Origin of the sequence: Aquabacterium sp. (assembly GCF_036279655.1) — a bacterium.
GTDB lineage: Bacteria > Pseudomonadota > Gammaproteobacteria > Burkholderiales > Burkholderiaceae_C > Aquabacterium.
On record NZ_DASUIT010000079.1, the window covers coordinates 1 to 56,579 of the forward strand.

The window sequence follows — 56,579 nt, forward strand, 5'->3', positions numbered from 1 at the left end:
CCGACGATTTCGATTTCTTCGCCGACCTTGATCACGCCGCGCTCGATACGGCCGGTCACCACGGTGCCGCGACCCGAGATCGAGAACACGTCTTCGACGGGCATCAGGAAGGTGCCGTCCACAGCGCGCTCAGGCGTGGGGATGTAGGTGTCCAGTGCTTCGGCCAGCTTCATGATGGCTTGCTCGCCCAGCTCGCCCGTGTCGCCTTCCAGCGCCAGCTTGGCCGAACCCTTGATGATGGGGGTGTCGTCACCGGGGAAGTCGTACTTGGACAGCAGCTCGCGCACTTCCATTTCGACCAGTTCCAGCAGCTCGGCGTCGTCCACCATGTCAGCCTTGTTCAGGAAGACGATGATGTAGGGCACGCCCACCTGGCGGCTCAGCAGGATGTGTTCACGGGTCTGGGGCATCGGGCCGTCAGCGGCCGAGCACACCAGGATCGCGCCGTCCATCTGGGCGGCACCGGTGATCATGTTCTTGACGTAGTCGGCGTGGCCGGGGCAGTCCACGTGAGCGTAGTGGCGGTTGGCCGTTTCGTACTCGACGTGCGCGGTGTTGATGGTGATGCCGCGGGCCTTTTCTTCGGGAGCCGCGTCAATCTGGTCGTAAGCCTTGGCTTCGCCGCCAAACTTCTTGGACAGCACGGTTGCGATCGCAGCCGTCAGCGTGGTCTTGCCGTGGTCAACGTGACCGATGGTGCCGACGTTGACGTGCGGCTTGGTCCGTTCAAACTTGCCTTTTGCCATGTTGCGCGCTCCAGCGTTCTTTAATGAGCTTCGAAATAGGGAGGATTTGTGGTGCCCATGGGCAGGATCGAACTGCCGACCTCCCCCTTACCAAGGGGGTGCTCTACCACTGAGCCACATGGGCATCAACACAGGTCTGGGTGCTTGAAACTCAAGCGCCAGACACCCACACCGGTGCTGACTGCGGCCACCACAAGAGAAAACCGCGAAAGACTTCTACTGTAACACGCTGCCCGTGACAGAAACATGATGGCACGCACTGCTAGAAGGCAAGCTTGGAGCGGGAGACGGGAATCGAACCCGCGTCATTAGCTTGGAAGGCTAGGGTTCTACCATTGAACTACTCCCGCCCGGGAGCCAATCTTCTTCAGTACTTCATCACATCTCACAAGCCTGTCACAGCATGTGTTGCCTGGTGGAGGAGGCTGGATTCGAACCAGCGTACGCGTAAGCGGGCAGATTTACAGTCTGCTGCCTTTAACCACTCGGCCACCCCTCCAAGGCAAGCCCTAGACTTTAGCACAGGCCCACACCGCTTTTCAAGCCCGGGCACATAATTTTTTGTTTTTGTTGCGGCCAGCGGCTCACCGGGGGCGACGCAAGGCGGGCGCCTCGATGAAGTGCCAGGACAGGGCCGCCAGGGCGAGCACCAGGACCAACAGGGCCAGCACGCCACCCCAGGGCGAAGCCTTGAAGACGCCCAGCGACACCAAGGCCTGGATGAGGGGGAAATGGAAGATGTAGATGCCGTAGGAAAGATCCCCCCAGCGCGTGACATGACCCAGGCGAGGCAGCCCAAACGCCGCATGGAACACCAGGGCCGCCAGCGCCCAGGGATAGAGGTAGGCGCCGGGGCCCACGGTGGCCCCATCGAAGGCCTGGGATACTGCCATCAGCAGGGCGCCCGCCAGGCCGACGCGCCAGCCCCAGCGCTGCAGGCGCTCACGCTCGTAGAAGCACAGCGCGCCGGGCAAGAAGAACATCAGTTGCCCCGGCAGTTGCTTGGCCAGCTCCAGGTAGATCCCCTTGCCGGTGCGCATCGCCAAGGCAATGCAGCCGCCCCACCAGAGGCAGGACAGCACGAACACCGGCAGCAGCACGGTCCAGTGCCCCCATCGCCGCACCAGCCACACCAGCAGAGGTACGGTGGCGTAGAACATCAGCTCGACCTTGATGGTCCACAAGGCCCCATTGACCGCCTGCAGGGTATTGCCCTCGAACACGCCAGGCAAGGTTGGCGCCAGGAAGTTCAGGAACAAGGCATTGGCCACCAGATACCGCGCCGTGGCGGGCCCCAGGTAATCGCCCAGGGTCCAACGGCTCAGGGCCGCCCCCAGGAGCACCGCGCCCAGCACCGCCGCCATGTAGGCCGGCACGATGCGGCGCAGGCGCTTGCCCGCGTAGGCCCGCCAGGTCGGCGTGCTCTCGCAGCTCTGGAACACCAGGTAACCGCTGAGCACGAAGAAGATGCTCAACGCCCACTTGGTGTCGTGCATGGACAGCACGGACAAGGCCGACTCACCACTGAGGTCCACCAGGTGCAGGGACATCACCCCCACCGCGGCCAGCAGACGCAGGTGGTCGAAGTTGTTGTGATGGACGGTGCTCATGCTGCCGGGGCCCGCCAGGGTTTGAACAGCAGGGCCAGGGCCAGCAAGGCCAGGGCGCCGGCCACCGTGGCCCACCCCAGTTGCCACCATGGCTCCAGCGGCAGGCGGGGCGCCACCCAGGCCCCGGCAACCCACAGCAGGCCGCCACACGCTCCGAGGGGCCAGCCCATGGGCACGCGCCCTCGGGCATCGCTGCGCCACCACAGCAGCGCGCCTTGCACCAGCGTGCCCAGCAGCAGGGCCGCAGCCATGCCGGTCACGCCGAACATGGGCGCCAGCAGCACCAGGGCCAGCGCCTGCGCGGCGCCACCCGCGAGTTCGCACGCGAAGGGCAGGCGAGTGTTGCCAGCCGCATGGCTGTAGCGGGTGAGCAGGCTGTTCCACGACGCCACCACCAGGGTCACGGCATACCAGGCCAGCACGGGCGCCAGGATGGCGGCGCCCTGCACACGCGGGAACAGCAAGGCAACCAGGGACGGCGCGGCCAGCATCAGGCCGATGGCCGCTGGCGTGGACACCGTGGACACCAGACCCATGCCCTGCCGCAGCAATTGCAGGCGCTCGGCCTGCCCGCCCCGGCTCATCAAGCCCAGCAAGACCTGGTTGACGGCCATCAGGGCCAGCAAGGGCAGATTGACCAGCTTGCGTGCCAGGTTGAGGACCGTGAGCACCCCATCGCCCAGGTAGGAGGCGACGATGCGCTCCAGCAGGGTCAAGCCCTGGCCCACCATCGCGCCGCCCAGCAGGGGCCAGACGCGCTGCCCCAGCTCCAGGGCATCGGCGCGGTGCCAGCGCAGCAACGCCGGCCGCCAACCCTGACGCCACAAAGACGGCAGCAGCACCAGGCCCATGAGCAGGCTGCCCGCCACAAAGGACCAGGCCAGATCACGCTCCTGGGTCTGCCCCCGGGACCAGGCCAGACAGATCACCGCCGGCAGGTTGTAGAGCAGGGAGCCCAGACCGGCCAGCACGAAACGTCCTTGCGCCTGCAAGGGCACGCTCCACAGGGCCTGCAGCGCCATGCCGGGCAGCGCCCAGGCCAGCACGGACATGCCCATCTGCGCCGACGCCGCCTGCGCGGGCGACAGCCCCGGCCCGATCAGTTGGACCCCCACTGGCGCACCCAGCCAGAGCAGTGCACTGCAGGCCAGTGCCAGCCCTCCCACCACCGCGCTCATGCCACCCAGCCAGGGCATGCGTTGCTCGGGTTCTCGGCCCTGCCAGAGGGCCAGGGCCGCCGACGAGAGCAGGCCACCGCCCAGGATGGTGCGCACGGCTTCGGGAATGAACAGGGCGATCAGGAAGGCATCGGTCCGCGCGCTCGCGCCCCAGGACGCGACCAGCAGCCACTCACGGGCCAGCCCACAGGCCAGGCCCGTGAGGGTGACCACCGTGAGCACACTGGCCGCACCGAGCATCCTGTGCCCCTCGTCAGTGGAGCAAGGTGAAGAGGCCTTTGCCGCCCACCTTGTAGTTCAGCCCGCGCACCCGCGTGCCCACCGGCTTGGCGCTCTGCCCGGCCACGATGACGTAGGGCTCGATCTTCTTGCTGACAACACAATTGGCCGAGACCACCGCGCCCTCGCCCACATGAGCGCCTTGCAGGATCATGGCGCGCGAGGTGATCCAGGCGTAGTCATCGATGCGGATGGGGGCGGACACCGACCAGAACTCGGGCGACTCCAGATCATGCCCGCCCGCCACGATCAGCACATGGGAGGCGATGGTGACGTGGTTGCCGATGACCAGGCCCGAGCGCGCGTCGATCTGGCAGTGCCAGCCGATGCAACTGTCGTCGCCAATGCGCAGGCTCTCGATGCCGATGACCTCGGTGTGGCGCCACAAGGTCGAGCCCTTGCCAATCTTGGCACCGCCCAGGCGCAACCAGGCCAGCCGCACGTGATGGCTGGGGATCTTGTTGATGAGGATGTTGTAGATCTGCTCCCAGATCCGACGGCACCGGTCCACGAAGGTCGGCCAGTTCTTGCCGTAGTCGGGCAGGATCTGACAAGGCAGCTCGTCACGCAAGGCCGCGAACAAGCGCCGGGCCAGCGGATGCTCGATGCGCTTTTCGATGTTGAGCACGGCGATGTAGGTCTGCACGCCCTCGCTGGGGCGGCCTGGCTGCTCGAAGGCCACGTCGTGGGCCAGCATCCAGTCATAGGCCTCGCTCAAGGCCTGAGGCTCGACACCGAGCCGCGCAGCGTAGTCGGGCAGACGTTCGCGCAGGCCGTGGCTGTGCAGGATGCGGTGTTTCATGATCGTGTCGGGGCGTGGCGTGCGGTTTGCAGACTGATGGCCATGATCAGCCAGAACAGGGCCATCAGCACCTGGGTGAAGCTGTAGTAGTGGTCGATGAAGCCGGTGCTCAGTGCCGCCAGCATGGCACCCACGGTGCCGATGCGCATGGCATTGGCCGGGGTGACGCGAGAGATGTCGCCCAGCCCTCGGACCTCCCGCCACCAGGCCACGGTCACGCCAATGAAGAACAGCATGCCCGGCAAGCCCAGCTTGTACCAGTAGTTCAGCCAGAGGTTGGAGATACCGTAGACCCCGTTGCCCGTAGAGGGCGTGTCGGCCTTGAAGCCCAGGCCCAGGGGATAGCGCGCCACCGCTTCCGGGAAGTGCTTGTATTCCTCGAAGCGCACGCCGGTGCTGACGTCGTTCGACGAAAAGAGCGAAGCCAGGCGCTTTTGCGCCGGAGGGTAGAACACCAGCATCATCGCCGCCAGCAGCGCACCGATCGCCAGGGTGCGCCCGGCCAGCGGCACGCGCTTGATGGCCAGACCGGCGATGAGCACCCCCAGGCACAGCAAGGCACCCCGGGAGCCACTGAGCACGATGCCTGCCGCGCCCCCCAGCGCCACGGCCAGCCCCAGCCAGCGGCGCCAGCCCTGATGGGCCACGCCATAGAACATGGCCACGGGCACGCCCAGCAACAGAGCCCCCCCGGTGGAGTTGGGGTGCACCCAGGGCGAGGGCATGCGGGTGAGTTCGGCCAGGAAGATCTCCTGGATGGCATCCGGCCGTGCGTAATTGAGCTTGCTCAGCAAGGCGATCATGGCACTGGCATCTCGCGAAACGGCGAACAGGCCCAGAGACAGGCTCACCAGCACCAGATAGCCCAGCAGCAGACACACCAGCAGGCGCTCGCGGGCACGCTGATCAGGGGTGAGCAGGGGGACCAGGAACAGCACCGACACGTTCAGCAACCAGCGGACCCAGTTGACCGGCCCGATGCCTTCGGCCTGCACCATGAACTGCCCGGCGATCAGGGGCACGATGCTCCAGGTCAGCAGGCGCAGCATGGCCCGCTCTGTCGAGCCGGTGGGCAAAGGGGGCAGTCGGCCCATCAGCCATTGCCAGAAGACGCCCAGCCAGGTCAGGGCCAGCAAGGCCTCGGACAGGGTGATGCGGATGCCCAGGGTCAAGGTCATCCAGGGGATGGCCGGCGCGATCAGGCAGAACAGCAGCAGCCCGCGCTGCGGCTGCACCATGATGGTCACGCCAAAGGCCACGGCCCCCACGGCCAGCATCATCAGGGGCACCCCACCCGCCAGCATCAAGGCTCCGAACAGCAGGGCCAGCGACGCCGGCATGAACCAGGCCATGCGGCTCATGCCAGCCCCCCCGTTGTGGCCCGCAGCCCGACCAGGTGTTCATAGACCGCTTCGAGCTGCTGCGCCGACGCCTCCCAGTCAAAGCGCTCGACCACCAGTTGGCGAGCCGCGGCGCCCAGGGCCGCCGCTCGCACCGGATCGCTCAGCACATCGGCCAGGGCCTGCGCCTGTGCCTCGGCGGTGTCGGCCACCCGCGCGTGCACCCCATCCTGAGCATTCAGTCCCGACAGGCCCTCGCGGGTGCTGACCAGCGGCAAGCCGGCGGCCATGGCCTCCAGCACCTTGAGCTTGGAGCCCCCACCAAAGCGCAAGGGGGCCACGAACACCGAGGCCTGCGCCTGCACCGTGGGCAGGTGCTCGACATAGCCACGCCAATCGACACGGGCATCGGGCCAGCGCTCGCGCCACGACGAGGGCAGGGCATGGCCGCAGACCTGCAGACGCGCCTGCGGCAGGAGGCGCCACAGACGGGGCATGATGTCGTCGAGCAAGCACTCCACAGCATCCACATTGGGGGCGTATTCGAAATTGCCCACAAACAGCACCGAGCACGCTGCGGCATCGGGGTGCACCGAGGCAAAGGCCTGGGTGTCGACGCCATTGCCCACCACGAAGGTGGGGCGCCCGCCCGAGATGTGCGACAGGGCACGGGCATCGGACTCGGTCACGGCCACGATGGCGTCCGCACTCGACAAGACCTTGCGCTCCCAGCGCACGGCCCGCCACTGGTCATACCGTGCCAGGGGCCGCGCCCACAGTGGCCACTTGCCATAGGTGGCCGCCCCCAGAGAGGACTCGACGTTGTGCTCGGTGAGCACAAAGGCCTGCCGCCGGCGTGCCAGGGCCCGTGCAAAGGGCTCGAAGCCGTAGCTGTGCTCGATCTGCACCACGTCCCAGGACTCGCTGTCGAGCAGGTGTTCGAAGCGGCGCATCAGCGCAGGGGCATCGCCGTTGACGCTGGCCAGCAGGGGCATGGGGGAGGTGGCCGCGCGCCAGAGCGTGCGCGGGTGCCGCAAGGCGCGGCGCGGCAGCACGATCAGGCGCTCGACCCAAGGCGCCAGGGCGGCACGGACCTCGTCGTCGGCCGGGGTCTTGGACTGCACCAGCAAGGTGATGGCATGTCCCCGCTGGGCCATGCGCCGGATCAGGTGGTACTGACGTGCCTTGCCACCGCTGGTGATGGGCCAGGGCAGGTAGGGCAAGGTCCACAGCACGCGCATGGGCGACCTCAGCCGATCACCAGGACCTGCAGGGCCGTGTCGACCGGCACCGTCACGCCGACCTCAGCGCCCGCCTTGAGCGTGATCTGGGTGCCCTTGACCGGATGGTGCAAGGTGGCCTCGCGCACGCCGGGCAAGACCAGGGACAGCGCCTGGTCGGCCCAGCACATCCACACGCGGCGCCCGTCGGGGCGCTTCCAGGTGATGCTCACGAGGCCCTTCGGGGCACCGCCAGCGATCTTCAAGGGCGCCTGCGGCGCCAGACGTGGGCCACACACGGACAGAAAACGCGACAGGGCGTGGTACACAGGCTTGGGCTCGCCACTCTCGCGCAGCAGGCCATAGCGGCGGTCTCGCACGCTGGCGCGGCTGTCCAGATCGGAGAGCGTGAACAAGAAGATGCGGTCGTAGTCGAGTGCCGCCATCAAGGCCAGTCGGCGCAAGGTGTAGTCGGCCTGGCCCTGCTCGCCGATGAGGGGCTGCTCCTCCTTGGGGCCCTCGTAGCTGGACCAGCCCCACTCGGTGGCCCAGATCTGCTTGACCTTGACCGCCCTCAGCCATTGGTGCGCATGGGTGACATGGCGCAGGAAATCGCGCTCGCCATGCTCCGCCCCCTCCGGCAGTGCCGTGTAGGGGTGGTAGGCCACGATGGTGTCGAGGTTGAAGGCACCCAGGCGCCCCATCGCTTCGAGCATCAGGCCCTTGCGCCCATGCATCTCGCTGTAATAGGCCATGCCGGCCATGGCGATGGGTTTGTCAGGCACCGTGGCACGCAGGGCCTGCACGGCGGGCACGAGCAGGTGGCCATAGCCCTCGGGGTCGGCCTTGGGCGCCCAGAAGGCCAGGATGTTGGGCTCGTTCCAGACCTGCCACACATCCACCTGCGGGTAGCGCCTGGCCAGCAGGGCCAAACGCTGGGCGTACACCACGGGATCGCGTGGCGGAAACTTGTCGAAGTACTGGGCGTATTTGTCGTCGGGCTGCACCGAGGTGGCGAAGCGGGGTGTGCCCACCACATAGGTGATGCAGCGCAAACCTGCGGCCTTGACCAGCGCCATGGCCTGGTCGATGGCCGTGAGTTCGAACTGGCCCTCCCGGGGCTCCAGGAGCATCCAGTGCAAGCCCAGCCTCACCCACTGCAGGCCCAGGGCCTGGAGGCGCTCCACCTGCTTGCGTGCCATCGCGGGCGCAAACCACTGGAACTGGGCATTGACCCCCAGGAAGTCCCGCCAGACCACTGTGCGCATGGGTTGGAGCTCGATCGCCTCAGGCCGACTCGAAAACCACCCTGCACGTGCCAGCGATGGCGCCAGGCTGGCCCCCAGGGCCCATTGCAACTGGAGACGGCGTGGCAGCTTCATGCCGAACCCTTGGACGCCGCCGGAGCCGGTCGACCCCGGCCCGCCATCGGCGCGTGGGCCGCATGCCGGGCCAGCAAGGCATCAAAATGCGCGCGAAAACGCTGCCCGGTCACGGTCCAGTCCCGCTGACGTGCCAGCTCGCTGGCCTGTTGTGCCCAGGTGCTGGCACGCTGTGGCTCGACCAGCAAACGCTCCAGCCCCTGCGCCAAAGCGGCCACATCCCCTTGCTTGTAGGACTCGCCGTTGCCGGACTGGATCTCCTCGGCAAAGGCACGCGCATCGGAGGTGATGGCGCCACGGCCGCAGGCGATGGCCCACGCCAGCGCGCCCGAGGTGCCGCGCATCTGCCCCAGCAAGGCCAGTTTGCGCGACTCGCGGTAGGGCAGCACCATCACGTGATGGCGCCGGATCAGGGGGGCGATGTCGTGCGGATCGACATCCAACTCCCAATCGACCTGGGCTTGCAGGCCCCGCTGGGCCACGCGCTTGCGCAAGCCATCGAGGTAGCTGCCTTGGGCACCAAAGGTGATGTCCGGGGCCGTGCCACCGGCAATGGTCAATCGCACCTGTGAGGCCAGCTCGGACTGGGCCGCGATCACACGCCCCAAGGCATCGACCAGATCCTCGATGCCCTTGCCGCTGTAGATGAAGCCGAAATACAGCAGGCGCATGGGCTGCAGTGGCGGCAAAGGCTCCTGCGGCAAGGCCAGCGTGCCATGGGGGATGACGCTGATGCGCGACTTGGGCACCCCCATGCGGGCCGCCAGGCGGGTGGCCCCGATGTCGGTGAGCGCGACCAGGCCATCGAGCCGGCGCGCCAGGCGCCGCTCTGCCCACAAGGTATGGGGATCACTCAAAACCGCCAGGGCCTGGCGCGCCAGGCGAGGCAAGACCGAGGCGTGTTCCATGGCAGGCCACCACCGATGCACGGGCCGCCAGACCAGCCGCTCGGGATCATGCACCGTCACGGACAGGGCTGGGGGGGAGGGCAGTCGCGACAAGGCATCGAGGGCGAAGAATTCGCTGTAGCGCCCGCCGCCCAGTTCGGCGTGCACCACATCGACCTTGGACCAGTCTCGCTCGTCGACCCAACGACGCGCCGCCACCAGGGAATCGAGCGGACGCTGCCCCTGCAAGGGTGTGAGCACCTGCACGCCCGCCGCGTTGATCGCGCGACGGAAGTGGGCCGCGTAGTCGGCAATGCCCGTCTGTTCGGGCGGCAAGGGGGACAAGAGCGCCAGACGCACACAGGCCTTTCAGCGTTGCAACCAGCGCAGCACGTGCGGCGGCACTTCGAAGCGCCGACGGTTGATGATGATGCCGTCCACCTTGTTGAAGGCGGTGCGCAACATGCCCAGGGCGTTGTCCACCACGGGCACGGTGCTGGCACGGGCCTCGACCACCAGCACGATGATGTCAGCACGGCTGAGCTTGACGAAGGCCTCGCGGTTGTGGAGCAGCGCGGCCGCTTCCAGCAGCACGACCTCACCAGGCTCGGCCACGGTCGCCTCCTCGCTCAGGCGCACGGTCACGCCCTGGGTCTGCAACAGGGTGTGCAGACGCCGCGCGATGAAGCTCACGCCCTCTTGGGGTCGCGACGAGGTCAGCGCCACGGTCAGCCCCTTGTCGGCCACGCGGTCCAGCGGCAACATGCCGTAGATGCGGTAGAGGCTGGCATGGAACTCGTTGTCCTCGCCGCCATCGGCGGTGTCCTTGATGGTGCTCCACAGGGGCACGCCAAAGCGCTGCTCGATGCGGCCACCGTCATGGATGCGCTGATCGGCCAGCGAGCGCAGATAGATCACCAGCAGGCCCACCAGCGCCCCCGCCGGCAGCGCCAGCATCAGCATCAGCAGACTCTTGGGCGACACCCGCGCCGGATTGAAGGTCGCGGACTCGATCACGGCGATGTTGTTGATGCGGTTGTCGTCCAGGGCCTGGTCGATGCGGGCCTTCTCCAGGTTATCGAGGTAGAGCACGCGGCTCTTTTCGGCCACGGCCAGAGCCTGCTCCAGGCGGGCCAGCTCGGGCTCATTGGCCAGCACCTGTCGGCGGGCCTGCTCCAGGGCCGTGATTTCCTTGTCGTAGCTGGTGGAGAAGGTGTTGAGCTCGGCCAGGCGCACCGACTTTTCAAGCTGGTTGCGCTCGATGGTGGAGCCCAACTCGTTGGGGGTGCGCTTTTCGGAGCGTTGCACCGACTTGCCCTCGGCCTTGAGCTGTGCCTCCAGGGCCGCGATCGCTTCATTGATCGACACGATGGTGGGCGCCGTCTCCTTGAAGGTGCGCAGCGCATCGACGCGCTGGCGCTTGAGCTCGGCCAGCTGGTTGTTGAGCGCCAGCCAGGTGGGGCCATAACCCATGTCGCGCTCGGACACGGTTTCGCGCGGCAGGCTGCGAGCACGGCCCGAGGCGTAGGACAGGCCCTGCTGCAGGGCGTCGCGCTCGGCCACGATCTCGGCACGGCGGGTGCGCAGATCGTTGAGGCGCTTGGTCAGCGTGTCGATGCGCTCCTGCGCACTCACACCCTGGATCTTTTCCAGACGCTCACGCCACAAGGCCTTGCTCGACGCGATCTGCTGATCGGCGTCACTCACCTTGCCCTCGTAGAAGGTGACCAGGCTCTTGCGGCCCAGCACGGCCGTGCGTTCATCGAGGTAGACCTTGACCCAGGTCTGCATGACGCGCTGCGCCACCAGCGGGTCATCCCACACGAAGCGCAGCTCCATCACATTGGAGCCCGGGCCGTGGCTGACGGTGAAGCGGTCGGCCAGCTTGCTGGCCAGGCGGTCTTCCGGGCTCTGCGCCTCGGTCAGGCCCATCCACTGGGTCACGGTGCGCACCCCGTCAAGCACCCCATCCAGGCCCTTCTTGACCATCAGCTTGACGCGCTTCCACAGGCTTTGCGGCGGCGGCTGGCTGGCCATCTCCTGCAGGTACAGGCGCGCCACCTGCAGCACCACGGGCCGCCCGGTCAGCATCTTCTCTTCGTCGATGATGGGGTCACGCTGCGTGGTGGGCGCCAGCACGGTCTGCCGATCGCCGGCATCCAGGGGCACGGTGAGGTTCTCACGGCCGGCCTTGACCAGCAAGCGGGATTCGGACTCGAACTTGGGCGACATCAGGAAGGCGCCGCCCACGGCCATGAGCACCGTCAGGACACAGGCGATCCGGAACTCGCGCCTGAAGATGAAGAACAGGCGCAGCAGGTCGCGAAAAGAGCGGATGTCGATCATGATGAACAGCAGTGGGCGCGGTCAGTCGGCCGTCTTGTTGATGCTGATGCCAATGGCCCGTGTGAACGGCAGCAACTGATTGAAGAACAGATCGGTGCCGTCGGCCCAGTTGCCCACATCGGACTTGGGCACGAAGATCACATCCCCGCGCTGGAAGGCGAAGGTCTGCCGACCGCCCTGCGTGGGCTCCAGCATGCGGCTGAGATCGAAGTAATAGACCTGATAGCGATCGTGTTCGTCCTGGCGCATCAGCACCACCTTGCGGGGGTCGGCCGAGGGCAGCAGCCCCCCCACGGCGAACAAGGCCTGCTCCAGCGTGGCCACGGCATTGAGGTCGATGGGCACCGGGTTGCGCACCGCACCACCGATGACCAGCCGGTTGCTGGGCGAGGCCATGATGTTGACCGTGACGCCCGGCTCGCGGTAGTAGGGTTCGAGCTTGGCGCGCAGGACCTGCGCGATCTCGTCGGGGGTCTTGCCAGCCGCCTCGATGCGTCCCGCATAGCGGAAGGAGAAGCTGCCATCGCTGCGCACCGGGTAGATCTGGGACTGGCTGTCCTCCACCATATTGCGCAGATCCAGGCTGGCGCCGTCCTGGGCGTCACGCACGATGCGCAAGGTGTCGCCCGGCCGCACCCGCGTCGGCACATGCGGCAAGCGCGCCAGGTCTTCAGGGGTCAGCAACTGGGCACGAAAAGGCTGGCCCTTGGGCGGCACCAGGGAGCCATAAGGTCGGCATGCCACGATGAGCAGGCACAACAGGACAGTGAAAAGCTTTTTCATGACGATAGGATCCGAGACAGCGAACGACGCAGCGGCTCAGCCCCTGGAGGGCGATCCCAGCGGCCGCACACGCCGGCGCCCATAGGTGCGCGACAAGCCCGCACGCGACGGCCGCTTGAGCCAGGGCACGCCGAACTTGGCGAAAAACCGGGTCATGCTGAGAAGGTGGATCTTGCCTGATTTCGACCAGATTCCATGCGCACTGTGGCGTTGATGTTCGTGCACCAGTTCCACCGAAGGCACCGCCAGCACCTGCCAGCCATGGACCCACATGCGGGCGCACAGATCCACCTCTTCGAAGTACAGGAAATAGCGCTCGTCCATGCGGCCCACCTGCATGAAGGCCGAGCGGCGGACCACGAACCCGGTGCCCATCACCCAATCGGCCTCGAAGGGCTCGCCATCCCACTTGCGCTTGAGCAGGTGGGAATCGACACGTGCCTGCAAGGCCGGCAACTGGCTCAGCAGGGTGCGGCGCACCAGGATGTCTGGCAAGGAATAGAAGCGCCGGGCCGAATACTGCAGGGATCCGTCCGGGTTGATCAGCTTGAGCCCGGCCACGCCCAGGCGCGGGCGCTGCTCGAACAGGGCCGTGATCTGGTCCACCTGGTTGGACTGGAAGTAGGTGTCCGGGTTGAGCACCAGCACCAGTTCGGTGGTCAGCACCGCGATCCCGAGGTTGACGCCGGCCCCGAAACCGCCATTGCGGTCGGACTGCACCACCCGGACCTGCGCAGGCAGGGTCGCGGCCAGGCGCGCGCCCGAGCCATCGGGCGAAGCGTTGTCGACCACCACGATGTCGCAGGCACGTGCGATGTCATGTGCCAGCAGGGAGGCCACACACTGGAGCGTGAGGGCCTGGGTGTTGTAGTTGACAATCACCACGCCCATGGCCTTGGGGCTCACATCCGGCTGATTCTCGGGGCTCGTCGGCATCTCGGTGGGCTACTGCTCGGGAAAGGTTCGCCCTGGTGGCCAGGACACCAGGCGCATTGAACGTCCGATTGTCCTTGATTCAGTACAAATGCGCACACCTCAGACAGGTGGATCGAGGCGCCAGGACAAGGGACGTCCGGTCGCGCTCAGAAAAGCAGCGGCCTGCCCAAAATGACCGCAACCAATGAAAGGCGCCGGCCCCCGGCTGGCCGACAAGGGCGAAGGATGGTTGCACTGCAGGATCAGGTGCCCTGACCCGGCCACCTCGATCAGGGGGGCCTTGCGCTGGGCGTGCGCTCCCCAGAGCATGAACACCTTGGGCTGAGCGTCACGGGCCATGGCCTCGATCAAGGTGTCGGTCAGATCTTCCCAGCCCCAGCCGGCATGGCTGCCGGCACACTCGGCTTCGACGGTCAAGGAGGTGTTGAGCAGGCACACACCCCGCTCGGCCCAGGCGGTCAACTCGCCCGATGCGGGTGCGGTCAGACCCAGATCGCGCTGCAGCTCCTTGAAGATGTTGCGCAGGCTGGGTGGGATCTTGACGCCTGCGCGCACGGAAAACGCCAGCCCATGGGCCTGGTTTGGGCCATGGTAGGGATCCTGGCCCAGGATGACCACCCGCACCTCGTCGCGACGGGTCAACCTCAGGGCCGCCAGCACGTCGCCAGGATAGAGGGTGTGGCCCGACTGTCGGGCCGCGTCCACACGGGCGATCAGGGCCTGCCCCCGATCGCTGCGACGAAAGGCGTCGGTCAAGGGCCGCCAGTCCGCGGGCACCCGGTCGAACTGCGCGGCCAGCGGCTCCGTCAGCCGGTTGTCGGGCAGGCCCGCCGGGGCCTGATCGCCCTCGAACAGATCGGCCGTGCGGGCAGTGCCGCTCATCAACCGAAGAGATCCTGCAGGGCGGCGCCGGGATCGTCCGCCCGCATGAAGGCCTCACCCACCAGGAAGGCATGCACGTTCGCGTCCCGCATGCGGCGCACATCGGCCGGCGAGAGGATGCCCGACTCGGTCACCAGCAGGCGGCCCAACGGCACCTCGGAGAGCAGGTTCAAGGTGGTGTCCAGCGTGACCTCGAAGGTGCGCAGATTGCGGTTGTTGATGCCCACCAGCGGGGTCTTGAGCTGCAGGGCACGCTCCAGCTCATCACCGTCATGCACCTCGACCAGCACCGCCAGGCCCAGGGAGTGGGCCAGGGCTTCGAGTTCGATCATCTGGGCATCGCTCAGGCAGGCAGCGATCAGCAGGATGCAGTCGGCCCCCATGGCGGCCGCCTCGTACACCTGGTAGTCGCTGATCATGAAGTCCTTGCGCAGCACCGGCAGGTCACAGGCGGCACGCGCCTGACGCAGGTAGTCGGCACGGCCCTGGAAGAAGCGCTCGTCGGTGAGCACACTGAGACAGGCCGCGCCATGGCGCGCGTAGCTGGCCGCGATCTCGCCGGGCAGGAAATGCTCGCGGATCACGCCCTTGCTGGGGCTGGCCTTCTTGATCTCGGCGATGACACCGGCGTGACCGGCCTTGATCTTGTCGATCAGCGCCCCGATGAAATCGCGCATGTCGACCTGCGCGCGGTGGCGCTGCTCGGCCTCGGCACGCAGGGTGGCCAGAGGGCGCAGGGCCTGCGCCGCCGCGACCTCTTCATGCTTGACGGCAACAATGGTGTTCAGGATGTCTGACATGGCAATGGCGAGGCTGGACCCCCGGGTTGCGAGCTGAAAGAATGGGCGCGTTCGGCTTCACGCCGCTGCCAGCGCCTGCGTCGACTGCACAAAGTGGAACAAGGCCTCGCCGGCGCGGCCATCGGCCAGAACCTGACGGGCGCGCTCGACGCCATCGGCCAGCGAATCGGCCACATCGGCGGCATACAGCGCAGCACCGGCATTGAGCAGAACGATGTCGCGGGCGGGGCCTGCCTCATTGTCCAGCACACGGCGCACGATGGCCAGGGATGCGTCCCGGCTGGCCGCCTTGAGCATGGAGCCGTCGTGCTCGGCCATGCCGAACTGTGCGGGGTGGATGCGGTACTCGCGCACCTCCCCGTCCTTGAGCTCGGCCACCAGGGTCTCACCTGCCAGGGTGATCTCGTCCAGGCCATCGCGACCATGCACGATCAGCACATGCCGCGAGCCCAGGCGCTGCAGCACGCGGGCCTGGATGCCCACCAGATCGGGATGGAACACCCCCATCAGCTGGTTGAGCGCGCCGGCCGGGTTGGTCAGCGGCCCCAGGATGTTGAAGAGGGTGCGGATGCCCAGCTCCTTGCGCACCGGGGCCGCGTGCTTCATGGCCCCATGGTGATTGGGCGCGAACATGAAACCGATGCCCGTCTGGGCCAGGCAGGCCGCCACCTGTTCGGGCTGGAGGTTGATGTGCGCCCCCAGGGCTTCGAGCACATCGGCACTGCCCGTGCTGGACGAAACGCTGCGCCCCCCATGCTTGGCCACGCGGGCACCGGCCGCCGCCGCCACGAACATGGCGGTGGTCGAGATGTTGAAGGTGTGGGCGCCGTCGCCACCGGTGCCGCACAGATCCACCAGATGAGACTTGTCGGCCACATCCACGGGGGTGGCGAACTCGCGCATGACCTGGGCGGCGGCAGCGATCTCGCCCACGGTTTCCTTCTTGACACGCAAGCCGGTGATGAGCGCGGCCATCATGAGGGGCGACATCTCGCCCTTCATGATGCGGCGCATCAGGCCCAGCATCTCGTCGTGGAAGATCTCGCGGTGCTCGATGACGCGCTGCAGGGCCTGAACGTCGGTGATGGTGGTCATGGTGGGCCCTCTCACATGGCCAGAAAGTTCTTCAACATGGCGTGGCCGTGCTCCGTCAGGATGGACTCCGGATGGAACTGCACGCCTTCGAGCGGGGCAAAGCGCGGATCGGTCTGCGGGCCCTTGTGACGCACGCCCATGATCTCGCCGTCCTCGGTGGTGGACGTGATCTCCAGGCAGTCGGGCAGCGTGGCCCGCTCGATGGCCAGCGAGTGGTAGCGGATCACCGTGAACTGGCGGGGCAGGCCCTTGTAGACGCCTTTTTCGTCGGTGGTGATGATGCTGGTCTTGCCGTGCATCTGCTCGTGCGCCCGCACCACCTTGCCGCCCAGGGCCGCACCGATGCTCTGGTGCCCCAGGCACACGCCCAGGATGGGCAACTGGCCCACGAAGCGCTGCAGGGCGGGCACGCAGATGCCGGCCTCGGCGGGCGAGCAGGGCCCGGGGGAGAGCACCAGGCGATCGGCCTTCAGGGCCGCGATCTCGTCCAGGGTGATCTCGTCATTGCGCACGACCTTGACCTCCTCACCCAGCTCGCAGAAGTACTGCACCAGGTTGAAGGTGAAACTGTCGTAGTTGTCGATCATCAGCAGCATATGCGCTCTATCCTATTGATTTCATGAGGGATTTCTTGGCAACCCTCGTTGTGATACCCGCTTCGATACCCGCTTTTGGCTCACTGGACAGCCCAGTGTCACATGCAGGTGGGGAGTCTGGCGCCCGGGATGGGCGCAATAGGTCAGTCAGGTCGCTGGCTTACGCCAACGCTGACGGTAGAGGTCTGCTGAGGAAAGCAAAAACGCATGCATAGGAAATCATTTTAGCCATGTCAGCGTCAGATCGATGCACATCAGCGTGCCGGCAGCGGGCGCGGCACGAAGGTTTGAAATTCCAGCTTCCGCTTTTCTCATCCCGTTTTTTCTTGCGTTTTTTGCATCCACAGTTAAAATTGCTCTCTAAGTGGATTGGGGGTTCCCGGTCGGCGCTATAGCCTCGGTGGGTTCATCGGGGCTTTTCGCTTTCTGGGGCGGATGAACCATCAGCCCCACGTTCAGAAAGCCCTTGCCGACATTGGCGCGGCCGCCATCGCAGTAGAACTTGCGCTGCAGCGTCTCAAAGGCCAAGTTCTTCTGGTCAGGCCGGATGTAGTTCAGGCCCACGGGTCGGGCCACCAAATCGGCCAGTTGCAGGCCTGCCAAGTTGGTCTTCTTGTCTGCGAACACGATAGTGAAGGGCAAGTCTCGATTGCCCGGGTTGTCGCCATCGCAGATGCGCCGGAACTCCAACTCCAGTTCTCGATCTTCTTTCTTGCCTCGACACTCAACCACAATGTGGGTCTGTAACTGGTCCTGCTGTTTCTCAGCCAAGAAACCCCTCAAAGACTCCAGGCAGATGCCCAAGGCAATGTGATACGGGTTGGTCAATGCGCCTGCGCCCTTGCTCATGCGTGCCTTGTCCACCACACACGCGATCAGAATGAAGTTGCTGGCATCCATGATGGACGACAGTTGCGCCATGAACTCCTGCCGTGTGGGCAAGTGACTGAGGAAGGCGAACTCGCCTTTCTGCTTGCGGATCTCGTGCTCATGCAGCACCACGCTGTCATGGCCGAAATAGTTGAACTTCAATTTCCCGACTGCCGGGATGATCTTTTCAGCATAGTGTCGTTTGTGGAATACGCACAGGGCCAGGACGAACACGGGGAAGTCGGGATCGATGCTGGCCAGCGAGTGATCGCCGCTTTCATCCACATACACCACATAGTCACTGAATCGACGACCCGTGAGCTCAGGCATGGCCTGCTCGACTGGCATGGCCTCGACCGATTCGAACAATGCGTACTGTGTGCCGACGGCGCTCATGCCGTGGCTTCCTCGAATCTTGTTGATGTCGTCGATCATGGGGTCGATCTTATCGGGCGTTCCATTCGCCGACGCTCGGCTTTCATCTCATGTGATGATGCGGTCAGGCACGCCTTCCCCGTCACACTTCATGAGTTTTCCTTCACGCGCAGCACCGACTTTGATCGGGATTGAGCTGGTCAGGTTCGCCTGCACGCTCCCGGTCCTGCTGTGGCATTACCAGCATTTCTTCTATGTGGCTGGGCAGCCGGTGGGCTTCGAGATGAGCGCCCAGCCGGGCTATGCCCTGCTGCAGCCCTTCTACCTGTTCGGCTACCTGAGCGTGCAGGCCTTCTGGTGCCTCTCGGGCTTCATCTTCTTCTGGAAGTACGCACGCCCCATCGCCGAGGGCGCGGTGCCCCTGCGCCGCTTTGCCTGGCTGCGCTTTTCACGGCTGTACCCGCTGCATCTGCTGACCTTGCTGCTGGTCGCCCTGATGAGCGGGTGGTACGAGCGCACCATGGGCGCCGGTTTCGTCTACCAGCACCAGGACTGGCCGCATTTCGGCCTGCAGTTGCTGATGGCCAGCGACTGGGGGCCGAGCATCGAGTGGTCCTACAACGGGCCCATCTGGAGCATCTCGCTGGAGATCCTGGTCTACCTGGTGTTTTTCGCTCTGAGCCGCCTGGGCCTGATCCGCACCTGGATGGTGCTGGGGCTCATCGGCGGCACGGGCCTGGTCTACCAGCTCAAGCTGACCAGCCACCCCATCGTGCTGTGCCTGTTCTTTTTCTACCTGGGGGCCCTGACCTGCCAGGTGCACGAGGCCATGCAGACCCGGCTGACAGCCCGGCAACAGTCTCTGGGCTTGGGCCTGGCGCTGGTGGCCACCGGCGGCGCGGCCGTGCTGAGCGCACAGGGCCTGCTGCGCCCCATGCTCTTCGTGGCCTTGCTCACGCCCGTGGCCATCATTGCGCTGGTGCGCTGGGTGCGGCCGGCATCCGTCTGGACCGTGCGCACCATCGAATCCCTGGGCCACATGACCTATTCCAGCTATCTGTGGCACTTCCCGCTGCAGCTGGCTGCCGCCCTGTGGTTCATGCAGCAGCCCCAGGCCATGCCCGCCCGCGAGGGCTGGTGGCTGGCGGCCTACCTGGGGCTGACCTATGCCCTGGCGCTGCTCAGTTACCGCTGGATCGAGGCCCCCGCCCAACGCTGGCTGCGCCAGCGGGGCCCCTCACACTGACGGTCATCGACCCGCTCAGAGCCCCTGCTCGACCATCTCGGCCGCACGCAGCACCGCGCGGGCCTTGACCTCGGTCTCCTTCCACTCCAGCTCGGGCACCGAATCGGCGACCACCCCGGCCCCGGCCTGCACATACAGGGTCTGGTCCTTGATGACCCCGGTGCGGATGGCAATCGCCACATCCATGTCACCGGCAAAGCTGAGGTAACCCACGGCACCGCCATAGATGCCGCGCTGCACGGGCTCCAGCTCGTCGATGATTTCCATCGCGCGGATCTTGGGTGCGCCGCTGAGCGTGCCCGCCGGGAAGCTGGCGCGCAGCACGTCCAGCGCGGTCATGCCGTCCTTGAGGATGCCCTCGACATTGCTGACGATGTGCATGACGTGCGAGTAGCGCTCGATGCCGAAGGCCTCTGTCACATGGACGGTGCCGGTCTTGGCAATGCGGCCGATGTCGTTGCGTGCCAGATCGATCAGCATGACGTGCTCGGCACGCTCCTTAGGGTCGGCCAGCAGCTCGTGCTCGTGCTGCACATCCTGATCGGGCGTGGCACCACGCGGGCGGGTGCCCGCGATCGGACGGATGGTGATCTTCTGGCCTTCGTCGCAGTGCTCCTGGCGCACCAGGATCTCGGGCGATGAGCCCACGATCTGATGATCCCCCATGTCGTAGTAGTACATGTAGGGGCTGGGGTTGAGCGAGCGCAGGGCGCGGTACAGGCTCAAGGGCGAGGCCGTGAAGCGCTTTTGCAGGCGCTGGCCGATCACGATCTGCATGCAGTCGCCTGCCGCAATGTATTCCTTGGCCTTGAGCACCGAACGCTCGAAGTCTTCCTTGGGCAGGTGGCGCTCGATGGGGTGGGACTCACCCGCAGCGACCGAGGGGGCCTGAACGGCCTGGCTCAGGCGCCGCTGCAGCTCGACCAGGCGCGCCTGCGCACGCTCGTAGGCCTGGGGCTGGGTCGGGTCCGCGTAGACGATGAGGTAGAGGCGATCGGCCAGCTTGTCGATGACGGCCAGCTCCTCGCACTGCAGCAGCAGGATGTCGGGCGTGCCGATGCCACCAGGCTTGTGCACCTTGGCCAGGCGGTGCTCGATGTGGCGCACCGTGTCGTAGCCGAAGTAGCCCGCCAGCCCGCCGATGAAGCGCGGCAGGCCCTGGGGCACGGCCACCTTGAAGCGCTGCTGGTACTGGGCGATGAAGTCCAGCGGGTTGCCCTCGAAGGACTCGACCACCTGGCCGTCGGTCAGCACCTCGACCTGGCGGCCCGTGGCACGCAGCAGGGTGCGCGCCGGCAGGCCCACGAAGGAATAGCGCCCGAAACGGGCGCCCCCTTCGACGGACTCCAGCAGGAAGCTGAAGGGCTGGCCCTGGGTCAGCTTGAGGTAAAGGGACAGCGGCGTGTCCAGATCGGCCAGGGCCTGAGCCACCAGCGGAATGCGGTTGTGGCCCTGGGCCGCCAGCGCGTTGAAGTCGTCTTGCGTGATCATGTGTGTCACCCTGGTGCAAAGCACCTCTGCCGGGAATCAATGGGGAGAGGGCCCCTGCCGGGCACGCCACAGCGTGTGAAGGATGACCGGCCGGCCACCCCCGGGTCACGGGGCCCAGTGCCTTGCGCGGCGGGCACCTGCGCAGGCACCCGGACTCATCGCGAGGCGAACTGAGTGTGAACAAAGGCACAGCGACGCCAGGGCCAAGCCCCCCGGTCGTGTGAACCTTTTGTCAGTTTGCGCGGCATGAACATGAAAACCAGTGTAGCAGCCCCGGCCCTGATGGGGGGGTCGCTATCGGGGTAGACCCGATGTCTTGCACAGGAAGCACCGGGGGTAACATCCCTGTCAACACTTAGCGCGCACGGCCCGTTGTCTGGAGGTGAGCCTCCTGGAGCCCGACGCTGGAAACGACATGGACATGAACACACTGACCGCCCGCATGCCCCACCCCGGGGCCCAGCACACCACCACGCGCTGGGGCTGGCTGCTCGGGCTGGCACTGACAGCCCTTTGCGCTCCGACCTGGGCCTCCAACACCGAAATCGCGGGCGTGCACTATGAGCCCCAGACCAAGGTCGAAGGCAACACCCTGGTGCTCAACGGCTCGGGCATCAGCTACAAGGCCTTGCAGAAGGTCTACACGGTGGGCCTGTACACGGACAAGAAGTCCACCTCGGGCGACGCCATCCTGGCCATGCCCGGCTCCAAGCAGTTGCGCTTCGTGATGCTGGTGCCCATGCGGGTGGATGAACTGGGCAAGCTGATCGCGCGGGGCATCGAGACCAACAGCTCGCGTGATCAGTTCATGCGCCTGATCCCCGCCACGATCGAGATGGGGCGCATCTTCTCCAAGATGAAACGCATGTCGCCCGGCGACACCATCACCATCGAGTACGTGCCCCGCCGCGGCACCATCTTCTTTGTCAACGGCAGCCCGGCGGGCATGCCCGTGGCCGGGCCCGAGTTCTTCAATGCCGTGCTCAAGGTCTGGATCGGCCCCAAGCCGACCACGCAGGATCTCAAGGAAGCCCTGCTGGACTTCAAGCCCGCGCCACTGCTCAACGCACTGGAAGACTGAGGCTGGCCCAATCGAGCGCATCGAGGCGCTCGATGTGGGCCAGGGCGGGCACCTCGACGATGGGGTGGCCATGGTTGTAGCCATAGGTGACCAGCACCACCGGGCAGCCCGCCGCGCGCGCCGCCTGGGCGTCGTTGCTGGAGTCCCCCACCATCAGCGTCTGCGCCGGCGCAGTGCCCAAGGCTTCACAGGTCTTGATCAAGGGCAGCGGATCGGGCTTCTTGCGCTCGAAGGCATCGCCCCCGAACACCTTTGAAAAGAAGGCGCGCAAGCCCTTGGCCTGCAGCAATTGCTCGGCAAAGGCCGTGGGTTTGTTGGTCAGGCAGGCCAGCGGCACGCCCTGATCGACCAGGCGCTGCAGGCCCTCACGCGCCCCCGGATACACCTCTGAATGCTGGCCGTTGAGGCGGCTGTAGTGGGCCTGGTAGTGCTGCCAGGCCAGCGGCACGGCCGCCACCGCCTCGGCATCGTCGTCGGGCAGGCCCCAGGCATGGGCCAGGGTGCGGCGCAGCAGGTCCTCGCTGCCTTTGCCGACGGTCTGCTCGACGAAGGGGTGGTCGACCCGGGCGATTTCGACCGGGTGGCAGCCCAGATCGGCCAGGGTGTGGTGGAGCACGACGACGAAATCACCCAGGGTGTCGACCAGGGTACCGTCGAGGTCGATGATGGCGGCTTGAAATGGCATGAGAAAGGCGTGGACTGCGCTACAGTGATTGCCATAAGGTACACCAATGCGCACGAAGGTCTGGCTTGTCACCGCACTGTCCACTTCGGGGCTGCTCTTGCTGGGCGGCTGCGGCAGCCTGCTGCCGCGTGGCAGCTCACAAGCGCCCTCGACCTTCACCAGTTTCGAGGCCGCCCGTGAGGCCCTGGAGCGCATCGAGCCCTACCGCACCACCACCGCACAACTCAAACCCCTGGGCTTTGATGTGGACGCCAGCGCCAATGTGCGCCTGATCCCCTACCCGCAGGTGATCACCCGGCTGGCGCCCAACCCCAATGTGACGCTGGACATGCTGGACCCAGGCATCCGCGATTGCATCGCGGCCCGTCAGGCCTGCCGCGCTTACGAGTTCCTCATCAGCCAGCAATCACGGCGCCGCGAAGGGGCGTTCTTGCTGGATTTCCTCAATTTCAGGCGCACGACCGAGATCAGCGGCTGGCGCTTCGAGGGGCTGATCGTGGTGCGCGATGAGCTGGTGCTGTTCAGAAACTATGGCGGCGAGCCACAGATCAAGAGCACGGATCGGCAGTCCAACCCCTTGGGGCCGCTGCAGCCCGCCGGGGAGTCGGCAGGCTCGCTGCTGATGCGTTGAGCTCGCCGATCATCGTGCTGAACGACGTCAGAAGTCTTGCCAGTCGTCACCGCTGGCCTCATGCGCCAGGACTGGCTCAGGCATCTTGGGGGTCTTGAGCACGGCTGCCGCCGCTTGCGGGGCCGCCTTCTTTCCTGGGCCAGATGCACGCATCACGGCAGTCCCACGGACTGGCTCGGTGGCGCGAGCTGACGCACCGCGCGGTGCCGGGCTGGACACCGAAACCCCATGAGCAGCCGCCTGGCTGATCCTGAAGACGGCCACGGCATCCACCAGTTGCCGGGCCTGCAGCTTGAGGCTCTCGGCAGCGGCAGCGCTTTCTTCCACCAGCGCGGCGTTCTGCTGGGTCACCTGATCCATCTGGGACACGGCATGACCGACCTGAGTGATGCCCGAGCTCTGCTCCACGCTGGCAGCGCTGATCTCGGCCACGATGTCGCTCACACGCTGAACGGCACTCACGATCTCGCTCATGGTCTGACCGGCCTGGTCCACCAGGGCCGTGCCCTCGTCCACCCGCTCCACGCTGTTCGTGATCAAGGCTTTGATCTCCTTGGCGGCAGCCGCACTGCGCTGCGCCAGGCTGCGCACTTCGCTGGCCACAACGGCAAAGCCTCTGCCTTGCTCTCCCGCCCGTGCCGCTTCGACCGCAGCATTGAGCGCCAGGATATTGGTCTGGAAGGCAATGCCATCGATCACCGAAATGATGTCGGCGATCTTGCGGGAGGCGTCGTTGATGCCTTTCATGGTGTCGACCACCTTGCCCACCACATCCCCCCCCTTGAGGGCCACCTGCGATGCTCCATGAGCCAGTTGATTGGCCTGCTTGGCGTTGTCCGCGTTGTTGCGAACCGTCGACGACAGCTCCTCCATCGTGGCGGATGTTTGCTGCAAGGCACTGGCCTGCTCTTCGGTACGCTGGCTGAGATCCGTGTTGCCCGATGAAATCTGGGTCGAGCCCGTGGCGATGGAGTCGGAGCTGTGGCGCACCTGACCCACGATGTTGCCCAGGCTGTCGTTCATGCGTTTGAGGGCGCTCAGCAACTGCCCGGTTTCGTCGGTGCTGTCGACCTGCACATCGGAGGTCAGATCTCCGGCGGCCACCGCTTCGGCCACCTGTACAGCGCGCGCAATCGGTCGGGTGATCGAGCGAGTGATCACGAAAGCCATGCCGGACCCGATGGCAATGGCCGCGATCACGATCGCGATGACCGCCAGACGCGTTTGCTCGTAGTTGGCCTGGGCGGAGTCATACGACCCCGTCGCGCCCCTGTTCTGGAACGCGATGGCCGCTTTGACCGCCTCTACGGCCGCCTCGAAGGCCTCACTCGACTCGCCGGAGTACATGGCTTTGGCCTCTTCCATGGTCTCCGCCCCCCCACGGGACAGCGGCAGCAATTTGGCCGTGCTCGCGTAGTAGCGATCCACTGCGTTGCGCATGTCCTTGACGATCGCACGCTCCTCCGGCGTGGTGACCGTGGCCTCATAGTCCTTGAAAGCCGCTTCGGTGCTCTCGTGATTGTGTTTGATGCGCTGCTCCAGCGGTGGGAAATCCTCGTCCTTGAGCGCCATCACATGCAAGGCTTCGGCGCGCCGCATGCCATTGAGCCCCGCGCGGTACTCCCCGAGCGCCCGCATGGCTGGGAACCAGTTGGTGGCCAGATCCGCAGTGGACTCGTTGACCTTGCCGATCCGGTTGATCGAAAAACCACCGACGATGACCGTCAATGCCAGCACAAAGGCAAAACCCAGCGCCAGGCGGGTGCCGATTTTGAAACGGGAAAGCAGGGCCATGATGAGATCTCCGCTGAAACCAAGGAGGGCGGAGCCTGACTGCGCGCCGCTACTGTGATCGGATTGTCGTCAAAACAAACAATTTGTTAATCACAATCTGGGACGGAAACGTGCCCTTTATCACGGTCACCCCGCCGAATCGGCTCAAGCGTCCGCTTTCAGGCTGGAGCGCAGGACACCCATGAACCGCTCTGGATCCAGCGGTTTCTGAAGAAAGACCACACCTGACGGCAGATGACCGCGAGAAGCGAGCTCTTCGGGGGTGTTGCTGGACACCGCCAGGATCAGGCGTGGTTTGACGGCACACCCGGTGGTCAGGTGCTTGAGCATTTCAAAGCCGTTCATGTGCGGCATCAGCAAATCGGTGATGAGCACGTCTGGCGCCATGCGCCCGATGGCAATGAGCCCGTGAAACCCATTGGTGGCAGCAGCCACGGTGGCGTGGGGCAAGGCCGCCTCGATCAGATGGGCCAGGATGTCCCGGTCATCCGGGTTGTCGTCGACCACCAGCACGGACAAGGCGGGGGCGCCCTCCGCGGCATCGGCAGGACGGTCCGCCCCGGGAGCGCTCAGACCGTGCAGTCGAAACAGCAATTCAGCGCCTTCGGCCTCAATGCGCCGATGTCCACCCAGGGTCTTCCAGGCCTTGAGCTGACCGGTGTCGACCCAACGCTGGACCGTCTGCGTGGAAATGCCCAGTCGCTGAGCGACCTCCGTGGTGGAATAGGAACGCGCTGACGTGCTCATGGTCGTGTCGAGAAATGACGTTCAAGGTCGATGGCGACCGTACCCAGATGCTGCTCGAACGCGTCCAGCAGATCGGGCCAGCGCGATGACTCACCCGCCAGAACGGCCAATTGCAGTGCCCGGGCCGCTTCTGACAAGGCACCGGCACCCAAGGTGCCCGCTGTGGAAATGAGCTGATGCGCGATGCTGGCCGCCGCCTCCGTGTCGCCGATGTCCAGCGCTGCCTTGATCTTGAGTGCGTCCTGACACCGGGTGCTCAGGAAGCGTTGTGCGATTTTGGCAAACAACTCCTGGCGCCCGACGCAGTGACGCAGCCCCAGTTCGAAGTCCACCCCTGCGGACGCGGCATCCCCGCCATGTTGACGTGCCGCATCGTCCTTGACCTGAGGCACCGCCAGCGTGTCAGCGCTGCGGGGTCGAACCCAGCGGGCCAGTACGGCAAACAACTGGTGTGCCTCGAAGGGTTTGGTCACATAGTCGTTCATGCCAGCATCCACGCAGTTCTGCCGATCACTGGCCATGGCATGAGCCGTCATGGCGATGATGGGCAAGGCCTCACCGGCTGGCTCCTGGCGGATCATCCGTGTCACCTGCAAGCCATCGATCCGGGGCATCTGGATGTCCATCAAGACCGCATCGAAAGACTGTGTGCGCATGAGTTGAAGCGCCTGCTCCCCATCCTCGGCCATCGTGACCGACATGCCGGCAACTTCCCGCAGCAACTCCTCGGCCACGATCTGGTTGATGGCATTGTCTTCGGCCAGCAGCACGCGTTTGCCGCGCAGCACGCTCAGGGATGCGTCCAGCTCACCGCGACACACCGGCGCGGGGTCTTGGTCGGGATCCTCGCGCTGGATGATGGCCAGCAAGGTGTCCTGCAAGGCTCTGAGGCTGACCGGCCGCCGCAGGCAGCCATCCAGCCGCTGATGGATCACCTGACGACTGATTTCCTCATCGCCAAACGTTGTCAGAAGAACAATCTTGGGAATGGGCCCCGCCCGATGCCGGATCAATGACACCAGTTCAAGACTGTCGATGTCCGGCAGGTCACGGTCCAGCAAGACGATATCGTAGGCCGGCCCATCCGTGGCACGCTTGAGTGCCGCCAAACCGGCCACCGCCGAAGCCGCCACGGTCGGCACACAGCCGAGCCTGTGCAGCAAGTCATCGAGAATGGCACCCGAATGAGCGCTGCCGTCCATGACAAGGATGCGTACACCACGCAGACCCTTGTCAGGAGCGGGGACGGTTGAAACAGGCTCCGCCAGGCCGAAATGGGCCGTGAAGCAGAACTCGCTGCCCCGGCCAGGCTCACTTCGGACAGCGATTTCGCCCTGCATCAGGGCCACGATCTGCTTGCTGATGGCCAGGCCCAGGCCGGTGCCGCCATACACACGCGTGGTGGAGGCGTCCACCTGACTGAAAGGCTGAAACAGTTTGGCGCATTGCGCCTCGGTCATGCCGATGCCAGTGTCACGAACGGCCCATGTCAGCACCACACGACCATCGGCGGACTCACCTTGTCGCGCGACGATCAGCGCCACCTCACCGGCATCCGTGAACTTGACGGCATTGCTGCACAGATTGATCAGCACCTGACCCAGTCTCAACATGTCACCCACCAATGACGGTGGTACGTCGGGGGCCACGTCGATCAAGAACTTGAGCCCTTTCTCGTGAGCCTTGAGCGCCACCACCGAGGTCAGCTTGTCCAGCACCTCCTGCAACGCGAACTCGCGCGATTCCATGACCAGCTTGCCCGCCTCGATTTTCGAGAAATCCAGGATGTCGTCGATGATGCCCAGCAGTGATTCCGCCGCCGTCTTGACATGCCCCAGATACCCTCGCTGGCGCTCCGAGAGTTCGGTGCGCAAGGTCAGGCCGGTCAGCCCCATGATGGCATTCATGGGCGTGCGAATCTCGTGGCTCATATTGGCCAGGAACTCGCTCTTGGTGCGCGTGGCTGCCTCGGCATCGTCGCGCGCCCGAGCCAGATCGGCCACGGCAGATTCGAGCTGGGCCGTCCGCTCCCTGACACGCTGCTCCAGTGCCGTGTTGAGTTGCTTGATCTCGTGCTCGGCCTGCTTGCGTTCGGTGATATCGATGTTGATCCCCACGGCCCGCGTCACACGGCCCGCATCATCGCGGATCATGATGGCATCGCCCCGGATGATGCGCACGGCACCGTCCGGTCTGCGGATCGTGAACTCGGTTTCAAACTCGGCCTCGCCCCTGAGGGCGGCCTGAAGCTCACCCGTGGCCTGGTCGACCGACTCGGGCGTCAGGGTGTTGCGCCAATCCTCATAGGTGCCCTTGAAGTCTTCCTTGCGGATACCGTACTGACGCAGACATTCATCGTTCCAGACGAGATGATTGTTCAGCGGATCCCAGTCCCAGATCCCCAGACTCGCGGCACGCACCGCCAGATTCATGCGCTGCTCACTCTCCCGCAAGGCCCGGTAACGCGCATCCAGCATGGCCGTCATCTCGCGGATGGACTGGTCCAGCTCCTTCAACTCGCCATAGAACCAGGTGCCGGTGGGCGACGCGCCCGTTTTGCCCCCCTCCTGGACCGTGGCGGCAAAGCGCTGCAAGGCCTTCACAGGTTTGAGCATCAGTTTCCACAACAGCAGTGCCAGGCTCAGCACCAGAGCCGCATCGAGCAACAAGATGAAAGCGACCAGGGACGTCCGTCGCTCATTCAACTCTTCTTCAAGGAAGCGAGACGACACCACGACCCGGACCGTGCCCAAGGCTTCGTCCTGATGACGGATGAGGCGCTCCTCGGACAGCAGGCCCTCGGCCGACGGCACCTTGTCCACCTGTGTGATCTGCCAGCGGGCATCGCGTGCCAGGGTGTAGGTCTTGTTGGCCGTCGATGCCGTGATGGCAAACACCTCCCGATCGCTCATGCCGGCACGCAGGATGGCGGTAATCTGTGTTTCATCGAGCTCCCACATCGGCAGCGCCAGCCCCACGGCCTGCTGATCCAGATTGGTCACCAGCTCATCCCGCAAGTGCGACCAGCGCTGATCTTTTTCTGTGTTGTAGGCCACGGCGGCGAACAAGCCCAGCAGCACGGTCACCACGGCCACCAGGACGGTGATCAGCACCGCTGCAATCGAGGGGGTACGGTTTTTGAACATGGCCTCAGTGCGGTTTGACCCGCATGCGATCGAGCAGCTTCCCACGCCACATCTTTTGCAGGGCAGCGATGCTTCCATCGTCCACCAGTCGGTCATAGCCTTGCTCGAAAGCCAGCAGCGCAGCCCGTCCCTGTGGATGCCTTGCACTGAACGCCACGTATGCAGGTTCAGCACCGAAATCACACACCGTCTTGAAGGTGTGGCCCGCGTGATGCGCTTGCGCCACCACCACATCCAGCCGTTTGACGGCATCCACGGTGACGAGCGCGGCATCCAGCCGCCCCGCACTCACCTTGCGCAGGTTGCTGACCTCGGAATCCGATTCGGCTGCCCCGACATGCCCGCTCTTGAACATGGTTTCGACCCTTTGGATGTACTCGTATCCGCGCACCCGACCAACGACCGGATGCCCGACCCATTGCTCAAAGTCACATCCCGACAAGGCCGACCGGGCATCAGACACCAGCAGGTTCCTGGCCTCAAAGATCGAATGGCGGGGATACAGGAGCATGCCTTGGAGCTCGGATGTCTTGCTGGCAGAAAAGCAGGCGACCAGGTCGCCACTCACAGCCATCGCCTTGCAACGCGCATAGGGCAAGACCTTCAAGCGCGCAGTCCAACCAACCCGCTTGAATGCGGCACGCACCACATCATTGACATAACCCGTGCCATCCGCATACGACCAAGGCGCAGCATCGTCTTCCGCCCCCACGAGCACGATGGGACCCGCCGCCACCTGACGCGACAAGGCCAACAGGGTCAGCCCCGTGCAGCAGAACCTCATCACCCTTGAGCGATATCCGTGCATTCCATTCCCCCTGGATCGCGCAGGTTACCAGCAAATGTCGCCCACTCCCAGCCACGCATCAAGGCCGACAATAGAGCCCCGTCCATCTGGTCGGGCCCCCACCATGAACCCCACTCCATCGATCTCCTGGACTGCGCCAGATCACACTGCCCATCAAGCCCTGTGGCGCTCGGAAGCCGGCGTGCCCGTGCCCCAGCGCGTGGTGCTGGTGGACGACACCACACCTGCCGATGTGGCCTACAAACTGGCCTGCGAGGGCACGGCGCTGCTGTGGCAAGGCGATTTCCAGAACGCGCGCCACCTGCTGCAGGCCCTGACGCGGCGCCTGGATCACAAGCACCCCAAGGACCGCAAGAAGTCCAAAGCCTCCACCCCGGTGGCATCGGCCCGTGAAGCCTTTCAGCAGCACCGCCAGCGACAGGGCCACCGCGCCCGCATCCTGGGTATGCTCCTGCTGCCCTTCGATGCCGACCATCAGGTGCCCCTGCGGCGCGCGCCCGACACCCGCCAGGCCTGCCTGGAAGCCTACGGCCCGGGCACCGAGCCCTATGTGGCCTCGCTGCGTGAACTGCTGGGCTTGATCGGTGCCCACGAGTGGCGCAAGAAGGGGGTGGAAATCCCCGCCATCCAGGGCCGCATCCATGCGCACTACGGAGTGTTCTCGCCCGTGCGGGGCGAGTATGTGAACCTGGTGGCCCAGGCCCCGCTGCCCGCCAGGACCCTGGCCTATGACATCGGCACCGGCAGCGGCGTGCTGGCCGCCGTGCTGGCGCGGCGCGGTGTGGCGCACATCGTGGCCACGGACCAGTCGCCTCGCGCCCTGGCCTGTGCGCAGGACAACCTGCAGCGCCTGGGCCTGCACCCGCAAGTGGCACTGCTGGAGGCCGATCTGTTCCCGCCGGGGCAGGCGCCCCTGGTGGTGTGCAACCCGCCCTGGGTGCCCGCACGGCCCAGTTCGCCCATCGAATACGCGGTCTATGACCCCGACAGCCAGATGCTCAAGGGCTTTCTGGCGGGCTTGCGCGCCCACCTGGCGCCCGGCGGCGAAGGCTGGTTGATCCTGTCGGATCTGGCAGAACACCTGGGGCTGCGCTCACGCGAGCAGTTGCTGGACTGGATCGACCAGGCTGGCTTGTGCGTGCTGGGCCGTCTGGATGCGCGCCCGACCCACCCCAAGGCCAGCGACCCGGATGATGCGCTGCATGCCGCGCGTGCGAAAGAGGTGACATCCTTGTGGCGACTGGGCGCTGCGCCCTGAACGGAACGCTGAACGCGGCCCTGGCCCACTGCGGCGTGCGCCCCGAACCTGGTCGAGGCGCACGCCTTCCACTCACGCGGGGGCTTTTGCCCTCTCGCGCCTCCCTATGCCTTATGGATTCGTCCACCCCGATTTGAATCTGACGGTGGTCAAGCCCCGTCTTTGTTAAGGAAGGACTGTACGCAGTCACGTCCGATCAGCCATTCCCTCCAAGGGGGGTACTGTGTAAGCAAACGCATCCAGATGTCAGCGACGCATCTGGCACGGCTGGGCCAATAATGGCCGTTGTTCCATCCTCTGGCGAGCCCATGCTTCACGTTCAGGACCTGGCCAAGCGTTACGGCGCCGAGCTCGTGTTTTCTCAGGTGACCCTGTCGGTGCCCCCCGGGGAGTTCGTGGCCATCGTGGGGGAATCGGGGGTGGGCAAATCCACCTTGCTGAACTGCCTGGCGGGGCTGGATCAGATCGATGCCGGGCAGGTCTTGCTCCAGGGGGTGAACATTCCCTCGCTGGACGAGACCGCCCAGGCTCACTTCCGGCGCCGCCACCTGGGCTTTGTCTTTCAGGCCTTCCATGTGCTGCCGCACCTGAGCGTGGCACAGAACGTGGGGCTGCCCCTGATGCTGCTGGGGCAGGGCCGTCAGGCCGACTACCCCTCACGTGTGGATGCCGCACTACAGTCCGTCGGCCTGCAGGCACTGGGCGAGCGCCTGCCGCACCAGTTGTCGGGCGGGCAACTGCAACGTGTGGCCATCGCCCGCGCCCTGATCCACCGCCCCGCCTTGTTGCTGGCCGACGAACCCACCGGCAACCTGGATCCCGACACGGCCGACAGGGTGATGGATGCCTTCGTGGCCGAGATCCGCCAGCACGGTGCGGCCTGCGTGATGGTGACGCACTCCCCTGCCGCCGCCCGGCGTGCCGACCGCGTGCTGACACTGACCCGGCAGGGGCTGCGCGATGCGGCCTGAGGGCTCCCCGGTCGCCACCCTGCTGTGGCAATTTTCGTGGCCCGAATTGCGACACCACGGTCTGCGCCATGCCACGGCCGTGCTGGCCGTGGTGCTGGGCGTGGCCCTGGCGTTCTCGGTGCACCTGATCAATGAATCGGCGCTCAGCGAGTTCAGCGCGGCGGTGCGCTCGGTCACGGGTCAAGCCGATCTGAGCCTGCGTGCCGCACATGGCAGCCTGGACGAGGCGCTCTACCCCCCGGTGGCCCTGCACCCGCAGGTGGGTATCGCCAGCCCGGTGATCGAGGTCCAGACGCTGGCGCTGGGCCCACGCGGCGCACGGCACGCCCTCAAGGTCATCGGCCTGGACCCGATGGTGGCCGCACCCCTGGCGCCCACCCTGATCCCCCAGCTCGCCCAGGGGCAGGACCGCCTGCAGCTCTTTGCCACCGACGCCATCTCGCTCAACGCGCGGGCACGGCAGCAGTTGGGGGTCGAGGTGGGTGACACCATCGAGGTGCAGGCCGGTCTGAGCTTGAAGCGCCTGCGGGTGGTCGGCTCCGTGGCGGCCGGCCCCGAAGCCCTGGGGGTGATGGACATTGCCAGTGCGCAGACGGTGCTGGGGGCCGCAGGCCGGATCAGCCGGGTGGACGTGCAACTGGCCCCGGGGGCCTCACGCCAGGAGGTGATCGCGTCGCTGCGTCTGCCTGCCGGGGTGCTCGTGGACTCGGCCGAGCAGGCCACGCAGAAGGTGTCCAATGTGTCGCGCGCCTACCGGGTCAACCTCACGGTGCTGGCCATGGTGGCCTTGTTCACCGGGGCCTTCCTGGTGTTCTCCATCCTGTCGCTGTCGGTGGCCAAGCGCCAGCAGGCCCTGGCCCTGCTGGGCGTGCTGGGCCTGAGTGCCCGCGAGCGCCTGCACCTGGTGCTGTGCGAGTCGGCCGCCATCGGGGTGCTGGGCTCGGTGCTGGGCCTGGCCCTGGGGACAGCGCTGGCCGCCGCTGCCCTGCGCCTGCTCGCGGGGGATCTGGGCGGCGGCTACTTTCCCGGCATCACGCCACGCCTGCAGTGGTCGCCGGTCGCTGCGGCGCTGTATGGCGGCCTGGGGGTGGTTGCGGCCATGCTGGGAGGCTGGCTGCCCGCCCGCGCGGCCCAGGCGCTCACGCCCGCCCAGGCTCTCAAGGGGCTGGGCGATGCCAGCCCGCACGCACGCTCGCCCTGGATCGGGCCTGCCTTGTTGCTGCTGGGCGTGGGCCTGGCCTGTCTGCCACCGGTGGCAGGCATCCCCTTGTGGGCCTACCTGAGTGTGGCCAGCCTGCTCATGGGTGGCATCGCCTGTGTGCCGGCGGTCGTCGGGGGGCTGCTGCGCCTGTGGCCCACGCCGCGCCATGCCGCTCCGCTGCTGGCCTATGAACGGGCGCGGCGCATGCGGCACACGGCCACGGTGGTCATCGCTGGCGTGGTGGCCAGCCTGAGCCTGAGTGTGGCCCTCACGGTGATGGTGGCCAGCTTCCGGGGCTCGGTCACGGCCTGGCTGGATGTGATCTTGCCCGCCGACCTGTACGCCCGCACCACAGGCCAGGCCGGCAGCACCGACACGCTGCGCATGGACCAGCGCCTGCTGCAGGATCTGCGCACCGTGCCCGGGGTGGCGCGTGTGCTGGGCATCCGCATCACCTCCTTGCGGCTGCAGCCCAGCCAACCCGAGGTCGTGCTGATCGGTCGGGCCCTGGACCGCCCCGAGCGCAGCCTGCCGCTGGTGGGCGAGCTGCTGCCCGCCCGCGCGGGACGGGTGTCGGTCTATGTGAGCGAGGCCATCGTGGACCTGTATGGTGCCCACGCCGGTGACACCCTGGCCCTGCCCCTGCACGCCGGGCACCCCCCGGTGCTGACGCATGTACGCGGCGTGTGGCGCGACTACGCCCGGCAGCAGGGCGCCATCATCATGGAGGAAAGGGACTTCCAGCGGCTCACCGGCGACACGAGTGCGAACGATGTGGCGCTGTGGCTCCACCCCCAGGTGCGCACCGCCGACGTGCAGGCCGCCATCCGTCAGGCGGCCCAGGCCCGGGGCCTGGCGGGTGATCTGATCGAGTTTGCCGAGCCCCGGCAGGTGCGCGTGACCACCTTGCGCATCTTTGATCGCAGCTTTGCCGTGACCTACTGGTTGCAGGCCGTGGCCATCGGCATTGGCCTGTTCGGCACAGCGGCCAGTTTCTCGGCACAGGTGCTGGCACGTCGCAAGGAGTTCGGGCTGCTCAGCCACCTGGGCTTCACACGCGGGCAGGTGCTGGGCATCGTCGGTGGCGAGGGGCTGGTGCTGACCGGCATCGGCGCCCTGATGGGCGCCTGCCTGGGCCTGGCCGTGAGCGTGGTGCTGGTCGAGGTGGTCAACCCGCAGAGCTTTCACTGGACCATGGACATGCTGGTGCCCTGGGGCCGCGTGGCGCTGCTGTGTCTGGCAGTGGTGGTGGCAGGCACGGCGACCGCACTGATCGCGGGGCGCCAGGCCATCGGCCGCGATGCGGTCATGGCCGTGAAGGAAGACTGGTGAGGAGCCCCAAGAACATGATCGATCGACGTCATTGCCTGATGCAGTGGGGCTGGCACCTGGGCGCCCTGGGTGCTCTGGGCGCGAGCGGCCGGGTCGGTGCCGGTGAGCCCACGCGCCACTTGCCACGGGTGCGACCGGGCCAGCCCCTGCACTTTCCGCGCGATTTCGGGGCTCACCCCGAGTTCCGCACCGAGTGGTGGTACATCACCGGGCAACTGGGACGGGATCTGGGCTTTCAGATCACTTTCTTTCGTTCGCGCGTCGACACCGCGCAAGACAACCCCAGCCGCCTGGCTGCCCGACAACTGATCCTGGCGCACGCCGCGCTCACCGATGTGCGCGCCGGGCAGTTGCTGCACGAGCAACGCATCGCGCGTGAAGGCCTGGGCCTGGCCGGGGCGGCGCTGGGCGACACCCATGTCCACTTGCGTTCATGGTCTCTGCAGCGCAGCGGCACGGCGGCACAGAGCCTGTATCAGGCGCGCGTCGACGCACAGGACTTCCGTCTGTCGCTGGCGCTGCGCACCACCCAGCCCCTGCTGCTGCAAGGCGATGCCGGCTACTCCCGCAAGGGCCCCTTGCCGACACAGAGCAGCCATTACTACACGCAACCGCATCTGGCCGTGAACGGCCAACTCACCCTGGGGGGGCAGACGCGCACCGTCACCGGCCGCGCCTGGATGGACCACGAATGGAGCGAATCCCTGCTGGCGCCCGACGCCGTGGGCTGGGACTGGATCGGCATGAACCTGCACGATGGCACGGCGCTGACCGCCTTCCGCTTGCGGCGTGCGGATGGATCGATCCGGTGGGCCGGCGGCAGCTGGCGCCCGCCAGGGCAGGCCGCCAGACACTTTGGCCCCGACGAGCTGCGCTTCACCCCAGGGAGGCGCTGGCGGAGCCCGACCACCCAGGCCACCTACCCCGTGGAATGGCAGATCGACACCCCGGTAGGGCGCTTTGCCGTGCGCGCGCGGCTGGATGCCCAGGAGCTGGCCGGGCAACCCAGCACCGGCACGGTGTACTGGGAGGGCCTCTGCGAGCTGATCGATGCACAACAGCGTGTGATCGGCAGCGGTTACCTGGAAATGACGGGTTATGCCGACAAACTGACGCTGTGAGCCTGCCTTAAGCCTGTCTTAATCCGGCGGCGCGACCATGTGGGTCAAGGAGTCGCCACCATGAACCGTTTGATCCACACCGCGATGCTGTCCGCCCTGGTCGGGCTGATGGCCCTGCTCGCCGTCACGCCCAGGATGGCGCAGGCGGCCACCCCCGCCGAGCTGCTCTCCGCCTACAGCCGCGAGGCGGGCAGCCCCCCTTCGGCCACCCGGGGGCAGCAGTTCTTCAAGGCCACCCATGGCGGTGAATGGAGCTGTGCCTCCTGCCATGGCAGCCTGCCCACGCAGGCCGGCCGCCATGCCTCCACCAACAAGACCATCGGCGCCCTGGCGCCCGCCGCCAACGCCGAACGCTTCACCAATCCCAGCAAGGTCGAGAAGTGGTTCCGCCGCAACTGCAAGGACGTGCTCAGCCGTGAATGCAGTGCCGCAGAAAAGGCCGATGTGCTGGCCTGGCTGATCACCCTCAAGCCCTGAACAAGGAGCCCCCCATGAGCACCCCCCTTTGGCGTCGCACGATCCAGGTCGCCGTGATCGGACTGCTGGCGCTCGGCGCGCTGAGCATCACCCGCGCAGACGACGATAACGATGAGCACGAGGCCCCACGCGCCACCCGGACCACCGCGGCGCCCATGCTGCCGCTGTACCGGCAGGAGTGCGCGGCCTGCCACCTGGCCTACCCGCCCGGCATGCTGCCCGCCGCCTCCTGGCAGCGCCTGATGGCCAATCTGCCCAAGCACTTCGGCACCGATGCCTCGCTGGAGCCCGATCAGGTGCAGGCCATCAGCCGCTGGCTGACGGCCAACGCCGCGACCCGGGCCAAGCGCGCGGAGCCGCCCCCTCAGGACCGCATCACACGCGCCGCCTGGTTTGTTCACGAACACGACGAGATCGCCGCGGCCACCTGGAAGCGTGCCTCGATCAAGAGCCCTGCCAACTGCATCGCCTGCCACACGCGGGCCGACCAAGGAGATTTCAATGAGCGATTCATTCGCATCCCCCGCTGAGGGCATGGCCGCCGGGCCCCAGCCCTCGCGGCGCACCATCGATGCGGCCACCCGGGTCTTTCACTGGCTGCTGGCCCTGTGCTTCACCGGGGCCTACCTCACGGCCGACGGCGAGCGCTGGCGTCTGGTCCACGTGACCCTGGGCTACACCATGGTCGGCCTGATCGTCTTCAGGCTGGTATGGGGGCTGGCCGGTCCGCGCCATGCGCGCCTGTCCAACTGGGTGACACGCGCCAAGGCCTGGCCGCAGTTCCTGCGCTCGATGCGCGAGTTCCGCCCCCAATGGGTGAGCGCACAGAACGTGTTCAATGCCCTGGCCGTGCTGTCGCTGATCGCCCTCACGGTGCTCACCACCGCCAGCGGCTACATCACCTACGAAGAGCTGAGCGGTGAGTGGATGGAAGAGGTCCACGAGACCCTGGGCAATGCCATGCTCGTGATCGTGCTGGCCCACATCGGCCTGCTGGTGGGCGCCAGCGTGCTGCGCCGCCGCAACCTGGTCATGCCCATGGTGAGCGGTCGGGTCGAAGGCCGTGGGCCGGATCTGGCCCAGCGCAACCACGCGGTGCTGGCCACCGTGCTGCTGGCGGGTGTGCTGGGCTTCTGGGGTCTGCAGTGGATGCAGGCACCGGCCGGGGGAGCGGGTGGCGGGGCCGACACCAGCGCCCAGCGTGACGGAGACGGGCATGACCGTGGCGGGCACAATGGGGGCCAGCACGACGATGAGGACGAAAACGACGATGACTGAAGCTTCGAGCGTGACCCCATGAGAATCCTGCTGGCTGAAGACGACCCCTTGCTGGGCGATGGCCTGCGTGCCGGCTTGCGCCAGTTGGGCTTCCAGGTGGACTGGGTGCGCGACGGGCAGGCGGCCGAGCGCGAACTGCGCGCCGAGCCCTATGCCGCAGCCGTGCTCGACCTGGGCCTGCCGCTCAAGGATGGCCTGGAGGTGCTGGCCAGCGTGCGTCAACAAGGCCTGTCGACCCCGGTGCTGGTGCTCACCGCCCGCGATGCCATCCCTGACCGCATCCGCGGACTGGACCTGGGGGCCGACGACTACGTGATCAAACCGGTGGACCTGCACGAACTGGCCGCCCGCCTGCGCGCCCTGGTGCGACGTGCCCATGGCCAGCCGCAGGAGAGCCTGCAGGCCCAGGGCGTGACGCTGGAGCCCGCGTCCCGGCAGGTCACGCTGGATGGCCGCGCGGTCACCCTGTCCACCCGCGAGTTCGACTTGCTGCACGCCCTGATGCTCAACGCCGGGCGCGTGCTGTCGCGCGAACAGCTGGAACAACACCTCTACAGCTGGGGCCACGAGGTCGACAGCAATGCCATCGAGGTGCACATCCACCACCTGCGCCGCAAGCTGCGCCCCGATCTGATCCAGACCCTGCGGGGCGTGGGCTACACGCTGGGCCGTGACGGGGGCGGCGCATGAAGCTGCCCCGCTCGATCCAGGGCCGCCTGCTGGTGCTCATGCTCGGCCTGGTGATGGCCGTGTGGGTGGGCACGGCCGTGGCCACCTGGGTGGACGTGCGCCATGAGCTCGATGAGTTGCTGGACAGCCACCTGGCCCAGGGCGCGGCCCTGCTGGTGGCCCAGCAGAAGCTGGAGATGGAGAGCGATGACCCCTCCGACGACGACGAGGGCACCGACCCGGGCGACGATGGCCAGACCCGGCCCCACCGGGCCGAGCGCCGGCTCGACGCGCCCATGCTGCACCGCTATGCGCCCAAGGTGGCCTTCCAGGTCTTTCATGAAGGCCGCTTGAGCGTGCGCTCGGCCGAGGCGCCGGCCGAACCCATGTCCCCGCTGGAAAGCGGTTTCGACACCCGCGAGATCGGCGGCACCCGCTGGCGGATCTTTGCCGCACAAGGGGCCGAGCACGACGTGCAGGTCTATGTGGGCGAGCAGATCGAATCGCGGGGCGCCATCCTGTGGGCGGTGTTGCGCAGCACCTTCTGGCCCATGGCCTTGTCCCTGCCCTTGCTGGCCCTGGCGGTGTGGTGGTCGGTGCGCGAAGGCATCCGCCCTCTGAACCGGCTGGGCCAGACCCTGGCCGCCCGGCAGCCGCAGGATCTGGCGCCCATCCAGTTGGACGATGCCCCGGTGGAGATGCAGCCCCTGCTGCAGGCCCTCCACGGCCTGTTCGAGCGCATCGCCGGTCTGCTGGCCTCCGAGCGCCGGTTCACGGCCGATGCAGCACATGAGCTGCGCACCCCCATCGCCGGGATCCGCCTGCAAGCCCAGGTGGCCCTGGGGGCCACCGACGAGACCGATCGCCGCCACGCCCTGCAGGCCACCTTGCAAGGCTGTGACCGGGCCACCCGGCTGGTCGATCAGATGCTGACGCTGGCGCGACTGGAATCTCAAGAAGCGGCCATCCAGGCCACGGTCGACCTCGCTGCGGTGACACGCCGGGTGGTGGCGGACGTGGCCGCACGAGCGCTGGACAAGCAGCAGGTGCTGGCGCTCGATGCCGACACCGCCTGCCGGGTCCAGGGCGAAGAGACCTTGCTGGGCGTGCTGGTGCGCAATCTGGTGGACAACGCGATCCGCTACAGCCCGCCGGGGGCCCAGGTCAACGTGCACCTGTCGCAGGCGCCCAGCGGTCAGACGGTGCTGAGGGTCGAGGACAGCGGCCCCGGCCTGACAGACAGCGAGCAGCAGCGGCTGGGTGAGCGCTTCTTCCGGGTGCTGGGGCACAGCGAGCCGGGCAGCGGGCTGGGCTGGTCCATCGTGCGACGCATCGCTGCAGTGCATGGCGCCACGGTGACGGTGGGCCGATCGGACACACTGGGAGGATTGCGGGTCTCTGTGTCCTGGCCCACCTCGCGGTGAGCCGCCTCTGGGGTAGAGTAAGCAGACACCCAATGCACACCAGGGCCACGACCAGATGCCTCTCGACATCGCCGCATTGCTCCACCGCCATCCGCAGGGCCCGCGCGCGCTCCTGCAGGTGCTGCGCGAGGTGCAGCACGCTGAAGGCTGTGTGCCCGAGCCGGCCCTCCAGGCCATCGCGGCACAGTGGGGCTTGACGCTGACCAGCATCCGCAGCGTCGTCAGCTTCTATCACTTCCTCAGCGCCGAGCCCAGGGGGGCCTACACGGTCTACCTCAGCGACAGCGTCACCGACCGCCTGCTGGGCAGCGAGGCCGTGCTGGCGCGGCTGTGCAGCGCACTGGGCGTGCGCGAGGGAGCCTGCCGTGCGGACGGGCGCGTCTCCGTGCACCGCACCGCCTGCACCGGCTTGTGCGACCAGGGGCCCGCCGGCCTGGTCAATGGCCAGCCCCTGACCCGCTTGACGCCGGAGCGCGCCGATGCCATCGCGGCCTTGATCCACTCGGGCACTCCGCTGGCCCAATGGCCATCGGATTTTTTCGCGGTTCACAACCCGGTGTGGCGGCGAGACCAGACCCTGAACACCCCGGTGCCCCCGGGCGATGCCATTCGCGTTGCGCTGGCGCTGGGCGCCGAGGCCATGATCGATCGCATCGCCCAATCCGGCCTGCGCGGCCGGGGCGGCGCAGGCTTTGCCACCGCCCGCAAATGGGCCGCCTGCCGCGCGGCACCGGGCCCGCGCGCCATCACCTGCAACGCCGACGAGGGCGAACCCGGCACCTTCAAGGACCGCTATCTGCTGATGTCCTGGGCGCACGAGCTCATCGAGGGCATGACCGTGACCGGCCTCACCGTGGGTGCCACGCAGGGCTATCTCTATATGCGCGGCGAGTACGAGTTCATCGCGCCCCATCTGCGTGAGGTGCTGGCGCAGCGCGCCGCGCGGGGCCTGCTGGGCGATGACGTTCAAGGCAGCGGGCAGCGCTTTGACATCGAGTTGCACCTGGGCGCGGGCGCCTATGTCTGCGGCGAAGAGACGGCCCTGATCGAATCGGTCGAAGGCAAGCGCGGCATCCCCCGCACCCGCCCGCCCTTCCCGGTGGACCGCGGCGTGCTGGATCAGCCCACCGTCAACAACAACGTCGAGACCTTCGTGCAGGTGGCGCAGATCACCGTGCTCGGCAGCGACTGGTTCAAGGCGCAGGGCACGGCCAGCTCCAGTGGCACGCGCCTGCTCAGTGTCTCAGGCGATGTGGCCCAGCCCGGCATCTACGAGGCGCCCTGGGGCACCCGCGTCGATGAGGTCCTGGCCTGGGCCGGTGCCCAGGATGTGCAGGCCGTGCTGGTGGGCGGCCCTTCGGGCCACCTGATCCCCGCCACCCAGACCGCGCGACAACTGAGCTTCGAAGACCTGCCCACGGGCGGCGCCTTCACCGTGTTCAACCGTTCCCGCGATCTGCTGGACATCGCCCGGCAGTACACCCACTTCTTTGCCAGCGAATCCTGCGGCTTCTGCACCCCCTGCCGCGTGGGCTGCGGCCAGTTGCTGGACACGGCCGACCGCCTGATCGCCGGCCAGGCCAGTGCGAGCGACATCGCGCGCCTACAGGACACCGCCCATCTGATGCAGCACTACAGCCATTGCGGCCTGGGCCAGACCGCCTTTCATCCCCTGATGGACGTGCTCACACACTTCCCGCAGCAGTTGCAGGTGCGCGCATGAGCCACACCCCCACGCGCCCCACCTTCCTGCTCGATGGCCAGCCCATCCCCTTCGAGCCGGGCCAGACCGTGATGCAGGCGGCCCAGGCCGCTGGGGTCTACATCCCTCACCTGTGCCACCACGCCGACTTCGAGCCCATCGGCAGTTGCAAGGTCTGCAGCGTGCGCATCCAGGGGCGGGTGGCCACCTCCTGCACCTGGCCGGCCAGCGAGGGCCTGGTGGTCGAATCAGAGACCCCGGCCCTGAACCACGACCGCCAGCGCCTGGTGCAGATGCTCTTTGTCGAAGGCCAGCACCACTGCCCCTTTTGCGAGAAAAGCGGCAACTGCCACCTGCAGGCCGTGGGCTACCACCTGGGCATGCAGGACACGCACTTCGTGCACGAGCGCCCGCGCCACCGCCTCGATGCCTCGCACCCCGATGTGATGCTGGACCGGGCCCGCTGCATCCTGTGCGAGCTGTGCGTGCGCGCCAGCCGCGAGGTCGATGGCAAGAGCGTGTTTGCCATCGGGGGGCGCGGCCTGAACAGCGAGCTCATCGTCAACAGCCCCAGCGGCCTGCTGGCCGACAGCGCCGTGGCGGCCACCGACCGGGCCCTGTCGGTCTGCCCGACCGGGGCCCTGCTGCCCAAGCGTGTGGGCTTCGCCATCCCCATCGGCCAGCGCCACTACGATGGGGCCGACATCACCCAGCGGCCGGAGGACACGTGATGAGCGCGCCCCCCATCCCTGCGCGCAAGCTGCGCATCGCCACCTGCTCGCTGGCCGGCTGCTTTGGCTGCCACATGTCCTTTCTGGACATCGACGACACGCTGGCCGATCTGATCGACCACATCGAGTTCGACCGCAGCCCGCTCACGGACCTCAAGCATGTGAGCGAGGAGGGCGTGGACATCGGCCTGATCGAAGGGGGCCTGTGCAACCGCGAGAACGTGGAGGTGCTGCACGAGTTCCGCGCGCGCTGCAAGATCCTGGTGGCCGTGGGCGCCTGCGCCATGTATGGCGGTGTGCCCGCCCTGCGCAACGGCATCCCTGTGGCCGACCTGCTGCACGAGGCCTATCTGGGCGCCAACCTGCTGAACCCCCAGGTGCCCAATGACCCCGAGCTGCCACCCCTGCTCCAGAACGTGCTGCCGCTGCACGAGGTGGTCACCATCGACGTGACCCTGCCGGGCTGCCCGCCCCCCGCCGCCGCCTTCCGCGAGCTGATCCTGTCGCAACTGCAGCAGCGCCCCATGGTGCTGCCGCCCGAGGCCAGGCGCTTCGACTGAGCCCGAGAGCCCCCCCATGAGCCGTCCGCTGGAAACCGCCACCCACCCCGAAGGCCTGCGCCGTGTCGTCATCGAGCCGGTCAGCCGGGTTGAAGGCCACGGCAAAGTCACCTTGCTGCTCGACGAACAACGCCGGGTGCAGCAGGCGCGCCTGCACATCGTCGAGTTCCGCGGCTTCGAGCGTTTTATCCAGGGCCGCCCCTACTGGGAGGTGCCCACCCTGGTGCAGCGCCTGTGCGGCATCTGCCCGGTCAGCCACCTGCTGGCCGCCAGCAAGGCCTGCGATGCCTTCGTGATCGGCCATGCGCGCATCACCCCCACGGCCGAGAAGCTGCGCCGTCTGCTGCACTTTGCGCAGGTGCTGCAATCGAACGCGCTGCACTTCTTCCACCTGGCCTCGCCCGATCTGCTCTTCGGCTTTGACGACGAGGTGGCGCACCGCAACGTGGTGGGTGTGCTGCAAGACCACCGCGACATCGGCCTGCGCGGTATCCAGATCCGCAAGTACGGCCAGGAAGCGATCCGCCTGCTCACCGGCAAGCGCGTGCACGGCACGGGCTCGGTGCCCGGAGGTTTCAACCGCGCCCTCAGCCTGGCCGACCGCGCCCTGATGCGCGCAGGCATCGACGAGATCATCGACTGGTGCGCCGACGCCGTGGTGCTGGCGCGCGATCTGTTCCTGCAAGGCCAGCCCGAGCAGGCGGGCTTTGCCAACTTCCCCTCGATGTTCATGTCCCTGGTGCGCCCCGATGGCGCGGCCGAGCTGTACGACGGTGGCCTGCGCGTCAAGGATGCGCAAGGCCGCACCGTGGTCGACCACGTGCCCGCGCAAGACTATGCCCAGTTGCTGGTCGAAGAGGTCAAGCCCTGGACCTATATGAAGTTCCCGCACCTGCGCAGCATCGGCCCCGAGCAGGGCTGGTACCGCGTGGGCCCGCTGGCGCGCATCAACAATGCCGACCACCTGGACACCGCCCGGGCCGAAGCTGCCCGCCGCGAGTTCATGGCCTGGGGCGGCGGCCTGCCGGTCACGGCGTCGCTGGCCCAGCACTGGGCCCGCATGATCGACATGCTGCACTGCGCCGAATCCATCGCCACGATGCTCGATGACCCCGAGCTCACGGGCACGGACCTGATGGCCACGGGCACGCCGCTGCGCGAAGGCTTTGGTGTGATCGAGGCGCCGCGCGGCACGCTGATCCACCACTACCGCATCGATGACGATGATCTCATCAGCCACGCCAACCTGATCGTCTCGACCACGCACAACAACCAGGCCATGAACGAGGCGGTGCGCAGCGTGGCCGCGCAGTACTTCGATGGCCGCGAACTCAGCGAAGGCCTGCTCAACCGCATCGAAGTGGCCATTCGGGCCTACGACCCCTGCCTGTCGTGCGCCACGCATGCGGTGGGCAAGATGCCGCTGGAAGTCGAGCTGATCGATGCCCAGGGCGCGCCGGTGGACCGGCTGCTCAAGCACGACGACGGGCGCCTCGAGCGCCCGCCTGCCTGAGCGCATGGCCCCGCGCGCGCCGCTGCTGGTGCTGGCCGTGGGCAACCCCAGCCGGGGGGACGACGCCATCGGCGCCCTGCTGGCCGAGCGCCTGAGCACCTGGCTGGACGGCGAGGGCGCCGCCTGGCGCGATCAGGTCGAGGTGATCTGCGACATGCAGCTGATGGTCGAGCACGTGCTGGACCTGGCGGGGCGCTCGCGTGTGCTCTTCATCGATGCCGCAGCCCAGGGCCCGACCCCCGTGTTCTGCCACCCCGTGCTGCCCAGCCCGGGCGCCCCCACCACCAGCCACCAGTGCACGCCCGGCCAGTTGCTGGCCCTGCATCAGCAGGTCCTGCAGGCCCCACCGCCCCCGGCGATGTTGCTGTCCGTCGTCGGATCGGGCTTCGAACTAGGGGGAGCGCTGTCTGGCACGGCCCATGCAAGCCTGGATGAGGCCTGGCGCCTGCTAGAACACTGGCTCCAGTTCAACCCACAGGAGCCACCCCCATGATCAGCCCCCAGACCATCGACCTTGTCCAATCCAGCTGGGCCAAAGTGGTGCCCATCGCGCCCCAGGCCGCCGCGCTGTTCTACAACAACCTCTTCACCCGCGACCCCTCTCTGCAGCCCCTGTTCAAGGGCGACATGGCGCAGCAAGGGGCCAAGCTGATGCAGATGATCGGCGCCGCCGTGGGCAAGCTCGGAGATCTGGGCACCCTGGTGCCCGTGCTGCAAAGCCTGGGTCAGCGCCATGGCAGCTACGGCGTGCAGGATGCGCACTACGCCACCGTGGGCGCTGCCCTGCTCGACACCCTGAGCCAGGGACTGGGCGAGGCCTTCACGGCCGAGGTCAGGCAAGCCTGGAGCGATGTCTATGGCGTGATGGCCGATGTCATGAAAAAAGCCGCCCAGTGAGGGCGGCTGTGTGCATGCCGTGAACGGCGCTGCGCGTTCTCAGCGCTGCGCCACCCGGGCCATGGCCTGCTCACCGGGCAGGCCCGACAGGCCCGAACCACCGCTCGATGCGCCACGGGACGCACCCTTGGCGCTGGCCTTGCCAAACACATAGTCACCTTCATTGACGGTGCGGGTTTCAAGCCAGTACTTCCAGGTCGACTTGGGCCAGATGGCGAAGTTGATGCCATCGGCGGTCTGGTACCAGCTCTTGCAGCCCGAGTTCCACACCGTGCCCTTGAGGGCCTCGGTCACTTCACCCAGGAAGCGGGTCATGGCCTGGGGCTTGACGTCGATGTAATCGGCGCCCTTGGCCTTGACCAGCTGCATGCACTTGATGATGTAGTCCACCTGGGCTTCGATCATGAAGATGATGGAGTTGTGGCCCAGACCCGTGTGCGGGCCCACCAACTGGTACATGTTCGGGTAGTTGGACGTCGTGATGCCCAGGTAGGACGTGGGGCTGACCTTCCAGTCTTCCTGAACGGTGTGGCCATTGAGGCCACGCAGCTCGAAGCTCTTCATGTAGATGCGGGGATCGACGATGAAGCCCGTGCCCAGGATGATGCAGTCGACCTTGCGCTCCTTGCCGTCCTTGGTGATGATGCCGTCGGCCGTGATCTCGCGCAGATCGTCCGTCACCAGCTCCACGTTTTCGCGGTTGAAGGTGGGGAACCACTTGTTGGAGATCAGGATGCGCTTGCAACCCAGGGTGTAGTCGGGCGTGAGCTTCTTGCGCAGCTCGGGATCCTTCACCTGGTAGGCAATGAACTTCTTGAGACCGGCCTCACCGATCTTGGCCAGCCAGGGGTTGAAGATGGGCCACACGCGGGACTCGTTGGTCCAGTAGCAGCGCCAGCGGTGCAGGGTGCGCGTGAAGGGCAGAGCCGCAAACATTTTCTTGCGGAACTCGGAGTACTTGCGCTCGTCACGCGGGATCACCCAGGCGGCGGTACGCTGGAACACATGCAGCTTGCCCACCTTGGGGGCGATCTCGGGCACATACTGGATGGCCGAGCCACCGGTGCCGATGGAGGCCACCTTCTTGCCCGTCAGGTCGTAGCCATGGTCCCACTCGGCCGAATGCATGACCTTGCCCTTGAAGTCCTTGAGCCCCTTGATGTTGGGGATGGCGGGCACATGCAGCGGGCCCGAGGCCAGCACCCAGTGACGGGCCATGATGGTCTCGCCGCCAGCGGTCTTGATCACCCAGCGGCCCGTGCCTTCATTGAAGACCGCGCTGACCACTTCCTGGTTGAAGTGGATGTGACGACGCAGGTCGTACTTCTTGACCACGTCCAGGATGTACTGCTGGATCTCGTGCCAGGGCGCATAACGCTTGGACCAGTCGGCCTTGAGTTCCCAGGAGTAGGAATACATGTGCGACTGCACGTCGCAGGCGGCGCCGGGGTAATGGTTGTCACGCCAGGCGCCACCCACCTCGCCCTTCTTTTCCAGGATCAGGAAGTCGTTGATGCCATGCTTTTGCAGTTGCACCGCCATGCACAGACCACCAAAGCCAGCGCCAGCTATGGCGACCTCGACCTCACGGACCGGACCAGAAGAAGAAACAGATTGAACAGTCATGCGTCACCTCGAATGAGTAGTTGCCGCCATGGTGCGTGTTCAGGTCCGCATCGACCATGCTTGAATCCACCCAGAAATTGATCGTTTCGGCCACGGGGCCGTTTTCGGCGGTGAAAAATCACGGAACTTGATGTGCATCAAGTGGCGTCATCGAGACTCGGCTGCCCATGCTACATTCGCCGTTGAATTGATTTTTTCGGCCAAACCGCATGAGTACACGCTCCATCCTGGGCCTGATCTACATGGTCCAGGGCCTGCAGCAACTGGGCGCCAACCCGGAGCCCATCCTGCAGCGCCATGGCCTGTCGATGGCCTCGCTGGACCCCACCACCCGCATCGCCCGCTCACGCGAACTGCAGATCTATGCCGACCTGGCCGACAGCCTGGAGGGCGACCCGCTGCTGGGGCTCAAGCTGGGGGGCTACTACGGCCTGGCGGGCTACGGCCCCCTGGTCATGCTGCTGATGACCTGCGGCACCGCCTACGAGGCGCTGCAGACCGGCGTGCGCTACCAGCGCCTGACCTATCTGTTTGGCACGCTGCGCCTGGAGCCTGGCGAGCGCATCAGCGCCCTGATCCTCGAACCCATGGCCATGACGCACAAGGCCTTCCGCTTCCGGGTGGACGGTGAAGCCTCGGGCACCTACAAGATGGTGCGCGACATGCAGGCCACCATGGGCTTCGATCTGCGCCCCGAGCGGGTCGACCTGCCCTATCCCAAGCCCCCCGAGGCGGCGGCCTACGAGGCCCACTTTGGCTGCCCCGTGCGTTTTGGTGAGCATGAGGTGCGCTTCTGGCTGCGCAACGACTATCTGCAGGTCAAACTGCCCACGGCCGACCCCAATGCGCATGCCATGTACCGCACCATGTGCGATCAACAGCTGCTGGCGCAGGAGACCAGCAACGACACCCTGGCCGACCGGGTGCTGACCCACCTGGGCATGTTCAGCGGGCACTTTCCCTCGGCCGACGAGGTCGCCAAGTCCTTCAACATGTCTGAGCGCACCCTGCGGCGCCAGCTCAGTGAAGAAGGCCGGTGCTTTCGCGACCTGCTGGCCGACGCCCGTTATGCCCGCGCCCGCACCCTGCTCAAGACCACGGCCCTGCCCATCGAGGACATCGCTGCCCAGATCGGCTATGCCGAATCGGCCGCCTTCAACCACGCCTTCCGGCGCTGGGCGGGGGTCACACCTCGGGAATTCCGCGATCGTTGACCCCCTTGAATGGGGTCGCTCTTTCGTGTGACAGGCGGCCAGGCTGCTCCTGCGTACGATGCGGCATCGTCAAGGAGTGTTCCCCATGCAGTACCTCGCCATCGCCGCCGCCCTGGCGGCCAGCCTGTCCCTGACCGCGCAAGCCGCCGTCGTCGATTTCAACAACATCAACGTGGCCACCAGCAGCCCGATCGTGTCGGTGCCGGCCCCCTATGTTGAGGATGGCTTCCAGATCACCACCCGCGGCGGGGTGTCCTTCAACTACGGTGGAGGGCAGATGTTCGCCATCACCCCCGCCAGCCCCTACTGGACCGGATCGCCGGGCCTGTACTCCGATGTGGGCACCCCGGGCTACGGCTCCGCCTTCCGCCTGGAGCGCGTCGGCGGTGGTGCGTTCGATCTGATCAGCATGGATGCCGCCTCCTTCTGGACCATCAGCAGCGGCCGCCAGTTCAGCATCTACGGTGTCAAGACCAACGATCAGGTGGTCAGCAAGACCCTGGAACTGGATGCCACCACGACCACGCTGGAGACCATCACGCTGGACAGCAGCTTCCAGTCCCTCAAGTACGTGCTCTTCAGCGCGATGTACGCCCAGGTGGACAACATCCAGTTGAGCTACCCCGGTGAAGTCATCGCGCCGCCCCCCTCCGCAGTGCCAGAGGCCGACAGCCTGGCCCTGGTCTTGGCGGGCCTGGGTGTGGCCGGCTGGTGCCTGCGCCGCCGGGGGCGCTGACCGCAGCCCTGCCGGGGGGCGATCCTGCAGAGACCAGGGCAAGCGCCTACAATCGCGCGCTTGCCTGGCTCTTGCGACCGACTGCCCCCATGACCTTCTGCGCCATCGACTTCGGCACCTCCAATTCGGCCATCGCCATCCCAGGCGCGCAAGACGTCAGCCACGGCATGCGCCTGGTGCCCCTGGAGGGCGATCACCTGACCATGCCGACGGCGGTGTTCTATTGCACCGACGCCGATGACCTGCCCGCCGGCGTGCACCGCCCGGCCGGCACCCCCGCCCAGCCCGAACTGCCCCGCACCTTCGGCCGCGCCGCCGTCAAAGCCTACATCGACGGCTATGAAGGCCGGCTGATGCGCTCCATGAAGAGCGTGCTGGGCACCCCCCTGATCGACCAGACCACCGAGGTCGGCCATGGCCTGGGCGTGAAGTACCTGGACATCATCACCGGCTACCTGCGCCATCTGCGCGAGCGCGCCCAGCAGGCCGGGGGCCAGCCCCTGACGCAGGCCGTGATGGGCCGCCCCGTGTTCTTTGTGGACGACGATGCCGAGCGCGACGCGCAGGCCCAGGCCTCGCTGGAAGCTGCCGCACGCGCCGTGGGCTTCACGGACGTGGCCTTCCAGTTCGAGCCGATCGCCGCGGCCTTCGACTACGAGCAGCACCTGCAGCGCGAAGAGCTGGTGCTGGTGGCCGACATCGGCGGCGGCACCTCCGACTTCTCGGTGGTGCGCGTGGGGCCCCAGCGCGCCACCCGCCTGGACCGCCGCGACGATATCCTGGCCAACCACGGCGTGCACGTGGCCGGCACCGACTTCGACCGCCGCGTCTCGCTGGCCAGCATCATGCCGGTGCTGGGCTATGGCGGCTTCGGCCCCAGCGTGAAAGGGCAGGAGCCCCGCCCGGTGCCCAGCCGCGTCTACTTCGACCTGACCACCTGGCACCTGATCAACACCGTCTACCAGCCCCAGCGCGTGGCCGAGCTCAAGGCCATGATCGACTTCTATGGCGAGCCAGTGCACCACCAGCGCCTGATGAAGGTCGTCCAGGAGCGCCTGGGCCACGCCCTGGTGGGCCTGGCCGAAAGCGCCAAAATCGCCGTCTCCAGCGGCGGCCAGTACGACATCGACCTGACCCTGATCGAGCGCGGCCTGCACGAAGCCTTCAACGACGACCTGGCCGCACGCGCCCTCACGGACGATCTGGCCCGCATCGTGGCCTGTGCCCATGACACGGTGAAGATGGCGGGGGTGGAGGCCGGCGACATCAGCGCGCTGTACTTTACCGGCGGCTCCACCGGCCTGCAGCTGCTGACCGACCAGCTGGAGCGCGCCTTCCCCACCGCTCAGGCCGTGCGGGGTGACCGCCTGGCCTCGGTGGCCACCGGCCTGGGCCTGCATGCGGCCCGCCTGTTCAGGGCCTGATCAGGCCCAGGCCCGCAGCGCCACGCGGGCCAGCAGGAACCACAGCGCCCCGCTGGCCGCGGCATAGGCCGCAAAACGCCACATCACGATGTTGACCGTGCAGTGGATGGCGCTGTGCAGAGCGCGCAGCACCACAAAGGCCCACGCGGCCTGGACCTCCAGCGGCGTGACCCAGCCCTGCTGCATCAGCAACAGACACAGGCCATAAAACAGCACGGGCAACTCGAACAGGTTCTTGAGGTTGTTCGACGGAAACTCCACCGCCTCGGGCAGGGCCGCCGCCATCTTCTGCGGCGTGTTCACGCTCTGCGCATCCACACCATGACCGGTCATGTAACCCAGGCGCCGCACGTACATGAACAACCACACCAGCGCCGTCACGCCCATCATCGCCACCATGGGTTGCACCAGATTCATCTCGTTCACCGCTACCATCGCCATCTCCTGCTGTATCGACCATTGAAGAAAGAATCGCGGCGATGATGCAAGCGCCCGGCACCGCCGTCATTAACCATGGATAAGTCACACCTGCTGAGCTGGACCCTCCTCCAGGCCCTGGGGGACACCGACACCCCCTGGCCCAACGATGCCCTGGCGCGCATCCAGCTGGTCACGCTCGGCAAAGGGCAGTTGCTGTTCGACATCGGCCAGCCCCACCCCTACATCCATGTCATCCGGCGCGGCTGCGTCAAGACGCTCTACCGCAACGCCGACGGCGAGGAGTGGGTACAGGACTTCCTGGCCGAAGGCGCCTTTCTGTGCAGCCTCACGGCCCTGCTGCCTGGCGGCACCAGCAGCTACGCCTGCGAAGCACTGGAAGACTGCGAGTTCGAGCGCATCGACTACGCCTGGCTGGAGCAGACCGCCTGGCAACAGGTGGCCTGGCAACGGGCCTTGCTCAATGGCTGGAAGGACTACGCCGTGCGCCGCGAACTGCGCGAACGCGATCTGCTGACCCTGAGCCCACCGGCCCGCTACGAGGCCTTCACGACGCAGCGGCCTGGCCTGGCGGCACGCATCCCGCAGAAGGATCTGGCCCGCTACCTGGGCATCACACCCGAATCACTGAGCCGCATCCGCGCCCGCCTGCGCGACCTGCCCTGAGGCCAGACTCAACACGGCACGCCCCCGGCCCTGGCCCTTGGCGGCGTAGAGCGCCACATCGGCCTGGTGCAGCAGCCCTTCCAGGGTCACGGCCGCCCCGGGCTCATACACCACCAGACCGGCGCTGAAGTTCAGCCCCACCGTCAGGTGCTCGGCCGCCAGGGCCTGTAGGCGAGCCCGCATGCGCTGATCCACGGCCTGCGCCGACGCGGCATCGGCCTGGCGCAGCAGCACGCAGAACTCCTCGCCCCCGAAGCGCCCGGCGATGTCGTCCGCCCGCAGCACCTCCATCAGGGCCTGTGCCGCCACCTGCAAGGCCCGATCCCCCACCGCATGGCCATGGGCATCGTTGATGCGCTTGAAGTGGTCCAGATCGATCATCACCACCACCAGTGGCTGCTGATGGCGCACGCTCAAGGCCAGGGCCGCCTGCGCACGCTCCATCCAAGCACGGCGGTTGAGCAGGCCCGTCAGGCCATCGTGCATGGCCAGGCGCTGCAACTCGCGGCTGGCCTCCTCGCGCATGGCCAGCAAGATGCCCATCAGCACCAACAGCGCCGACACATTGGAGACCAGCGCGGCCGCCGTGTTCACGGGATGAGGGCTCAGGTAAGAGGGGTAGGCGGCCGTGTCAAAGGCGCCCAGCGCCCCTCGCCACGCCGTGACCACGGCCTGCGCCGTGAGCACACCGGCCACCAGCCAGCGCCACGGCCCCACCGGAAGCCGGGGCTCACGCACCAGCACCTGCACCACCGTCAGTGTCAGCAAGGCCAGGCCGGCATTGGACCAGCCCACCCGAAAAGGATAAGACCCGAAGCCCAGGGTATAGCCCAGCACAGTCAGGCCCGCCAGACCCCAGTGCAGCCGGTGGCTGCCGCCGTGCCCGCTCCAGCGGCAAAAGGCCTCGCGCATGCACACCAGTCCACTGGCGATGCAGGCGATCGACACGGTCGACAGCAGATGATCGGCCCAGGTGCCGGGCCACAACTCCGAGCCCAGCATGCTCATCCAGCCCAGGGCCTGCAGGGTGATGCCCTGCTGGGCTCGGCGCCCGGCCAGATTGACCTTGCCCATGACCGTGACCAGCACCACGGCCACCGTGATGACATTGATCACCAGGGCCAGCAACAAGGATCGGACATCAAATGTCATGCACGGGGTTTCGCCATGGATCAGACCAGCCGGGCACCCTTGTGAGGCGCAAAGCACGAAGGCTCAGTTTACGGGCGCGGGGGGCGTCGCACGCGCAGGAACAGCGGGTGAATCGGCCAGCTTATAGAGCCGCATGGCGTTGCGGCTGGCCACGGCCTCGGCCAGGGGTGCGGGCAGGGCGTCCACCAGGGAGCGCAACCAGCGGACGCCCTGATCCTGCCCCGGATCTCCGCTGCCGCGTGCGATGCCCCCCTGGTCATAGAAGGCATCGCTGCCGATCATCAAGCGGTCCGGGAACTCGCGGATCAGGTCCAGCCAGGGCTGCTTGAGCTGCCCCTCGGCCGTCATGGCAGCCGCCGGGTTCGGCCCGCCTTTGTTGACCCGAAAGCTCATGTACAGATTGGGGTAGGCCTTGAGCCACTGGCGCACCCGCTGCGGGTGGCGCGTGAGCAGCGGCTCGAAGCCCACATGCGACCACACAAAGCGCGCCTTGGGATTGTGGGACAGCAGGCGCTTGAAGGCCTCGGCGTTTTCGGCCAGGGTGTCGGGGTTGAGGCGATTGGGGCGCAGCACCTCGGGCAGGGGCATGGCCTCAGGCACCAGATCCAGGTGCAGATCGATGGGCAGGCCCCGCTCCGCGGCCAGATCGGCCAGCAACAGGAACAAGGGATGATCGGCCGGCACCGATTCATAGGCATGGTTGGCCCCCATGGCGGGGATCGACACATGGTGCACCCCCAGCTCGCCGAACCCCACGGCGCCCTGGGCCACGATCTCATCGACCCGGGCGCGGAAACGGGCTTTGACGGCATCGTTCACGTCCTTGGGATCGGTGTCGTGGATCATCACATTGAGTGAGCTGCCGCCCATGATGGCGACCCGATCGGGGTGTTGGTCAGCGGCGAAGCGCAGCTCTTCGATGTCGTAGTAATTGCCCCCCCGGCTGACCAGGGGCGGAGGCATCAGCACGGTGCGGGCGATGCCCAGCTCGTCCATCTTGGCCAGGGCGGTGCGCAAGGCCGATGGGAAGTGGCGCGTGCGATCAGCCTGGAAGTGGCTGTGCACATCGATCATGGGGGCACGCGTGGCAGGCGCCAACACCGAAGCGGGGGCTTGCGCCAGAGCCACCTGCGCGGCGCCCCCACAGCACAGCGCCACCATCGCCCGACAGATGTGTGCCATGGATCTCATCAACATTGCTCCAGCTCAAGTAGATCCCCCCTACTGTAGGGGTGTTTGGATGGATCAAGCAGGCGCACAGTTCACAGATAACCAGAACTCAGGGAATGCCGATTGTGTTGAAATTTCTGTTCTGGCCCATCGTGCTGGTGCTGTGCATGGCCTACCTGAGCCATGTGGTGATGTCGCACCTGGAGGCGATCATTGCGGCGCTGCCCTTGCCGTGAGAACAAGCCGTTTCCACGCCCTCTTCTCCTCAGCCCTGCGGGCTTGGCGTTCACTGGAGATCGTGCGCAACCGCCGTCTCTGCGGGTCGCACGAACGTCTTGCCCGGCACGCAAAAAAGTCCGCCAATCGCTTGACGGACTTCATGCCGAGATATCGACGACCTCTCGCAGCAGGACTTATTGCAGCCGCTCCCACGTGATATCACCCATCCACAACCAGGTCACCGTGTAACCGGGGTAGGTGATCGAGCTGTTGGCATAAGCAACGGCTTGTTGAACGCCTCCGAAGTTCCACCCGGCGCCGTCCATACTGACGGTGGGCACGACATTCATGCCGTTGCTCAGTCCGGCGTCTTGCATGCTCAACGTGTCTTTGAAGGTACAACCGCACAGAGCGTTCGGAGTGCTCGGCAAAGTTGACGAGGCGAACTGACGCGACACCTTGTTGTCGGCAACGATGGGCGCAGGCGCCAACCAGGTTCCCGACATGCTGTCAATCGAGTTGATGCCTCCAGCAAACTTGTCCTTGGTCGGGAACAGTGCGTTGTTCTTCAACGTGAAGGGCGATTGGCCATCCGTTGGGCCGACGATCCACTGGAAGATGAACGGTGTCGGCGCATGCAGCACATTGTTGGTCACCAGGTTCCCAAAGCCATCGTTTTGCCTGTATGCCGCACCGTCGATGTCCTTGACAAGGTTGCCTCGCACAGTGACGTTCGACGAACCTTCATCCAGATAGATGCCATGGCCTGCAAATGAGGTGTAGGACGTCACATCCCGGATGACATTGCCCTCCACGATCGTCCCATCCGCGCGGCCCAGCAGGTAGATGCCCCCCAGGTCAGACAGCTCCTTGTTGCCAATTTTGTGCAGGTAGTTCGCACGGATCACGTTGTGGTGGGATTGTGATGGACCAGCATTCCACTCCCAACCCACCGAGATGCCACTGTGGGGCACACTGCGCACCACGTTGCCGACCAAGGTGTTGTAAGAGCTGTGCCCGATCCAGATGCCGTTTGCCGAGGGCACGCGCACGCCCACATCGTGAATCCTGCTGTTGGACACGGTGTCGCGCCCAGTCTCGAGATCTGTGCCTCGGTACTTGGCATCGTATGCATCCACCCACTCGAGATTCGCTGGCGTCGAGCCAATGAGCACACCACTGCCGCCGGTGTCAAACACCTCGCTGCCATCGATCTGGATGTATCGCGCCGAGTCGCGCATCCAGATGCCAGTCCCCGCCACATGCGAGACTTCGCAGCGGTCAAACACAATATTGCGCGCATGACTCAGTTCGATGGCGCTAGGCATTCCGACTGCGCCTTGCTGCGGATCGCGCGATGACTGCTTGGGGAGATTGGTGTAGCGGAACTTCAGGTTGCTAAAGCGAAGGTTCGACACCCATTTTCCATTGGGTGCATCGCCTGTGGTCTTGAGCAGCCAGCTCATTTTCGGAATTTCAAATCTCATGCTGGTCGCTGAAGACGATCCGCTCATCTTGTAGCGCAGCTCCCCCGTGCCCGGCATCGTGCCCTTGAAGAACCACTCCTTGGACATGTCCAGACCTGATTCCACGTTTTCCAGGTAGTAGCGCATCCCCTTGGGCATGCTGGTCGGCCAGGCGATGGAAGAGTCGAACGTGAATGTGCTGGTGGCAGCATTGGCCGAGGCAATGCTGCGACGGGCCACCGACCACTCGTAGAGGAACACCAGCTCGGCGTCAGGATTTCCAGCCGCTTGCGTCACCACCTCGGCGTACTCGTCATCGTAGGCCTTCATGCCTGTCGTGACGGTGCAATTCGACTGGCATGTGGGAACATTGTTGGGCGCATAAACGCCCTGGTTCACAGAGTAGTAGGTCAGAACGTTGGGGGTCCGCGCGCGCACAGCGCGACCATCTTCCACGGTCCAGAGCTGATCAAACGGCGCTGAGACGGCAAGATTGGTGACTTTGACCACCTTGGTGGATGCGTCGTAGACGTTGGATTGAACCTGCTTGGAACCCACGAAAACCACATCCTGCGTCACGGCGGGATCCCGTTCCAGGACGATATTTCGTGCACTGTCTTTGCCAGACACATTGGCAGGCCAGAGCCAGCCCTGCGTATCAAATTCATACGTACCCGCTGCAAAGCGCACTCGCAAGTTGCCTTTGACCGTGTTGTCGGCAACCCATGGATGCGATGCCAGATAGTCAGGAAGATTGTCGAGCTTGATGCGCGTGGAAGTCCCTGTCTTGGTGTCCTTCACGTTGATGTAGGTTCTGACACCTGCCGCACTGGTATCGAGTTGGACCGTCAAGATTCGGTCATCGCTCGTGGGGTCTCCAACCGCCTGAGCTTGAAGGCGTTGCCCGCCTGTCGCAGCTTGAGTGTTCTCATCCGTTCCGCCCCCGCAGGCCGTCAGCAGGAGCACCGCTGAAATCAACGCCCCTTGAAGAAATATCCTCTTTTCCATGATGTCCCCAGTTGATTGCTATTGACAAGCAAAAAGTCTACATCAAACAAGCATCATTTAATCATCAATGTGGCAACAGAGCGTGACCACCTCCCGCGGCGGCTGGCGGCGAGGTGAACACAGCATGGACTTTCGACAAACGTGCGGGATGAAGCCGGGACGAGGGAAGCAGGCGCGGATGATGTCCGCTCGACTTCGGCTGATGGCCAACGAGCCACGGATGCGCTGAGCCTGGCTGCCCGCGCCGCCCATGTCAGAGAACTTGCCCCCTTTCGGGGCTTACCGAGCCGATGAACTGTCGTGCGGTGCTGTCGGAGAGTCCGACAGGAACATCATCCCGCTCACAACTTGACCAGCCGCTCCAGCGCCTTCTCCAGCGTCGCCGCCGACTTGGCAAAGCAGAACCGGATCACCCCATGGTCATCCCCGCCGGGATAAAAGGCCGACACGGGGATGGCCGCCACGCCGTGCTCGCGGGTGAGGCGTTCGACAAAGGCGCGGTCGCCCTCGTCGCTGATCGCGCCGTACTTGACGCACTGGAAGTAGGTGCCCTGGCAGGGCAGCAGCTCA

Annotated in this window: 50 protein-coding genes and 3 tRNA genes (1 of these 53 running past the window's edge); 22 read left to right on the forward strand and 31 right to left on the reverse strand. The window is 66.1% G+C overall.

The features are described 5' to 3' along the window. The 19 genes from VFW84_RS09430 to VFW84_RS09520 form a co-directional block, all read right to left on the reverse strand. On the reverse strand, positions 1-746 hold a 746-nt coding region (locus tag VFW84_RS09430; protein WP_329680201.1), incomplete at its 3' end, for an elongation factor Tu. A 49-nt stretch (positions 747-795) separates the two neighbouring features. Then, positions 796-870: transfer RNA gene (locus VFW84_RS09435), tRNA-Thr, on the reverse strand. Positions 871-1,022: 152 nt separating this feature from the next. Beyond that, positions 1,023-1,096, reverse strand: a tRNA-Gly gene (locus tag VFW84_RS09440). A gap of 63 nt (positions 1,097-1,159) precedes the next feature. Next, a tRNA-Tyr gene (locus VFW84_RS09445) sits at positions 1,160-1,245 on the reverse strand. A gap of 85 nt (positions 1,246-1,330) precedes the next feature. Then, a complete protein-coding gene (locus VFW84_RS09450) occupies positions 1,331-2,356 on the reverse strand; it encodes an acyltransferase (protein WP_329680202.1) in 1,026 nt (341 codons plus the stop codon). Then, positions 2,353-3,774: a lipid II flippase MurJ gene (locus tag VFW84_RS09455; protein WP_329680203.1), complete on the reverse strand. Its 1,422-nt coding sequence runs from the start codon at positions 3,772-3,774 to the stop codon at positions 2,353-2,355. The genes VFW84_RS09450 and VFW84_RS09455 overlap by 4 nt, the downstream gene beginning before the upstream one ends. Positions 3,775-3,787: 13 nt before the next feature. Continuing rightward, positions 3,788-4,615, reverse strand: coding sequence for an acyltransferase (locus VFW84_RS09460; protein WP_329680204.1), 828 nt, complete (start codon positions 4,613-4,615; stop codon positions 3,788-3,790). Beyond that, positions 4,612-5,976, reverse strand: a complete 1,365-nt coding sequence (locus VFW84_RS09465) for an O-antigen ligase family protein (protein WP_329680205.1) — start codon at positions 5,974-5,976, stop codon at positions 4,612-4,614. Before VFW84_RS09465 ends, VFW84_RS09460 begins: the two co-directional genes overlap by 4 nt. Beyond that, positions 5,973-7,196: a glycosyltransferase family 4 protein gene (locus VFW84_RS09470; RefSeq protein WP_329680206.1), complete on the reverse strand. Its 1,224-nt coding sequence runs from the start codon at positions 7,194-7,196 to the stop codon at positions 5,973-5,975. Before VFW84_RS09470 ends, VFW84_RS09465 begins: the two co-directional genes overlap by 4 nt. A gap of 8 nt (positions 7,197-7,204) precedes the next feature. Then, on the reverse strand, positions 7,205-8,557 hold the full coding sequence (locus VFW84_RS09475) for a beta-galactosidase (RefSeq protein ID WP_329680207.1): 1,353 nt from the start codon (positions 8,555-8,557) through the stop codon (positions 7,205-7,207). After that, positions 8,554-9,804 carry a glycosyltransferase gene (locus VFW84_RS09480; RefSeq protein WP_329680208.1) on the reverse strand — a complete coding sequence of 417 codons (1,251 nt, stop codon included), beginning with the start codon at positions 9,802-9,804 and terminating at the stop codon, positions 8,554-8,556. Before VFW84_RS09480 ends, VFW84_RS09475 begins: the two co-directional genes overlap by 4 nt. Before the next feature lie 9 nt (positions 9,805-9,813). Next, the gene (locus VFW84_RS09485; RefSeq protein ID WP_329680209.1) at positions 9,814-11,790 is read right to left on the reverse strand and encodes a hypothetical protein; all 1,977 of its coding nucleotides are present in this window, start codon (positions 11,788-11,790) and stop codon (positions 9,814-9,816) included. A 21-nt stretch (positions 11,791-11,811) separates the two neighbouring features. Further along, a complete protein-coding gene (locus VFW84_RS09490) occupies positions 11,812-12,573 on the reverse strand; it encodes a polysaccharide biosynthesis/export family protein (protein WP_329680210.1) in 762 nt (253 codons plus the stop codon). Positions 12,574-12,609: 36 nt separating this feature from the next. Continuing rightward, positions 12,610-13,509: a glycosyltransferase family 2 protein gene (locus VFW84_RS09495; RefSeq protein ID WP_329680211.1), complete on the reverse strand. Its 900-nt coding sequence runs from the start codon at positions 13,507-13,509 to the stop codon at positions 12,610-12,612. A gap of 99 nt (positions 13,510-13,608) precedes the next feature. Then, positions 13,609-14,391: a uracil-DNA glycosylase gene (locus VFW84_RS09500; protein WP_329680212.1), complete on the reverse strand. Its 783-nt coding sequence runs from the start codon at positions 14,389-14,391 to the stop codon at positions 13,609-13,611. Then, positions 14,391-15,191 (reverse strand): indole-3-glycerol phosphate synthase TrpC, encoded by an 801-nt coding sequence (trpC, locus tag VFW84_RS09505; protein ID WP_329680213.1) that lies wholly within the window; start codon positions 15,189-15,191, stop codon positions 14,391-14,393. Before trpC ends, VFW84_RS09500 begins: the two co-directional genes overlap by 1 nt. Before the next feature lie 57 nt (positions 15,192-15,248). Next, a complete protein-coding gene (gene trpD, locus VFW84_RS09510; RefSeq protein ID WP_329680214.1) occupies positions 15,249-16,286 on the reverse strand; it encodes an anthranilate phosphoribosyltransferase in 1,038 nt (345 codons plus the stop codon). 11 nt (positions 16,287-16,297) lie between these two features. Next, complete coding sequence (locus VFW84_RS09515) at positions 16,298-16,882, reverse strand: aminodeoxychorismate/anthranilate synthase component II (RefSeq protein ID WP_329680215.1); 585 nt, start codon at positions 16,880-16,882, stop codon at positions 16,298-16,300. A 360-nt stretch (positions 16,883-17,242) separates the two neighbouring features. Continuing rightward, a complete protein-coding gene (locus VFW84_RS09520) occupies positions 17,243-18,187 on the reverse strand; it encodes a DUF3800 domain-containing protein (RefSeq protein ID WP_329680216.1) in 945 nt (314 codons plus the stop codon). A gap of 91 nt (positions 18,188-18,278) precedes the next feature. Between VFW84_RS09520 and VFW84_RS09525 the strand changes: the two genes are divergently transcribed. Next, positions 18,279-19,373 (forward strand): acyltransferase, encoded by a 1,095-nt coding sequence (locus VFW84_RS09525; RefSeq protein WP_329680217.1) that lies wholly within the window; start codon positions 18,279-18,281, stop codon positions 19,371-19,373. Between the two features lie 15 nt (positions 19,374-19,388). Here VFW84_RS09525 and trpE read toward each other — a convergent pair whose 3' ends face one another. Then, positions 19,389-20,864, reverse strand: coding sequence for an anthranilate synthase component I (gene trpE, locus VFW84_RS09530; RefSeq protein WP_329680218.1), 1,476 nt, complete (start codon positions 20,862-20,864; stop codon positions 19,389-19,391). Positions 20,865-21,285: 421 nt separating this feature from the next. Between trpE and VFW84_RS09535 the strand changes: the two genes are divergently transcribed. Continuing rightward, positions 21,286-21,945 carry a chalcone isomerase family protein gene (locus tag VFW84_RS09535; protein ID WP_329680219.1) on the forward strand — a complete coding sequence of 220 codons (660 nt, stop codon included), beginning with the start codon at positions 21,286-21,288 and terminating at the stop codon, positions 21,943-21,945. Here the strand turns inward: VFW84_RS09535 and gph are convergent. Further along, complete coding sequence (gene gph, locus VFW84_RS09540) at positions 21,926-22,630, reverse strand: phosphoglycolate phosphatase (protein WP_329680220.1); 705 nt, start codon at positions 22,628-22,630, stop codon at positions 21,926-21,928. The two genes, VFW84_RS09535 and gph, sit on opposite strands and share 20 nt — an antisense overlap. A gap of 46 nt (positions 22,631-22,676) precedes the next feature. On the opposite strand from gph, the gene VFW84_RS09545 reads away from it, so the two are divergent. Next, positions 22,677-23,261 carry a hypothetical protein gene (locus VFW84_RS09545; protein WP_329680221.1) on the forward strand — a complete coding sequence of 195 codons (585 nt, stop codon included), beginning with the start codon at positions 22,677-22,679 and terminating at the stop codon, positions 23,259-23,261. Positions 23,262-23,288: 27 nt separating this feature from the next. On the opposite strand, the gene VFW84_RS09550 is transcribed toward VFW84_RS09545, so the two are convergent. From VFW84_RS09550 to VFW84_RS09565, 4 genes are all read right to left on the reverse strand, one after another. Continuing rightward, on the reverse strand, positions 23,289-25,055 hold the full coding sequence (locus VFW84_RS09550) for a methyl-accepting chemotaxis protein (RefSeq protein WP_329680222.1): 1,767 nt from the start codon (positions 25,053-25,055) through the stop codon (positions 23,289-23,291). 144 nt (positions 25,056-25,199) lie between these two features. Further along, positions 25,200-25,802, reverse strand: a complete 603-nt coding sequence (locus tag VFW84_RS09555; protein WP_329680223.1) for a response regulator — start codon at positions 25,800-25,802, stop codon at positions 25,200-25,202. Then, the gene (locus VFW84_RS09560; protein ID WP_329680224.1) at positions 25,799-28,948 is read right to left on the reverse strand and encodes a hybrid sensor histidine kinase/response regulator; all 3,150 of its coding nucleotides are present in this window, start codon (positions 28,946-28,948) and stop codon (positions 25,799-25,801) included. The genes VFW84_RS09555 and VFW84_RS09560 overlap by 4 nt, the downstream gene beginning before the upstream one ends. 4 nt (positions 28,949-28,952) lie before the next feature. After that, positions 28,953-29,732, reverse strand: coding sequence for a transporter substrate-binding domain-containing protein (locus VFW84_RS09565; protein WP_329680225.1), 780 nt, complete (start codon positions 29,730-29,732; stop codon positions 28,953-28,955). Positions 29,733-29,859: 127 nt separating this feature from the next. Here VFW84_RS09565 and VFW84_RS09570 point away from each other — a divergent pair, with 127 nt between their 5' ends. The 15 genes from VFW84_RS09570 (at position 29,860) to VFW84_RS09640 (ending at position 44,890) form a co-directional block, all read left to right on the forward strand. After that, positions 29,860-31,014 (forward strand): class I SAM-dependent methyltransferase, encoded by a 1,155-nt coding sequence (locus VFW84_RS09570; protein WP_329680226.1) that lies wholly within the window; start codon positions 29,860-29,862, stop codon positions 31,012-31,014. Between the two features lie 308 nt (positions 31,015-31,322). Then, the gene (locus VFW84_RS09575; protein ID WP_329680227.1) at positions 31,323-31,985 is read left to right on the forward strand and encodes an ABC transporter ATP-binding protein; all 663 of its coding nucleotides are present in this window, start codon (positions 31,323-31,325) and stop codon (positions 31,983-31,985) included. Beyond that, positions 31,975-34,518, forward strand: a complete 2,544-nt coding sequence (locus VFW84_RS09580) for an FtsX-like permease family protein (RefSeq protein WP_329680228.1) — start codon at positions 31,975-31,977, stop codon at positions 34,516-34,518. Before VFW84_RS09575 ends, VFW84_RS09580 begins: the two co-directional genes overlap by 11 nt. A gap of 14 nt (positions 34,519-34,532) precedes the next feature. Continuing rightward, positions 34,533-35,639 carry a carotenoid 1,2-hydratase gene (locus tag VFW84_RS09585; protein WP_329680229.1) on the forward strand — a complete coding sequence of 369 codons (1,107 nt, stop codon included), beginning with the start codon at positions 34,533-34,535 and terminating at the stop codon, positions 35,637-35,639. Positions 35,640-35,723: 84 nt separating this feature from the next. Beyond that, complete coding sequence (locus VFW84_RS09590) at positions 35,724-36,116, forward strand: DUF1924 domain-containing protein (RefSeq protein ID WP_414638952.1); 393 nt, start codon at positions 35,724-35,726, stop codon at positions 36,114-36,116. 14 nt (positions 36,117-36,130) lie between these two features. Continuing rightward, the gene (locus VFW84_RS09595; RefSeq protein WP_329680230.1) at positions 36,131-36,646 is read left to right on the forward strand and encodes a diheme cytochrome c; all 516 of its coding nucleotides are present in this window, start codon (positions 36,131-36,133) and stop codon (positions 36,644-36,646) included. Continuing rightward, positions 36,618-37,394, forward strand: a complete 777-nt coding sequence (locus VFW84_RS09600; protein WP_329680231.1) for a cytochrome b/b6 domain-containing protein — start codon at positions 36,618-36,620, stop codon at positions 37,392-37,394. The genes VFW84_RS09595 and VFW84_RS09600 overlap by 29 nt, the downstream gene beginning before the upstream one ends. Positions 37,395-37,412: 18 nt before the next feature. After that, on the forward strand, positions 37,413-38,084 hold the full coding sequence (locus tag VFW84_RS09605) for a winged helix-turn-helix domain-containing protein (protein WP_329680232.1): 672 nt from the start codon (positions 37,413-37,415) through the stop codon (positions 38,082-38,084). Continuing rightward, positions 38,081-39,487: an ATP-binding protein gene (locus tag VFW84_RS09610; protein ID WP_329680233.1), complete on the forward strand. Its 1,407-nt coding sequence runs from the start codon at positions 38,081-38,083 to the stop codon at positions 39,485-39,487. The genes VFW84_RS09605 and VFW84_RS09610 overlap by 4 nt, the downstream gene beginning before the upstream one ends. Positions 39,488-39,542: 55 nt before the next feature. Then, positions 39,543-41,210, forward strand: a complete 1,668-nt coding sequence (locus tag VFW84_RS09615) for an NAD(P)H-dependent oxidoreductase subunit E (RefSeq protein ID WP_329680234.1) — start codon at positions 39,543-39,545, stop codon at positions 41,208-41,210. Then, a complete protein-coding gene (locus VFW84_RS09620) occupies positions 41,207-41,920 on the forward strand; it encodes a 2Fe-2S iron-sulfur cluster-binding protein (RefSeq protein ID WP_329680235.1) in 714 nt (237 codons plus the stop codon). The genes VFW84_RS09615 and VFW84_RS09620 overlap by 4 nt, the downstream gene beginning before the upstream one ends. Further along, positions 41,920-42,480: an NADP oxidoreductase gene (locus tag VFW84_RS09625; RefSeq protein WP_329680236.1), complete on the forward strand. Its 561-nt coding sequence runs from the start codon at positions 41,920-41,922 to the stop codon at positions 42,478-42,480. Before VFW84_RS09620 ends, VFW84_RS09625 begins: the two co-directional genes overlap by 1 nt. A 16-nt stretch (positions 42,481-42,496) precedes the next feature. After that, positions 42,497-43,993 (forward strand): Ni/Fe hydrogenase subunit alpha, encoded by a 1,497-nt coding sequence (locus tag VFW84_RS09630; protein ID WP_329680237.1) that lies wholly within the window; start codon positions 42,497-42,499, stop codon positions 43,991-43,993. A gap of 4 nt (positions 43,994-43,997) precedes the next feature. After that, entirely contained in the window at positions 43,998-44,486 is a 489-nt protein-coding gene (locus VFW84_RS09635; protein ID WP_329680238.1) for a hydrogenase maturation protease, read from the forward strand. Continuing rightward, complete coding sequence (locus tag VFW84_RS09640; protein ID WP_329680239.1) at positions 44,483-44,890, forward strand: globin family protein; 408 nt, start codon at positions 44,483-44,485, stop codon at positions 44,888-44,890. The genes VFW84_RS09635 and VFW84_RS09640 overlap by 4 nt, the downstream gene beginning before the upstream one ends. 39 nt (positions 44,891-44,929) lie before the next feature. On the opposite strand, the gene VFW84_RS09645 is transcribed toward VFW84_RS09640, so the two are convergent. After that, positions 44,930-46,516, reverse strand: a complete 1,587-nt coding sequence (locus VFW84_RS09645) for an NAD(P)/FAD-dependent oxidoreductase (RefSeq protein WP_329680240.1) — start codon at positions 46,514-46,516, stop codon at positions 44,930-44,932. A 209-nt stretch (positions 46,517-46,725) separates the two neighbouring features. On the opposite strand from VFW84_RS09645, the gene VFW84_RS09650 reads away from it, so the two are divergent. The 3 genes from VFW84_RS09650 to VFW84_RS09660 all read left to right on the forward strand — a co-directional run bounded on the left by VFW84_RS09650 (position 46,726) and on the right by VFW84_RS09660 (position 49,890). Continuing rightward, the gene (locus tag VFW84_RS09650) at positions 46,726-47,730 is read left to right on the forward strand and encodes an AraC family transcriptional regulator (RefSeq protein WP_329680241.1); all 1,005 of its coding nucleotides are present in this window, start codon (positions 46,726-46,728) and stop codon (positions 47,728-47,730) included. 85 nt (positions 47,731-47,815) lie between these two features. Further along, positions 47,816-48,466 (forward strand): PEP-CTERM sorting domain-containing protein, encoded by a 651-nt coding sequence (locus VFW84_RS09655; protein ID WP_329680242.1) that lies wholly within the window; start codon positions 47,816-47,818, stop codon positions 48,464-48,466. Between the two features lie 89 nt (positions 48,467-48,555). Next, positions 48,556-49,890, forward strand: a complete 1,335-nt coding sequence (locus tag VFW84_RS09660; protein ID WP_329680243.1) for an Hsp70 family protein — start codon at positions 48,556-48,558, stop codon at positions 49,888-49,890. Here VFW84_RS09660 and VFW84_RS09665 read toward each other — a convergent pair whose 3' ends face one another. Continuing rightward, positions 49,891-50,325 (reverse strand): MAPEG family protein, encoded by a 435-nt coding sequence (locus VFW84_RS09665; protein ID WP_329680244.1) that lies wholly within the window; start codon positions 50,323-50,325, stop codon positions 49,891-49,893. 78 nt (positions 50,326-50,403) lie between these two features. On the opposite strand from VFW84_RS09665, the gene VFW84_RS09670 reads away from it, so the two are divergent. Beyond that, positions 50,404-50,994, forward strand: coding sequence for a Crp/Fnr family transcriptional regulator (locus VFW84_RS09670; RefSeq protein WP_329680245.1), 591 nt, complete (start codon positions 50,404-50,406; stop codon positions 50,992-50,994). Here VFW84_RS09670 and VFW84_RS09675 read toward each other — a convergent pair. The 4 genes from VFW84_RS09675 to VFW84_RS09690 all read right to left on the reverse strand — a co-directional run. Then, positions 50,953-52,146 carry a GGDEF domain-containing protein gene (locus tag VFW84_RS09675; RefSeq protein ID WP_329680246.1) on the reverse strand — a complete coding sequence of 398 codons (1,194 nt, stop codon included), beginning with the start codon at positions 52,144-52,146 and terminating at the stop codon, positions 50,953-50,955. The two genes, VFW84_RS09670 and VFW84_RS09675, sit on opposite strands and share 42 nt — an antisense overlap. A gap of 63 nt (positions 52,147-52,209) precedes the next feature. Then, entirely contained in the window at positions 52,210-53,328 is a 1,119-nt protein-coding gene (locus VFW84_RS09680) for an amidohydrolase family protein (RefSeq protein WP_329680247.1), read from the reverse strand. A gap of 401 nt (positions 53,329-53,729) precedes the next feature. Further along, positions 53,730-56,009, reverse strand: a complete 2,280-nt coding sequence (locus VFW84_RS09685) for a right-handed parallel beta-helix repeat-containing protein (protein WP_329680248.1) — start codon at positions 56,007-56,009, stop codon at positions 53,730-53,732. Between the two features lie 341 nt (positions 56,010-56,350). After that, a protein-coding gene (locus VFW84_RS09690; protein ID WP_329680249.1) for a pyridoxal phosphate-dependent aminotransferase crosses the window boundary here: on the reverse strand, positions 56,351-56,579 show its end. Its footprint extends 929 nt past the window's final position; 229 of the gene's 1,158 nt are visible here — the last part of the coding sequence; its start codon lies off the right edge, out of view; its stop codon occupies positions 56,351-56,353.

Excerpts from the sequence above, each read along its gene's own strand:
- VFW84_RS09450 (WP_329680202.1), bottom strand. The coding sequence starts at position 2,356 with ATGAGCACCGTCCATCACAACAACTTCGACCACCTGCGTCTGCTGGCC.
- VFW84_RS09455 (WP_329680203.1), bottom strand. The coding sequence starts at position 3,774 with ATGCTCGGTGCGGCCAGTGTGCTCACGGTGGTCACCCTCACGGGCCTG.
- VFW84_RS09460 (WP_329680204.1), bottom strand. The coding sequence starts at position 4,615 with ATGAAACACCGCATCCTGCACAGCCACGGCCTGCGCGAACGTCTGCCC.
- VFW84_RS09465 (WP_329680205.1), bottom strand. The coding sequence starts at position 5,976 with ATGAGCCGCATGGCCTGGTTCATGCCGGCGTCGCTGGCCCTGCTGTTC.
- VFW84_RS09470 (WP_329680206.1), bottom strand. The coding sequence starts at position 7,196 with ATGCGCGTGCTGTGGACCTTGCCCTACCTGCCCTGGCCCATCACCAGC.
- VFW84_RS09475 (WP_329680207.1), bottom strand. The coding sequence starts at position 8,557 with ATGAAGCTGCCACGCCGTCTCCAGTTGCAATGGGCCCTGGGGGCCAGC.
- VFW84_RS09485 (WP_329680209.1), bottom strand. The coding sequence starts at position 11,790 with ATGATCGACATCCGCTCTTTTCGCGACCTGCTGCGCCTGTTCTTCATC.
- VFW84_RS09490 (WP_329680210.1), bottom strand. The coding sequence starts at position 12,573 with ATGAAAAAGCTTTTCACTGTCCTGTTGTGCCTGCTCATCGTGGCATGC.
- VFW84_RS09495 (WP_329680211.1), bottom strand. The coding sequence starts at position 13,509 with ATGCCGACGAGCCCCGAGAATCAGCCGGATGTGAGCCCCAAGGCCATG.
- VFW84_RS09500 (WP_329680212.1), bottom strand. The coding sequence starts at position 14,391 with ATGAGCGGCACTGCCCGCACGGCCGATCTGTTCGAGGGCGATCAGGCC.
- trpC (WP_329680213.1), bottom strand. The coding sequence starts at position 15,191 with ATGTCAGACATCCTGAACACCATTGTTGCCGTCAAGCATGAAGAGGTC.
- trpD (WP_329680214.1), bottom strand. The coding sequence starts at position 16,286 with ATGACCACCATCACCGACGTTCAGGCCCTGCAGCGCGTCATCGAGCAC.
- VFW84_RS09515 (WP_329680215.1), bottom strand. The coding sequence starts at position 16,882 with ATGCTGCTGATGATCGACAACTACGACAGTTTCACCTTCAACCTGGTG.
- VFW84_RS09520 (WP_329680216.1), bottom strand. The coding sequence starts at position 18,187 with ATGATCGACGACATCAACAAGATTCGAGGAAGCCACGGCATGAGCGCC.
- VFW84_RS09525 (WP_329680217.1), top strand. The coding sequence starts at position 18,279 with ATGAGTTTTCCTTCACGCGCAGCACCGACTTTGATCGGGATTGAGCTG.
- trpE (WP_329680218.1), bottom strand. The coding sequence starts at position 20,864 with ATGATCACGCAAGACGACTTCAACGCGCTGGCGGCCCAGGGCCACAAC.
- VFW84_RS09535 (WP_329680219.1), top strand. The coding sequence starts at position 21,286 with ATGAACACACTGACCGCCCGCATGCCCCACCCCGGGGCCCAGCACACC.
- gph (WP_329680220.1), bottom strand. The coding sequence starts at position 22,630 with ATGCCATTTCAAGCCGCCATCATCGACCTCGACGGTACCCTGGTCGAC.
- VFW84_RS09545 (WP_329680221.1), top strand. The coding sequence starts at position 22,677 with ATGCGCACGAAGGTCTGGCTTGTCACCGCACTGTCCACTTCGGGGCTG.
- VFW84_RS09550 (WP_329680222.1), bottom strand. The coding sequence starts at position 25,055 with ATGGCCCTGCTTTCCCGTTTCAAAATCGGCACCCGCCTGGCGCTGGGT.
- VFW84_RS09555 (WP_329680223.1), bottom strand. The coding sequence starts at position 25,802 with ATGAGCACGTCAGCGCGTTCCTATTCCACCACGGAGGTCGCTCAGCGA.
- VFW84_RS09560 (WP_329680224.1), bottom strand. The coding sequence starts at position 28,948 with ATGTTCAAAAACCGTACCCCCTCGATTGCAGCGGTGCTGATCACCGTC.
- VFW84_RS09565 (WP_329680225.1), bottom strand. The coding sequence starts at position 29,732 with ATGAGGTTCTGCTGCACGGGGCTGACCCTGTTGGCCTTGTCGCGTCAG.
- VFW84_RS09570 (WP_329680226.1), top strand. The coding sequence starts at position 29,860 with ATGAACCCCACTCCATCGATCTCCTGGACTGCGCCAGATCACACTGCC.
- VFW84_RS09575 (WP_329680227.1), top strand. The coding sequence starts at position 31,323 with ATGCTTCACGTTCAGGACCTGGCCAAGCGTTACGGCGCCGAGCTCGTG.
- VFW84_RS09580 (WP_329680228.1), top strand. The coding sequence starts at position 31,975 with ATGCGGCCTGAGGGCTCCCCGGTCGCCACCCTGCTGTGGCAATTTTCG.
- VFW84_RS09585 (WP_329680229.1), top strand. The coding sequence starts at position 34,533 with ATGATCGATCGACGTCATTGCCTGATGCAGTGGGGCTGGCACCTGGGC.
- VFW84_RS09590 (WP_414638952.1), top strand. The coding sequence starts at position 35,724 with ATGCTGTCCGCCCTGGTCGGGCTGATGGCCCTGCTCGCCGTCACGCCC.
- VFW84_RS09595 (WP_329680230.1), top strand. The coding sequence starts at position 36,131 with ATGAGCACCCCCCTTTGGCGTCGCACGATCCAGGTCGCCGTGATCGGA.
- VFW84_RS09600 (WP_329680231.1), top strand. The coding sequence starts at position 36,618 with ATGAGCGATTCATTCGCATCCCCCGCTGAGGGCATGGCCGCCGGGCCC.
- VFW84_RS09605 (WP_329680232.1), top strand. The coding sequence starts at position 37,413 with ATGAGAATCCTGCTGGCTGAAGACGACCCCTTGCTGGGCGATGGCCTG.
- VFW84_RS09610 (WP_329680233.1), top strand. The coding sequence starts at position 38,081 with ATGAAGCTGCCCCGCTCGATCCAGGGCCGCCTGCTGGTGCTCATGCTC.
- VFW84_RS09615 (WP_329680234.1), top strand. The coding sequence starts at position 39,543 with ATGCCTCTCGACATCGCCGCATTGCTCCACCGCCATCCGCAGGGCCCG.
- VFW84_RS09620 (WP_329680235.1), top strand. The coding sequence starts at position 41,207 with ATGAGCCACACCCCCACGCGCCCCACCTTCCTGCTCGATGGCCAGCCC.
- VFW84_RS09625 (WP_329680236.1), top strand. The coding sequence starts at position 41,920 with ATGAGCGCGCCCCCCATCCCTGCGCGCAAGCTGCGCATCGCCACCTGC.
- VFW84_RS09630 (WP_329680237.1), top strand. The coding sequence starts at position 42,497 with ATGAGCCGTCCGCTGGAAACCGCCACCCACCCCGAAGGCCTGCGCCGT.
- VFW84_RS09635 (WP_329680238.1), top strand. The coding sequence starts at position 43,998 with ATGGCCCCGCGCGCGCCGCTGCTGGTGCTGGCCGTGGGCAACCCCAGC.
- VFW84_RS09640 (WP_329680239.1), top strand. The coding sequence starts at position 44,483 with ATGATCAGCCCCCAGACCATCGACCTTGTCCAATCCAGCTGGGCCAAA.
- VFW84_RS09645 (WP_329680240.1), bottom strand. The coding sequence starts at position 46,516 with ATGACTGTTCAATCTGTTTCTTCTTCTGGTCCGGTCCGTGAGGTCGAG.
- VFW84_RS09650 (WP_329680241.1), top strand. The coding sequence starts at position 46,726 with ATGAGTACACGCTCCATCCTGGGCCTGATCTACATGGTCCAGGGCCTG.
- VFW84_RS09655 (WP_329680242.1), top strand. The coding sequence starts at position 47,816 with ATGCAGTACCTCGCCATCGCCGCCGCCCTGGCGGCCAGCCTGTCCCTG.
- VFW84_RS09660 (WP_329680243.1), top strand. The coding sequence starts at position 48,556 with ATGACCTTCTGCGCCATCGACTTCGGCACCTCCAATTCGGCCATCGCC.
- VFW84_RS09665 (WP_329680244.1), bottom strand. The coding sequence starts at position 50,325 with ATGGTAGCGGTGAACGAGATGAATCTGGTGCAACCCATGGTGGCGATG.
- VFW84_RS09670 (WP_329680245.1), top strand. The coding sequence starts at position 50,404 with ATGGATAAGTCACACCTGCTGAGCTGGACCCTCCTCCAGGCCCTGGGG.
- VFW84_RS09675 (WP_329680246.1), bottom strand. The coding sequence starts at position 52,146 with ATGACATTTGATGTCCGATCCTTGTTGCTGGCCCTGGTGATCAATGTC.
- VFW84_RS09680 (WP_329680247.1), bottom strand. The coding sequence starts at position 53,328 with ATGGCACACATCTGTCGGGCGATGGTGGCGCTGTGCTGTGGGGGCGCC.
- VFW84_RS09685 (WP_329680248.1), bottom strand. The coding sequence starts at position 56,009 with ATGGAAAAGAGGATATTTCTTCAAGGGGCGTTGATTTCAGCGGTGCTC.